Origin of the sequence: Catellatospora sichuanensis (assembly GCF_007483665.1) — a bacterium.
GTDB classification, from domain to species: Bacteria; Actinomycetota; Actinomycetes; order Mycobacteriales; family Micromonosporaceae; genus Catellatospora; species Catellatospora sichuanensis.
Map to the genome: position 1 here is coordinate 57,672 of NZ_VIQO01000026.1, position 55,486 is coordinate 113,157.

A 55,486-nucleotide genomic window follows, 5' to 3' on the forward strand; every position below is an offset into this window, starting at 1 on the left:
GTTCGACCAGCAGCCGGGTCAGGTTGAGCCGCTCGATCGCGTCGGCCTGCATCACCTGCACCACGGTGGACGGGAAGTACTGCCTGATGTCGCCGAGCCAGCGGGCCACCTTGGGCGCGGAGCCGCCCAGCCCGCCGCTGCGGGACGTGCCGGCGTCGCCGCCGCCGTCGCGGTACAGCGCGGCCAGGGCCTCGTCCATGCCCTTGTCCACACCGGCCAGCGTCACGCCGGTGCCCTCGGCGCCTTCGCCGCCGAGGACGAGCCGCCACCGGCGCATCCGCTCGTCGTCGCTCACCGTGCTCCCCTTCCCGCTGCCAGCAGCAGTTCCAGCGTCGGCAGCACCCGCGCGACCCGCGCCGGGTCCAGCTCGCCGAGTTCGTCTACATCGGACTTCGGTCGCGGGCCGCCGGTGCCCAGGCGCCGGACCTGCTCGCCGACCGCACGCCGCTCCGGGGCCGCGAACGCTGCGAAGGTACGGCGCAGCAGCGGCAGCACCGCCGTGAACACGTCCGGGGCCAGGCCCGACAGCCAGCGGTCGGTCAGCGTCAGCAGCGCCTCGTCGTGCACCAGCAGCAGTCCCCCGCCGGACAGGAAGCCCTCGACATACCCGGCCGCGGTCACCGGCGGCACGCCGACCGTCAGCGCACGGGCCAGCCGCAGCTCGGCCGCGTCCGCGTCGAGGGTGCCCGCGTCGCGCAGCAGCCGCAGCAGCCGCCCGGCCAGCAGGCCGGGCAGGTCCGCCCGGTCGACGAGCCGGGCCAGGGTGTCCAGCCACTCCGCCCGCAGCGGCAGCCGGTCGGCGAGCAGGTTCAGCGCCTCGTGCGTGGCGTCGAGGTGCTCGCGTATCGCACGGGCCGCGTCGTCGTCGAGGCCGGTGAGCGCGCCGGGCAGGCCCAGCCGGATCCGGGTGACCAGACCGGTCAGCACCTCGGCGAGCGCATCGGTGCTGGTGGCCCGCACGTCGCCGTAGCGCAGCGAACGGGCCAGCGCCGGCACGGCCGCCATGAGCTGCGCGACGTCGGTGTCCAGGGCGGCGCGGTCGGACAGGTTGCGCAGCACCGTGGGCTGCGCGTCGGGCAGCTGCGCGAGCAGGCACGACTCCAGCAGCCCGGTCAGCGTCGCCAGGTCGGCGTCCGCGCTGGTCTCGACGACCTTCGCGGTGGCGGCCCGTGCCACGGTGGTGCCGTAGGCGCTGGCCGCGACGAGGTCGACCGCGTACTCCGGGTGCCATTGCAGCTGCCAGGACTCCCAGAAGGTGCCCTTGCCGGACTTGCGCTGCACCGGTGTGCCCCAGCCGACACCGAGCAGCCGCAGCCGGTGCAGCAGGCGGCTGCGGTCGAGGTCGTTGGGTTTGCGCAGGTCGAGGTCGTGGTCGCTGACCAGGGCCTGCTGGGCGAGCTTCAGCCGGCGGGCGGTGGCGTCCAGGTCGCGGGCCAGCGGCACCGCCGGGGCATCGGGGGGTACGGCGCCGAGCCGCTCCCCCACCACGACCTTGCGCTGTACCAGCTCCAGGCGGGTGTCGTCGCCGTCGCAGAGCACCGCCCGGGTCGCCTCGGTGACCTCGGCCAGACCGGGCAGCGGCCGTCCCCGCAGCACGGCCAGGGTGTCGGCCAGCCGCGCCGACTCGATGACGTGCGCGCTGGAGACCGGCAGGTCCTCCTCGCGCAGCACCCCGGCGACGCCGACGAGCCAGCGCTCGACCGGCTGGTCCTCGGCGGTGAACAGGTGGTGGTACCAGCCGGGCGCGGTCACGCCCGCGCCGTAGCCGCTCCAGGAGGCGAGCCGCCCGTGCGTCCACGGCACCCAGGTGACCGTCGTCGGCGTGCTCGGCAGGCCCTTGAGCAGGGCCGCGTCGGCCTTCGCGGGCGGCAGGTCACCGGCCAGCGCGGGCACGTGCCACGCGCCGCAGACCACGGCGATGCGCTGGTGTCCTTCTTTCAGGGCGGCACGCAGCACCTGGCGCATGTACGCCTCGCGCACCAGGTCCTCGGTGATCGCCGGGGCGGCCTCGCGAACCGCCGCCATCGCCTCGGCCACGGCCGCGAACGGCGGCACGTCGCGCCGGTGCTCGATCACGTCCTCCCACCAGCGCTCCGGGTCGTCGTACCCGGCCGCCTGGGCCAGCCCGGCGATCGGGTCGATCCGCAGCTCGTCCTCGGCGCTGTCCGGCGACGCGTCGTCAGGCACGGCGGGCGCGTCCGCTCCGGCCTCCGATCCCGCGGATGCGGGCGACTGCTCGGCGGACCCGTCCGGGTCGTGGCCGGTGCCGGTCGGCGATGCCTGAGCTGCCGCCGGGTCCACCGGACCGGTCCCGTCCAGCGGACCTGCCGGTTCGGTGTCGCGGGCGGCGAAGCGGTGGCCGGCGGGCAGGTCGCAGAAGCGCAGCGGCACGTCGTGGGACACGGCCCAGCGCAGCGCCTGCCACTCCGGGGAGAAGACCGCGAAGGGCCAGAACGATGCGGTACGCCCGTGCTCGCCCTTGGCCGCGTTCGTCGGATACGCCAGCAGCGCCACCGGCGGTTCGAGGCGTTCGTCGGCGGCGAGCGCGACCAGGCCGTCGGCCTCGGGCGGCCCCTCCACCAGGATGACGTCGGGCCGCAGCTCGTCCAGCGCCCGCACCAGGGCACGGGCCGAACCCGGGCCGTGGTGGCGTACGCCGAAGACGTGCACCCGGTCGGTGCTCACTCCGCCTCCCGGGCGGCGCGGTAGAAGTCCTTCCAGCCGTCGCGCTCACGCGCCACGGTCTCCAGGTACTCGCGCCAGACGACGGCGTCGGAGACGGAGTCGCGCACGACCGCGCCGCGGATGCCCGCGGCCACGTCGGCGGCCCGCACCGTGCCGTCGCCGAAGTGCGACGCCAGGGCCATGCCGCTGGTCATCACCGAGATCGCCTCAGCGGTCGACAGCGTGCCGCTGGGGCTCTTCAGCTTGGTGCGCCCGTCCGCGGTCAGCCCTTCGCGCAGCTCCCGGAACACGGTCACCACCCGGCGGATCTCGGTGATCGCGTCGGGCACCTCGGGCAGCTCCAGGGCCCGGCCCAGCGACGCGACCCGCTGCGCGACGATCTCGACCTCCTCCTCGACGGTGCCCGGCACCGGCAGCACCACCGTGTTGAACCGCCGCCGCAGCGCGCTGGACAGCTCGTTCACGCCCCGGTCGCGGTCGTTGGCGGTCGCGATGACGTTGAAGCCCTTGACCGCCTGCACCTCCTCGCCGAGCTCCGGCACCGGCAGCGTCTTCTCAGACAGGATCGTCAGCAGCGTGTCCTGCACGTCGGACGGCATCCGGGTCAGCTCCTCGATCCGGGCGATCGTGCCGGTGCGCATCGCCCGCATGACGGGGCTGGCCACCACCGCGCCCGCGGTCGGGCCCTCGGCCAGCAGCCGGGCGTAGTTCCAGCCGTAGCGCATCGCCTCCTCGGGCGTGCCCGCGGTGCCCTGCACCAGCAGCGTCGAGTCGCCGCTGATCGCCGCGGCCAGGTGCTCCGACACCCACGTCTTGGCGGTGCCGGGCACGCCGAGCAGCAGCAGCGCCCGGTCGGTGGCCAGCGTCGCCACGGCCACCTCCATCAGCCGCCGCGGCCCGATGTACTTGGCGCTGATGTCCTTGCCGTCGCCGAGCAGGTACGTCACCACGGCCTGCGGGGACATCCGCCACCCGGGCGGGCGGGGCAGGTCGTCGGCCCCGGCGAGCTGCTCCAGCTCGGCGGCGTAGAGCTGCTCGGCGTGCGGGCGCAGCACCGTGGGCGTGGCGTCGATGGTGGCGGTCATGGGAGTCCTTTCGTGAATACCCCTGCCTTCCGGCGGAGGAACAAACGGAACATGCGTGTAGCAGAGCAAGAGGGTCAAACCGTCGTCACGGCGAAACGGCGTCCACAAACGACCACCTGTCGGCCCCCTGAACAGGTGTGCTAATTTGCTGGCTGTGGCCGCGGTGGTGAAACGGACGTTCAAATACCGCTGTTACCCGACCGACGCCCAGGCTGGCGAGCTGGCGCGAACCTTCGGGTGCGTTCGGAAGGTCTACAACCTGGCCCTGGCGGCGCGGACCGAAGCGTGGACGGCTCGGCAGGAAAGCATCGGTTACAACGCGACCTCGGCGATGCTCACCGCCTGGAAAAAGACAGAGGACCTGGCGTTTCTCAACGATGTGTCGTGCGTGCCGCTGCAGCAGACACTGCGGCATCTGCAGAGCGCGTTCACGAACTTCTTCGCCAAACGTGCTGCCTACCCCAGGTTCAAGAGCAAGAAGAAGTCGCGCCGCTCCGCCGAGTACACGGCCAGCGCCTTCCGGTACCGCGACGGTCAGCTGACCCTGGCCAAGATGACCGAGCCCCTCGACATAGTGTGGTCGCGTCCGCTGCCGGAAGGCTCGACGCCCTCGACCGTGACCGTGTCGCAGGATCCGGCTGGCCGCTGGTTTGTATTCCTGCTCTGTGACATTGCCTGCAAGCCGCTGCCCGTCACCGCCGCGGCGGTCGGGGTCGACCTCGGCCTGGACAGCCTGGTCACGCTCAGTACCGGAGAGAAGATCGCAAACCCTCGGCACGAGCGCGCCGACCGCGACCGGCTCGCCCGCGCCCAGCGGCAACTGGCCCGCAACGAAAAGGGGTCGAACAATCGGGCCAAGGCCAGGTCGAGAGTCGCCCGCATCCATGCTCGCATCGTTGACCGTAGACATGACCTGCTTCACAAACTGACCACTCGGCTTGTTCACGAAAACCAAGTGATGGTGCTCGAGGACCTGGCCGTGCGAAACCTGATCGCCAACCACACCCTTGCCCGTGCCATCAGCGACGCAGGATGGCGGCAACTGCGCACCCTGCTGGAGTACAAGGCCGATGGGTGCGGCCGGAACCTGATCATCGTTGACCGCTGGTTCCCGTCGTCCAAGATGTGTTCGGCTTGTGGCGCTGTTGCCGCGAGTATGCCCCTGCAGATCCGGAACTGGGCCTGTGGATGCGGCGTGGTTCACGACCGCGACGTGAACGCCGCAAGAAACCTTTTGGCGGCCGGACTGGCCGTGTCTGCCTGTGGAGCTGGTGTAAGACCTCAACGGGAACCCTCCCGGACGGGGCGGTCGGCGATGAAGCAGGAAACCCCTGGGGCGACCCCGGGAATCCCCCGCCTTCGGCCGGGGGAGGATGTCAAGAAAGCTCCTGGTGGATGTCGTGGCGGGTCTGCAGCATCGTGGTGAAGCGGGCCAGCAGCTGCTGGTCCGGGATCGGCAGGGAGTCGTGCAGGGCGCGTGCCCGCGGCGCGTTCGCCGGGTCGAAGCCCCATTCGGCGTGGCGCAGCAGCTGCCACCAGCCCGAACGGCGGCGCTCGGCGTCGGCCAGGCACTCCAGCACGGCGTCGGCGACCGGCGCGGCCCACGGCTGCGGCAGCACGTCGAGCAGCCGCACCGCCGCGTCGACCTTGCCGCGCAGCTGCGCCGCGATCAGCTCGGCCAGGTCCTGCTCGGGCATGACCGCGGCCAGCTCCCGCAGCTCGTCCATGTCGCGGCGGCCGAACCCGTCGTGGATCAGTGCGGCAGCCCAGGCCCCGTGGCGCTGCGTGACCGCCGCGCGGACCAGCCCGATCCGCAGCACCGGGCCCCAGGTGTCGTCGAACTTGCGGCCCAGCAGCGCCGCCGGGGTCTCGTCGTATGCCGTCCAGCAGTCCAGCGGCGCGTGCTCGACGATGTGCCGCAGCCAGTGGGCTCGCTCGCCGACGCCCTGCGGCGGTTTGACGCTGATCCCGTCGCGGCGCATCGCGTCGTCGCATTCGGTGGGCGGCGTCGCGACCAGCCGCCGGGCCGCGACCTGCACGCAGGCCAGCGCCCGGTCGGCCATGCGGTGCCGGTACGCCGAGCCCGGCAGCGCGCCGAGCAGCCGCGCCGCGGCCTCGCGGACCTGCGCCCGCCGGTCGTCGAGGGCCTTCTCCAGCCACGGCTCGTCGTCGGGCCCGAGCCCGGCACCGCATGCGGCGACCAGCGCGGCCAGGTCGGACGCCTTCTCCTGCGGCCACGCCTCCAGCAGCAGGTCCCGCCCGGCGGCGGCGTCGCGGGCACGCAGCTCGCCGAGGTAGCGGACCCGGTCGGCGAGCCGGCCGGTGTCCCAGTCGGACGGCTGCACCGGCTCCTCCTGCTGCACGGCCCAGGCCCAGCGGCCGGGCCCCTGCAGGGCCAGCCAGCCCAGCCGGGTCCCGCCGACGGCCCGCACCGTCGCGCGCACCGACGCGTCGGAGCTGCCCAGGTCCAGCAGCGCGACCAGGATCGCCGGTCCGGCCAGCAGCCCTCGGCCGGCGGCCACCCGCAGCCACTCCCCGGCCAGTTCCCGGGCCGTGGTCCGGTCCAGTTCGGCGTTCCCGCCGGACAGCAGTGCCGCGAGCCGCTGCTGGGCGGCGACCGGCGCGTACGGGGTGGTCTCGGCGGCGGCGGGTTCCGGGCGCTGCGGCCGCGCGGCGGCCTGCCCGGCGCGGCGGGCCACGGTCACCGCGGCCGCGGCGGACAGCAGCCCGTCCGGGTCCAGTTCCGTGCCCAGCGACGACAGCACTGCGGCCAGCGGGCCGTCCACGCTGGGCAGCACCAGCCGGCGCCGGTCGGTGCCGACGAGCGCGCTGGACATCAGGTCGGACCAGATGCTCGTACTCATGCCTGCTCCCTCCTCGGCCCGGCGATCGGCTTCGCGCCGCAGCGGCAAGGCTTCATGTCTGTCCCCGCGTCAGCGCGGCGGGCGTCGCCACGTGGCAGCCCGCCCCCGTGCCCGCTGCCGGTCGGCCTGGCGCCGTAGGTATAAGGCCTCATGCGCGGGCCACCTCCACGCCGTCGTAGACGGCCAGCGGGCGCAGCCCGGCCGGGCCCCACTCGGCCGCCAGGGTGATCTCGTGCCCGCCCGCGACCGCGGCCAGCCGCAACGGCTCGCCCAGCGCCGGGTCCAGGGGCAGCGCGTCGCCGTCGGGGTCCACCAGGTGCCAGGGGCTGCCGGGGGCGAGCACGCCGCGCAGCAGCACCGGCCACTGGAACAGCCACGGGTCGCCGGACAGGGCGGCGCTGACCTCGTCGAGGGCCTGCGCGACGGTCTGCGCCGGACCCGGTGCCGGGCACGACCGGGGTGCGCCGTGGCGTGCCGCGACCAGGGCGCGCAGCGGGGCCGCGCCGGGATAATAGGTCAGGTCGGCGTCGAGTTCGGTGCCCAGCACCAGGTCGACGGGCAGCGCCTGGCCGGGCATCGCGAACGACAGCACCAGCGCGGGACGTCCGGTGTCGCGCCCGCGCAGCCATACCCGCCGGCTGGTCAGCTTGTCTTCGGTGTCGTCGCGGGTGCCGACGACCTGCCACCGGTCGCGCACCGGTTCGCCCGCCAGCACCTGCTCGGTGGGCACCGCCACGCCGACGCGGCTGCCCACCGTCGCGGCCAGGTCCTCGGGCAGCGTCTCGGGGTTCGCGGCGGCACCCGCGAGCAGGTGCAGCAGGGACAGCTCGGCCAGCAGCCGCTGCTCCCAGCCGGGGCCGGAGCTGGGCACCGGGGCCAGCCGGCGCACCGCCGCGGCCAGGCCCGGCGCCTGCGCGTCCACGAGCCGGGCGGCGACCTGCTCGAACGGGCGGTAGCCGGCCTGGTCGAGCCCGGCGATGCCGTGCCGGACCTGATCGGACAGCCAGGTCCGCAGCTCGGCGATGCCCGCGGCGACGGATTCGGCGCGTTTGTCGGCGCGGCGCTGCGCGGCCCGTTCCTGCGCCTCGGTGCGTGGTGCGGTGGCCTGCTCGGCCTTCTTCGCCGCGCGCGACCCGCGCGAGGTCGTCCATTCGGTCATCCACTGCGGCGGCTCGGTGGCCGCGACCTGCCCGGCCGACCAGCGCAGCAGCAGCGCGAGCGCGTGTTTGCAGGGGAACTTGCGGCTCGGGCAGGAGCAGCGGTAGGCGGGCTCGGCCAGGTCCACGCAGGTCTGGTACGGCTTGCTGCCGCTGCCTTTGCACAGGCCCCACAGCCCTGCCGGGCTGCCGCCGTGGCCGGTGTCGCTCCAGCCGGACGCCCCGGCGAGCTTGCGGGCGGCGGCGAACGACGACGCGTCGGGGGCCAGTCCCTGGACCTGTTCGGCGGTCCAGGGCGGCTCGGTCGGTTCGGACATGCGCGCCACCGTAGCCACCCCGTCCGACAACGACGGTCACGACCCGGGTACTTCCTGCGCCACCTCGACGTTCACGGTGGCACGGCAGATGTCGGGCGGGACCGCGGACGGGCTCAGAACACGACGGGTGCCGCCTGCGCCCCGGCGGCCGGTTCCGCCGACGGCCTGGGCTCGATCAGCTTCGCGCGGTCGTCGGGCAGGCGGGTCCGCGACGGGTCCAGGAAGTCGATCAGATCGATCAGCGCGTGCTGGGCGCGTACCAGCCGCTCGTTGCCCGCCCAGTCGTGCACCACGACCTCGGCGACGTCGTCGACCAGCCGACGGAACCAGCGGCGGAACTCGTCGTTGTTGTCCAGCTGTGAGCAGAACGCCGGGTAGGTCAAGCTGTCGGCGCGGCCGTTGGCGGTGACGATCATCAGCTCGCCGATGGCGCGTTGCTGGCCCTTGAACAGCCGGAAGTGCGTGCCCGGCAGCTTCAGCGAGGCGAACGCCGAGCCGACGAGGGTGAGGTGCCGGTTGAAGGTGCGGTTGCTGCCCTCGTCACCCAGGTCGAGAAAACGCAGGTCACGCCGGATGATCTCGACCCAGCAGAAGTAGTCGGCCAGCACGTAGACGGTGTAGTCGCGGGCGTAGCGGCGCTCGTCCTCGTCCTCGTGGTTCAGGTACTCCGGCAGGTAGACGCCGCCGACGGCGTTGTGCAGCCGGGACTGCAGGTTGAACGCGGCCAGCAGCAGCGGCTCACGGTAGCGGCTGATCACCTCCTGGGCCTGCTCGGCCTTGCTGGCCTCGTGGCGCTCGGCGGCCAGGCGGTGCTCGAACATGGCGTTGCGCCGTGCCGACCAGGTGGTCATCACGCCGGCGACGATCGCGCCGAGCACGGACAGTGCCGCCGAGACCACGGTGACGATGTCGCCCATCGATGATCCTCCAGATATGACGCCGATGCCGTGCGACAGTGTGCCGGGCGGCCCACGAGCGTGCCAAGCCCGTACACCCAGCGCAAGCACTCCATCGCCTTAAGTGACCTTGTCCACAATGGAGATTCACCGCAGTGGACAGGAACTCCAGAGCCGACTAGGTTCACTGCCCGGAGGCATTGTCAGATAGCGACCTGTGGCGTGTCATGGTTCCGCTTCGTGCACCGGTTGGCCCCCGGATCACGATGTTGACGTCGCGGTGAGCCGTACCTTGGACGTGGTCAGTGTGAGAAACCGTGGCTGGAGCATTCGCGCCAAGATCATGACCCTGGCAGTGGTGCCATTGGTTGCCATCACCGGCCTTTCCGTTTTCGGAGTGGCCATCAGCGCGGGCGATGCGCTCAACCTGCTCGCCGCCCGCGACTACGAACAGGTCTTCGGCGCCTACGGCGAGCGCATGATGGTGCAGCTGCAGAAGGAGCGGCGCATCTCGGTCGCCGAGAAGCCCGGTTCGGCCGCGCTGGCCGAGCAGCGGCGTGCCACCGACGAGCGCGAGCAGCAGTTCCACACCCGACTGACCGACAGCAAGCTGCGCGACGACCTGCCCGCCGACCAGCTCCAGCAGGTCGACGGCTTCCTCAACAAGCTGGCCAAGCTGCCCGAGCTGCGCACCGACGTGGACGCCGGCAAGATCGATCCCAGCATCGTGGTGCGCCGCTACTCCGAGATCATCGACTCGCTGTACCAGGCGTTCACGCCGATGACGAAGCTGGCCGACCCCGACCTGGCCGCGCTGGCCCACAGCATCTTCGCCATCAGCCGGGCCCGTGAGCTGCTCACCCGCGAGGACTCCGTGATCACCGGCGTGGTCGCCGACGGCAAGCTGACGCTGGCCGAGCAGGGCCACCTGCTGCGCGCCATCGGCGCCCGGCGCCAGGTGCACGATGAGGCCGTCGCCGCGCTGCCCTCGCCGCACCGCGAGCGCTTCCTGCAGATCTTCGAGAGCGACACCTACGGCACCCTGCTGGCCATGGAGGAGGCGCTCAGCACCTCCCGCCCGGGCAGGGTGGTGGTCGACGCCGCCACCTGGCGCAGCACCAACGACGCCATCATCGAGCAGATGGACGCCACCGAGGGCGCGGCCGCCGCGGCCACCTCCGACCTGGCCAACGAGCTGGGCATCGCGGCCTTCGCACAGACCATCGTCGCCGCCCTGCTGGGCCTGCTGTGCGCGGCGATCTCGCTGGTCCTGGCCCTGCGCACCGGCCGCTCCGTGGTCCGGCGCCTGGAGCGCCTGCGGGTGTCCGCCCTCGAGGTCGCCCACGAGCGCCTGCCCCGCGCCATCGCCGCGCTGCGCCAGCCCGGCGCGCTGGTCAACGACCCCTCGCTGACCGACGTGCCGCTGGTCGCCGTCGGCACCGACGAGGTCGGCCAGGTCGGCCACGCCTTCGGCGCCGTGCAGCGCACCGCGGTGCGCGCCGCCGTCGACGAGGCGGTGCTGCGCCGCGGCATCAGCGAGGTCTTCCTCAACATCGCCCGCCGCTCGCAGGCGCTGCTGCACCGCCAGCTCACCCTGCTGGACCGGATGGAGCGGCGCACCACCGAGCCGCAGGAGCTGGAGGACCTGTTCCGGCTCGACCACATGGCCACCCGCATGCGTCGCCACGCCGAGGCGCTGGTCATCCTCGCCGGCGCGGCACCGGGCCGCGGCTGGCGGCACCCGGTGCCGGTCATCGACGTGGTGCGCGGCGCGACCTCCGAGATCGAGGACTACCAGCGGGTCACCATCGACCGCCTGCCCGACGTGAAGATCGTGGGCCGGGCCGTCGGCGACATCATCCACCTGCTGGCCGAGCTGCTGGAGAACTCGACCTCGTTCGCCCCGCCGCACACCCGGGTGCGGGTCTTCGCCGAGCCGGTCGGCAACGGCCTGGCCCTGCACGTGGAGGACCGCGGCCTGGGCATGAGCGACACCGAGCTGCTCGAGGCCAACAGCAAACTGGCCGAGCCGCCCGCGTTCGACCCCTCGAGCAGCGCCCGCCTGGGCCTGCTGGTGGTGGCCCGGCTGGCCGCCCGGCAGGGCATCAACGTCCGGCTGCGCTCGTCGTCGTACGGCGGCGTCACGGCCGTCGTGCTCATCCCGGCCGAGCTGGCCCTGACCGATCCGACCGACAAGGGCGAGCCGCTGGGCATCTTCGCCCCGCGCGCCCCCCGCGCCGTCGAGGCCGCGCCGGCCGCCCCCGTCGAGGAGCAGACCGTCGACCTGGGCGCCGGCGGCGACGAGACCACCGCACTGCTGCCCAAGCGCGTGCGCAAGGCGACCCCGGAGACCGCCCCGGTCGCGTCCGCCACCGAGGAGACCACCCTCTCGCTCGGCTCCGCAGAACCCGCCGCGGTCCCCCGCCAGCGCAGCGCCGACCAGGTCCGGACGATGATGTCCGCGTTCCAGTCGGGTACCGTGCGCGGGCGCGCGAAGGCCAGCACCGAGAGCACCGCGAACGGGGATGCACCCGCCACAGCACAGCCCCCGCAAGACAGCGCCGGTATGGAAGACAGCTCCACCCTGGAAGGACGTGCCTGACGTGGTACCGACGACGACCCGACCCGCGACCGACTGGCTGCTCGACGACCTGCTCGCCCGAGTGCCACAGGCCCGCTGCGCCGTCGTGCTTTCCGTCGACGGCCTGCTCACCGGAGCCTCCAGCGGGCTCTCCCGCGACGACGCCGAGCACCTGTCGGCGGTCGCGTCCGGGTTCTCCAGTCTCGCCACCGCCACCGGCCAGCGCTTCAAGGGCGGCCAGGTGCGTCAGACCATCGTCGAGATGGAGGAGGCGTTCCTGCTGGTGAGCACGGCCGGGCAGGGCTCCTGCCTGGCGGTGCTGGCCGACCCGGACAGCGACCTGGGCATCCTCGCGTACGAGATGGCCATGCTGGCGACCCGGGTGGGCTCGCATCTGGCCACACCGTCCCGGCCGGGTAGCGATGTCCGCTGACCCGATCGACGGTGTCGAGGAAGGCCCGGCCTGGTGGGACCACGAGGCCGGCCCGGTGGTGCGCCCCTACATGGTCACCGGCGGACGGGTCCGGCCCGTCACCGTCGACTTCGACCTGATCACCTACCTGGTGGCCACGGCGACGCTGGCCGCGGACACCCCCAGCCCGGAACACCAGGCGATCCTGGCGCTGACCCAGGAGCCGCGCGCGGTGGCCGAGGTGGCCTCCCGCGTGGACCTGCCCCTGGGTGTGGTACGCGTGCTGCTGTGTGATCTGCTTTCGGACGGGCTGATCGCCCGCTACGATCCTCCCCCCACTGACCATCTCCCCAACGTCGAAACCCTGCAGGCGGTGATCCATGGACTCCGTGCGCTCTGACACCGCGCCGGTCCCCCAGGCGCTCAAGATCCTGGTCGCCGGAGGCTTCGGCGCCGGCAAGACGACCCTGGTCGGCGCGGTCAGTGAGATCGCTCCACTGCGGACCGAGGAGGTGCTGACCACCGCGGGCGTCGGCACCGACGACACCACCGGGGTCGCCACCAAGACCACCACCACGGTGGCGATGGACTTCGGCCGGATCACCATCAACCCGAGCCTGGTGCTGTACCTGTTCGGCACCCCCGGGCAGAACCGGTTCTGGTTCCTGTGGGACGAGCTGGCGACGGGCGCGCTGGGCGCGGTGGTGCTGGCCGACACCCGCCGGCTGGCCGACTCGTTCGCCGCGATCGACTACTTCGAGCAGCGCAACACGCCGTTCGTCATCGCGGTGAACTGCTTCGACAACGACCAGCGCTACACCGCGGAGCAGGTACGCGAGGCGCTGGACGTGGACGGCCACGTGCCGGTGCTGCTCACCGACGCCCGCGACCGGATGTCGGTGAAGAACGTGCTGATCACGCTGGTCGAGCACGTGCTGACGATGGTGCGCAGCTCCGTCCCGGCCTGACCTGCGACTTCAGACGCCGGTGGGCGCGCCCCGCGCGCGCCCACCGGCGTCTTCGCGTCACTTCTTGCGGCTGCGCATCACCAGGAACACGGCGCCGACGATGATCGCGACCACCACGAGGCAGCAGATCAGGCCGAAGACGCCGCCGAAGCCGAGGCTGATGCCCTTCTTCTTGCGCACCACGTCGGCGACACCGGACTCCTCCGCCCACGCGGCGGCGGGCACGAGGACAGTGGCCAGGAAACCGGCCACGACAGCGGCCCAAACACGAGAGATACGTTCCATGCGCGCCAGCGTAGAGGGCGTGCGCCACGGTCGGTCCACACTGCGTCGGCATTCTGCTACCGTCCCGCCCGTGAGTGATCTTGAAATTCGCCGCGCCACCCTCGCCGACGTGCCGGTCATCGTCGCCATGCTCGCCGACGACCCGCTCGGCGCGACCCGCGAAGGCGACCCGGCCGATCCCGAGTACACCCAGGCCTTCGCCGAACTCGACGCGGACCCGCACCAGCTCCTCGTGGTCGCCGAACGCGGCGGCGAGATCGTCGGCACGCTGCAGCTCACCGTCATTCCCGGGCTCAGCCGCCGCGGTATGCGCCGCGCCCTGATCGAAGCCGTACGGGTACGCGCCGACCAGCGTGGCCACGGCACCGGCCGCCGACTCGTGCAGTGGGCCGTCGACCGCGCCCGCGCCGAGGGCTGCGGCCTGGTGCAGCTCACCACCGACAGGTCCCGCACCGACGCGCACCGCTTCTACGAGGGGCTGGGCTTCGCAGGAACCCACCTGGGTATGAAACTGGCACTGTGACCGCACCCGCGCCCCGCCCGCTGCTCGTCGTCGACGCCGCCAACGTCGTCGGCTCCGTGCCCGACGGCTGGTGGCGCGACCGGCAGGGGGCCGCCACCCGGCTGCGCGACGCGGTCGCCCGGCTGACCGGCACCGGCCTGCCGCAGCTGCCCGGCCCGCTGGACGTCGTGCTCGTCGTCGAGGGCGCGGCCCGCGGCGTGCCGGACGCGCCGGGCGTGCGGGTGCTCGCCGCGGCCCGCAGCGGCGACGACGCCATCGTCGACCTCGTACGTCAGGAGACCGCGCAGCGGCCCGCCGTCGTCGTCGCCACCGCCGACCGTGGACTACGCGACCGCGTCACCGCCCTCGGCGCGCAGATCGTCGGCCCCCGCACCCTGCCCTACCCCTGACCCCCGCAGCGCCCGCACGGCCCGCCTACGGCGGCGCAGCACCAACAGCAGCAGCACCGGCGGAGCCAGGCAGGCCAGCAGGCACAGCACCACCCACGGCTGCGCGGCCAGCGGATTCGCCGCCTGACTGCCGAGCGCGCCGTGCTCGACCTCATCCCGCGGCACGTTCAGCAGCCCCGAACCGTGGGCGAGGACCAGCAGCACCCGCTCTGCGCCGTCGGCCGCCGCCACCACCAGCTCCTCGGGCTCCTCCGGGCTGACGCCCTGGTCGACGAACACCGGCTCGCCGTCCCGCCAGCCCACGAGCCCGCCCGGGAACCCCGGCCGGGCCGTGGCCGCCTCGTCCGCGACCTCGCCGGTGGCCACGTCGACTCGCTGCATCCGCCAGCCCTGCAGGCTGCCCGGCCACGCCTCGCAATCCGACCAGGGGCAGCCGTTCCCGGCGACCAGCACCACCGAGCGGCCGTCCGGCGTCCACGCCGCCTCCCCGGCCAGCCGCTGCCGGTCCGTCAGCTCCAGCGAGATGCCGGACGCCCCGGCGACGTCGATGACGCGCAGGGTCTGGGCCTCGCCGACCTTGCCGACAGTAACCGCGATCCGTCGCCCGTCCGGCGAGAACGCGCCCGCCGGGGTGTCCGCGTCGGTGTTCAGCAGGATCGTCGTCGTGCCGCTGTCCAGGTCGTAGAACCCGACGTCGTCCGGATGCGACGGGTCGCTCTCGCCGTTCGGGCCGTACTCGATGAAGCCGTCGTCGCGGTCGACCACCAGCAGCAGCCGCCGGCTGTCGGGCGCCCACGCCAGCGGCCGGGCCCGGTCCACGGTCGGCATGGCGCGCCCGGTGACCAGGTCCACGATCTCGCCCCAGCGCGCCAGATACCGGCCGTCCGGCGACACGAACCCGAGGTCCTCGCCCGGGTTCATCGGGAACAGCCGGTACGAGCCGTCGCGGCCCACCAGCACCCCGGTCGCCTCCAGGTAGATCGTGGCCGGATCGATGAACGCAGCGACCACCGGCCCGTTCGCGTCCTGTCCGTACGTCAGCTGCCACGCGTACGGCCTGCCCAGCGTGGCCGGTGTGCGGCCGTCCGCGGGTTGCAGCCCTGCGCCACCCGCGAGCAGCCCCGGCATCGCCGCCAGGCTCACCACCAGCAGCAATCCGGCCAGCCCCGTCACGGCCCGGCGCACCCGCCGCCGGCGGCGGCCCCGCCGCCACAGCTGCTCGCCCATCCGCGGTGCCGGCGCGGACTCCGCGGCCCGCCGCAGCGCCTCCCGCAACGTCTCGCTCATCGGTTCACCTCCGCCAGCGACCCGGACAGTTCCAGGGCGATCACCCGCAGCCGCGCCAGCGCATCCCTGGTCTGGCTCTTCACCGTGCCGACCGCGATGCCCAGCACCGCGGCCGTCTCCGCCTCGCTCAGGTCCTCGAAGTAGCGCAGCACCAGCACCGCCCGCTGCCGCGGCGCCAGCCGGGCCAGCGCCTCGCGCACCGCCAGCGCGGTCACCGTCTCGCCGGTGAAGTCCGCAGCGGCCCGCTCCGGCAGCACCGCCACCGGCAGCGCCTCCCGGCGCACCCGCCGCCACCAGGACACGTGCTGGGTGTAGAGGATGCGGCGCACGTACGCGTCCGGCTCGCGGGCCGCGGAGACCTGCTCCCAGCGCGAGGCCAGCCGCAGCAACGTCAGCTGCACCAGGTCGTCGGCCAGGAACGGATCGCCGGTGAGCAGGTATGCCACCCGGGCCAGCATCGGCAGCCGGGAGCGCGCGTACTCGTCGAACGACTCGGCGTCGGTCATCGCCACCTCCGCCTCGTACACGCGCCGGGCGGGCCCCGCGGAGGGGTCCGCCGACCGACCTATTCGATCGACGGAACACCCCGGCGCCGCTAACGTGAGCCGTGACATGGACGTGAAGAAGATAAGCAAGCAGCTGGCGTACGTGCTGCGCCACCGCCCCGACACCATCGGCATCACCCTCGGCCCCGACGGCTGGGTGCCGATCGACACCCTGCTGGCCGCGATGCGCGCCCACGGCAAGGACATCAGCCGCGCGACGCTGGACGCCGTCGTCGCCGACAACGACAAGCAGCGCTTCGCCATCGACGGCGACCGCATCCGGGCCAGCCAGGGCCACTCCGTGCAGGTCGACCTCGGTCTCACGCCGATCGCCCCGCCCGAGCGGCTCTACCACGGCACCGCCCGCCGCAACCTCGACTCGATCATGGCCGACGGCGTGCACCGCGGCAGCCGCCACCACGTGCACCTGTCCGGCGACCCGGGCACCGCGCACAACGTCGGCAGCCGCCACGGCGCACCCGTGATCCTGATCGTCGACGCCGCCGCGATGGCCGCCGACGGCCACACCTTCTACCGCAGCGCCAACGGCGTCTGGCTCACCGACGAGGTCCCCGCGACCTACCTGCGCGGTGAAGCCCCCTCCGCCTGACCACCACGCATGATCATCCGACTTGCCGGGCAAGTGGGCGAAAGCGGGTTCAAGATACGCCCAGGTGCCGGGCAAGTCGGGCGATCAAGGCGGGTCGTGAGCGGGCCGGGAAGGCGAATCGCCGGCGACCCCGTGAGGGGTCCCGGCGAAATCGGGAAAGAGCGGATGACGAGATTCGAACTCGCGACCCTCACCTTGGCAAGGTGATGCGCTACCAGCTGCGCTACATCCGCACCGTCTGCCAGCTGGCCTCGCGGCTCGCTGCCTGACAGGAGAGAACTTTAGCGGGTCCTCCGGCGGCCCCGCCACCGGGTATCCCCCCAGCCGCCGAGAACCCGGTCGAGACGGTGATGCGAAACGCCCTCACCTGCCCGTACCCTCGTGCCGTGACCTCCCCCCGCGTCCCCCGCGCCGCGCGCCTCACCCTGGCCCTCACGCTCGTCGCGGCCCTGGCGGCCTGCTCGGCCGACGAACCCGCCGTCTGGCAGCAGCCCGCGGGCACACCCCCGGTGCCCGCGCCCGCGGACAGTGCCGCGCCCAGCAGCACGCCGCCGGCCGAGGAGATCACCCTGGCGTTCGCCGGCGACGTGCACTTCACCGGCCGCACCCTGCCGCTGCTGAAGAACCCCGACACCGCCTTCGGCCCCTACGCCGAGCAGCTGCGCGCCGCCGACTTCGCCATGGTCAACCTGGAGACGGCGGTCACCGACCGGGGCACCCCGCAACCCAAGGAGTTCCACTTCCGCGCGCCGACCACGGCCTACGCGGCGATCCAGGCCGCCGGGATCGACCTGGTCTCCATCGCCAACAACCACACCCTCGACTACGGCCAGGTCGGCCTGCTCGACACCCTCGACTCCGCCAAGGCCGCCGCCATGCCGATCGTGGGCGCGGGCCGCAACACCACCGAGGCGTACGCCCCGCATCTGGTCACCGTGAAGGGCGTCCGGCTGGCCGTCGTCGGCCTGTCCCAGGTCCACGAGCTCAAGGAGCAGTGGAAGCCCACCGCCACCCGCCCCGGTATCGCCATGGCGTTCGACAGGAAGCTGTCCGTCGCCGCCGTGAAGCAGGCCCGCGAGCAGGCCGACGTCGTGATCGCCTTCATGCACTGGGGCACCGAGGGCCAGGGCTGCCCCAACGGCGACCAGAAGAGCATCGCCAAGGCCCTGTCCGACGCCGGGGCCGACCTGATCATCGGCACCCACGCCCACGTGCTGCTCGCCGACGGCTTCCTGGGCGGCGCCTACGTGCACTACGGCCTGGGCAACTTCCTCTGGTACTCCACCTCCAAGAGCACCGACACCGGCCTGCTGACCGTGACGATCAAGGACGGGAAGGTCAAAACCCGGAAATTCACCCCCGGTGTCGTATCGAACAACGGGCAGCCCAAGCCGGTCACCGGAGCCGCGCTGACCGCCGTACAGGGCAAGCTCGAACAGGCCGCACGCTGCACCGGGCTGGCCAAGAGCCCCGCGGCGTGACGCGCCGGGGGACCCCGGTTTGTCAAGACCTCGCCGGACCGGCTAAAGTTCTCATCCGTTGGGCAAGCACGCCGGAAGGCGGGCAAACCTACAAGCGGATGTAGCGCAGTTGGTAGCGCATCACCTTGCCAAGGTGAGGGTCGCGAGTTCGAATCTCGTCATCCGCTCGGAGAACCGCCGCAAGGCGTCACCACGGTGGAGTGGCCGAGAGGCGAGGCAACGGCCTGCAAAGCCGTGTACACGGGTTCAAATCCCGTCTCCACCTCGTAGTACAGCACGGGCGATTGGCGCAGTGGGAGCGCGCTTCCTTGACACGGAAGAGGTCACTGGTTCAAACCCAGTATCGCCCACCAGCTCAGAGGGCCTGTCCGAACATCGGACAGGCCCTCTTTCATGTCTGAATGACTAACTGAGTGACTACGCCTCGCCATGGGCTGCTGTCGCGACCGACAAGCTCCCGCCGCGGAGACGCCAGACCCGTCGGGCGATCGACGAAGATGCGCGCCTCGGCTACAACAAGATGGTGAAGTTCCCCCGATGGACGAAGGCTAGTGCGTCTAACAAACCCGCCGACCTGGTCAGGTTCCCGCTCGCCCTCACCGCCGTGATCCTGGTCGCGCTCATCGTGCTTAGCGGCACCGCAATCCTGCTGTGGCTCGGCCTAGGTTCACCACGACTCGGCGCTACGCCCACACCCACCGCTAGCACCAGCCCATCGTCCCCGCCCCGTGCACAGTTGACCACCCAGGACCAACTTCAGCTCGTGCAGATCGTGCTCATCATTACCGGCGGTATCGGCGGCGTCGTCGCTCTGGTCGTTGCCTATCGCAAACAGCGCATCGCCGAAGACGCCCACCGCTGGGCCGACGAAACCAACCTGCGCGAAGCAACCAAGCTGTTCAACGAGCGCTTCACCGCTGCCAGCGCCCAACTCGGCCACGAGTCAGCCGCAGTACGACTTGCCGGCGTCTACGCCATCGCGGGACTCGCCGACGACTGGCGAACAGGCCGCCAGACTTGCGTCGACGTCCTCTGCGCCTACCTACGCATGCCGTACCAGCCCGACCCGGAGGCCGCCACCGCGCCCGCGTGGAAGGAAGGCGAGCAACAAGTCCGCTGGTCCATCATGAGCATCATCCGAGACCACCTCCAAGACCACACCGACCGCCCCGAACAGCAAGCACGCACCTGGCAAGGTCTCAACCTCAACTTCACCGGTGCCCACTTCGACGGCGGCAACTTCAATGGTGCCCACTTCGACGGCGGCACTGTCAGGTTCGGCGAGGCGACGTTCTCAGGCGGTGCGGTCGGATTTACCGGGGCGACGTTCTCAGGCGGCACGGTCGGATTCACCGGGGCGACGTTCTCAGGCGGCACGGTCTGGTTCGACGGGGCGACGTTCTCCGGCTGCGAGGTCGGATTCAGCAAGGCGGAGTTCTCCGGCGGCGCGGTCTTGTTCGGCGGGGCGAAGTTCTCCGGCAGCACAGTCTGGTTCCACGAGGCGAAGTTCTCCGGCAGCACAGTCTGGTTCGACGGGGCGGAGTTCTCTGGCGGTGACGTCAACTTCAGCGAGGCGGAGTTCTCCGGCGGCAAGGTCAAGTTCAGCGGGGCGAAGTTCTCCGGCGGCAAGGTCAAGTTCAGCGGGGCGAAGTTCTCCGGCGGCGAGGTCTGGTTCGACGGGGCGAAGTTCTCCGGCGGCGAGGTCTGGTTCGACGGGGCGAAGTTCTCCGGCGGCACGGTCAAGTTCGACAGCGCAACGTTCTCCGGCAGCATGATCGATTTCACCCGCGCCAGCGGTGAACATCCACTGGCGTTCGACGCACGGGCAACGCTAGTCCCAGGCCTACTGCTCCCAACCTACGACGCGGCCGTAGAACAAGGCGACCGGGATGACTCGCCCTCGTCAGTAGAAAGTCAGCAGGACGGCTGACCCTCGAACCGACCCAGCACCACCTGCGAGCATGGCGTTGGCCGGCGTCGCCGTGAAGTAGGTCGCAGCGAGCAGGCCGCCGACGGCGTAGGTGTTGTGCACGACGGCCGTCGCGGCGATCGCGCTGGTTGCGGTGGCACCGAACGCGATCACGAGTCCGCGCGGAGAGCAAGCGCTGCATCCGTGTCGTCGCCATCGCGCCGAGGATGCCGCCGACGGCGGCCATCGCGAAGGCGGCGCCGACGTGAACCGCCGCGGTGCCGGTGGCGTGCGCGGCGGCGATGACGACCAAGGCCCGTGAAGACCAGCTGAAAACCTGCGGCGCACAACAGCGCGATACGGAGGAACGGGTCGCGCCGTACGTACCGAATGCCGGTGGGGATGTCCCGCCATATCGGTATGGGCTCGCGCTCGGACCGCTCGTCGTGCAGCTTGCGGCGGATCAGGGCGATCGACAGGCCGCTGATGAGGTACGACGCGGCGTGGGAGACGACCGGCACGACCGCGCCGTGTCCGTAGAGCGTGAAGATCCTCTTCACTTCCGTGGGGCGCTGAACAGCATGAACACGGCGGGGTTGGATTGGGAGTGATCGTACATTGTGTCGTCTCGACCCGCTGTGCCTTCGTCGTCGGTCCTGCGGACATCCGCTGGCGTCTCCCGCTCCGGCTACCTGACCCGGCACACTGGATTCCTCGCCACCGGCAGCGGAGGACCAGGTGACCGACAGCGAGGCTGATGACGACGGCAGCGGGCCCGATGTCGACTGGTGGGGAATCGCGATAACCATCGCGTTCCTCTGCCCGGCGTTCGGCGTCATCCGCCTGATCTTCGAGCACCCCGGGTGGCTGGCTTGGATCACCTTCGCCGCCATCTGGGTACCCACCGCTCACTGGGTCATCCCGAGGGTCGAGGCGTGGGTGCATCGCTGGCGGACCGAAAGGCGCAACAGCATCACGAGGTGATCCAGCGGCCGAAGCTCAAATGCTGACCGCTGGGTCGTCCGCAGCGGCCAGGCGGTGCAGCTCACGTAGTCGATCGACCAGCCGCAGATAGGTTCGCTCGGGGAGCATCGGCGCCTGGCCGTCGGTGACGGCATTCATCGGCTGAACCGTGGATCTGACGAACCGGCCGTCCACGGTGTACAGACAGATCGTCGGTCCGTGTCCGACGCGATTTCCCCCGGCATCGATCCTGCGGATCTCGGCCCACCGGACGGTGGTGCTGAGGATGAGTCTTCGGACTCGGACGCCGTCGGCGGAGACGTAGATCCCCTCCCGCGCGGACCGCCAGAGGAGGATGCCGAACACGGCGGCGACCAGCGACAGAATCCACCGAGACTGCCAGGGGTGCCCGGAGGTGACCGCGGCATGGATCGCCAACGCCGCCAGCACGATCACCATCGGATAGAGGACGAACGCTCGCCAGTCGCGATACGGGCGCTTCCAGCGAGACATCCGACCATGGTGGGCACGGGCCTCCGGCAAGTCAAACCCCCGCCGGCAACCACGGCCCTCGGGCCGTTGCCGGACCGTCCAGGGGTGGACCGATCTTGATCAATCCAGTATTGCCCACCCGCGCAGAGGGCCTGCCCGATCATCGGACAGGCCCTCGCTCATGTGTGCGAATCTGACTCCAGGCTCAGATGAGCCGGGCGAGCGCGGCCCACGTGTTCGGGCCGGGGATGCCGTCGATCGGGCCGGTGTATCCGCCCAAGGCCGCCATTCGCTGCATCGCGGCGTAGGTGTTCACCCCGGGCACCCCGTCGATCGGGCCGGTGTAGCCGTAGCCCGCCGTCACCTTCTGCACACCCTTCCAGGAGTTGCCGCCCAGCGCGCCGTCGATCGGCCCGGTGTAGCCGCCGAGCTTGGCCAGCCGCTGCAGTGCGGCGTACGTGTTGGTGCCGGGCAGGCCGTCGATCGGCCCGGCGTAGCCGAAACCGCGCAGCACCGTCTGGAGGCCCTTCCACGAGTTCACGCCCAGCGCCCCGTCGACCGGGCCGGTGTAGCCGCCCTTCTGCGCCAAGCGCTGCAGCGCCGCGTACGTGTTCGCACCGGGGACCCCGTCGATCGGGCCGGTGTAGCCGTAACCCGCCATCACCTGCTGCGCGCCCAGCCAGGTGTTCGTGCCCGGTACCCCGTCCAGCGGGCCGGTGTAGCCGCCCGCCTGGGCGATCTCCTGCACCGTCAGGCCCTCCGACTGCGCCGGGATGGGAGTCGTGTCACCGCCGCCCGAGGTGGAGCTACCACCCGAGAGCCGGTTCAGGATGAACTGCGTCGCCGCGTTGGTCACCTCGGAACGGTCGTACGCGTCGTCGTGCACGGGGCCGGCGCTGGGGGCATCACATGCCCAGTCGCCGTCGAAGCAGTAGGAACGCAGGCGCGGGTAGAGCCAGTCGAGCACCCGCGGCACCCGGTAGCGGATTCCCTGCCCGGTCGAGGTGCTCTCCGGTGCGTTCTGGATCTCCCCCATCCGATAGCCGGGATCGCCGAAGAAGATCACCGCCTTGATGTTGTCCTGCGCCTGCGTGGTCAGGCTGTTTCGGCCGAGGCCCAGGACTTCGCCGATGACGGCTGCACCCTGGGAGTATCCGAGCAGTACGGTCCGCGAGCCCGGACAGTAGATGGCGAGCTGGTTCAGTTCTCGCTTCAGGTTGAGGATGCCCGTTGCCGTGCTGACGGTGTTGTCCCACGCGGCGGGGTAATCGAGCCCTGCCCTGCGGATCTTCCAGCTCGACGTCGACTGCATCTGGTTGACGGTCGCCGCAAGGGTGCCCAGCCCGCCACTGGCGTACGTGTTGCCGAACGGACCGCTGTTGTAGCCGGGACTCTCGACGGTGCCGCGCACCGCGATGGCGATCACCTGCGCGCAGGTGGCCAAGGACGCATCGGCTGACGCGGGTGTGGCGGGCACGGCGACCGCTGCGCCCGTGGCGAGCAGGGTGAGCAGGGCGAGGCCGATTGGTGCTCTCCGCCGTCTGGAACTGACAGTCATGCGAACTCCCCAGTGAGCGGGCGGTCAGCAGGGCGCCGGCCCGGATCCGTCACCGGTGAAGCCGTCCGCCATTGCTGCTGCTGAAGGATCTTCATCGTGGCGTGCGGGGGCTGCGTTGTGACCCAACGAATCCGCGGACTTCGGCCTGTGCCGGACCAGCCACACGCAGCAGCCCGGCGGGACAGGATTCCCACCGGGCTGCTGCGTTCATCGGGGTCGTCAGCCGCCGGCCGCCGGAAGCAGGTCGCGGTACGGCTGGCGGGGGCGACGCGCGGCAGTGCGACGCCTGCTCGGATACCCCCTCTGAACAGGGGAAACTCAGAGTGGCCCAGGCTCCTGCGCCGTGACCCACTCTCCCGTCGTGCCCGTCCCCGTGCCGGCCCGCCGACGCCGCCTCATGATCGCCTCGGCTGCCGCGGTGACCGCACTGGCCACCGCGGCCGGTGTCGGATTTGTCGTGTTCGGCGGCGACGACCGTGCACTCACCCTGGAGGTGACCAGTCCACACGGCTACGCGGCCCACGTCGGCTGGGCGACGCCCGACGACGGGTACGCGGACCACGATCAGGGCGACATGATGCATCCCTCGGTCGAGCTGCCCTGGCGCACGACCATCGAGGTGGCCTCGACCGAGGTGCGGTCCGGCTCGGCGCCATGGCCGTGCGCGGCGAGGCGATCGGCTGCCGGATCCCGCGCGGAGACGTCGTGCTCGACGAGGAGTCGAGCGGGATCTCCGCTGGCTGCATCGCTTCGGGAGTGTCGGCACGGTCGCGGCGGACCACGAACGAGGCGTACCAGTGCCCGAGGTTGTCACGGTAGACGCGGACGCTGGTCGGCTCGGACGGCAGATCCCTGGACCAGACGACCGGGACGGTGACCCTGCCAGGCAGGCACAGGACCCCGGCCTTGATCCGAAAGCCCCGAGTGGTGTACTCCAGGCTCACCGGCGCGTCCTTGAGACGCTTGACCTTCGGCCGGCCCCGGCCCTTGACCTTGAACGAGTGGTCCAGGGCGATGGCATAGGTACGCAGGCTCTGCTGCTGGGCGACCTGGGAACCGGCGCGCAGCCAGGCGTTACGGCCCCGGGCGTCGGTCAGCATCTTCGACAGTCTGCCCAACGTCGGCTTGCGGCCGGTCTTCTGCTGGTGGACGGCTTCGTTCCACAGCCACCGGCAGCGGCCCCACTCGTCGAGCAGTGCGGCCTGCGCCGTGCGGCCGGGCCGCAGACGGTGGCTGTAGCGCACCGTCTCGAACACGTCGATCACCATATATGCCAAAGCTGTGGCGACCACGCCCGACCCGGCTGTTCGTGAGAACGCCGCGGAGCCGACCACGTCACGGCGTGCCACGTGGACGCTCATCCGATGGTGACCACCCGCGCCCAGTCCGGCGGCGTCTCCGGCACGTACTCGGCGTCGTCCTCGTCCCATGTGCTCGCCCGGGGGAACAGCCCCACCACCGTCCGGCACGGCGGCTTCTCCCTGGGCCAGGGCGTCTGCCCGTCGGTCAGCGCCACGACGACGTCCGGGCGGGGGCTGAGCCGCAGCGCCTTGGCGAAACCGGCCCGCAGGTCCGTGCCCCCGCCGCCCGTCAGCGGGATCCCCCCGGCCCGGGACAGCCGGTACGCGACCCCGGCCGAGGCGTCGCACGCCAGCACCGTGACCAGGTCCCGCCGACCGCCGACGGCACGGGCGATGGCGGTGACCTCCAGCAGCGCGCTGCCCAGTTCGACGTCGCTGACCGACCCGGACGTGTCGATGACCACCGCGACCCGGGGCGGCCTGCGCCGCAGGCTCGGCAGGACCACCCCGGGCAGGCCCGCGGACCGGCGCGACGGACGGCCGTAGGTGTAGTCGTCCCCCGCCCCGGGAGCGGTCGCCGCCGACCTGACGGCCGCGCCGAGCAGGTCCCGCCACGCCTGCGGCGGGTGGAAGGCATCCTCCGCCCAGCGCCGCCAGCCCTTCGGGGCGCTGCCCGGCGCGCCGGTGAGGCCTTGCGCCACCCGGAACCGGACCGCGTCGCGCTGCTGCTCGTCGAGCCCGTGCGCGCCGTCCGGGCCCAGGTCCCATTCGCGTGTCCACCCGTCGGCGCCGCTGCCGCAGTCGAGCCAGACCAGATTGCGCGTATGCGGACCGAGCCGGAACTGCCGCAGGTAGTCCTCCATCAGCTCGCCGTCGTTCAGCCCGAGCAGCTTCGGATCGACGACGTCCGCGGGCCGCGCCAGCCCGTCGCCGTACACGTCGTCGTTGATCTCACAGTCGGCGGCGATGTTCATGCGCAGGCGCTCCCCCGGGCCGGTCAGGCCGCGTTCGGCCGCCACCCGGTCGCCGCGCCCGTGATGGTCGCGCAGCAGGTGGGAGACCTCGTGGACCCATACCCCGGCCAGTTCCTCGAGCGGGGTCCGGTCCACGAACCGCGGCGAGACGTAGCAGCGCCAGTGCCGGTCCACGGCCATCGTCGGCACCCGCCGCGACTCCACCGGGTGCAGCGCGAACAGCGCCGTCGCCAGGTACGGCCGGACCCGGGCGGCGTGCAGCCGGGCGGCGTACAGCTTCTCGAAGTCCATGGTCATCGGCCGGCACCCGCACCGACCGGCGTGCGCCGCGCGGCGCGGTCGGCCCGCTGCGACAGCGAGACCACCCCGGCGAGCCGCTCGATCTGCGCGGGGACCGTCCAGCCGTCGTCACGCAGCGCGGCGAGTGTGGACGCCGGCACGACGACCAGGTCCGGGGCCCCGGTCTCCAGGGCCAGCACCAGCACCGCCCAGGCCGCGTCCCAGCGGGCCTGGGTCGGTCGATTGCGGACCGCCGCCACCACCCCGTCGAGCACCGCCTGGCGCAGGTCGCCGCGCTCGGGCAGGGCGGCCGAGGCGGGGTCGGCCAGCAGCGTCTCCGGGTCCGGCAGGTCCATCCGGTCCAGGCTCGCCAGCAGCTCCAGCCCGGGGCCGTCGCCGACGGTGCCGCGGACCAGCATGGACAGCACCTCCCGGGAGGTGCCCGCCGCGGTGGCGAACGCGATCAGGCGCAGCGCCATGTCCCAGCTGCGGGGCGAGGGCCACGCGCCGCCCCGGCGCGTCTCGCTGTCAGGCAGCCGGTGTACGAGGGCCGGACGGGTGGCCAGCAGCCCGCACACGGCCCGGCGGGCGTACGCCACGGCGTCGCCGAGCAGGCCCGGGTCGAGCCTCGGCAGCGACGTCCGGGGCCAGGTCCCGCCGAGGCCGCGTACCACGACGTCGTGGTCGTGTGCCCATTGCAGGTGAACGAACCGGTTGGCCAGCGGCGCGCTGAGCTCCCAGCCGTCGGCGGCCGACGACCGCGGGTTCGCGGCGGCGACGATCCGCACACCGGGCGGCAGGCGCAGGGCCCCGACCCGGCGTTCGAGCACCAGCCGCAGCAGCGCGGCCTGCACGGCCGGCGGCGCGGTGGACAGCTCGTCCAGGAAGAGCAGCCCGCGCCCGGCCCGCACCAGGCGTACGGCCCAGTCCGGCGGCGCCATCGGGACGCCCTGCTCGGCGGGGTCGTCGCCGACGACGGGCAGGCCGGAGAAGTCCGACGGTTCGTGCACGCTGGCGATCACCGTGGTCAGCGGCAGGTCGAGGGATTCGGCGAGCTGGGTCAAGGCCGCGGTCTTGCCGATGCCCGGCTCGCCCCACAGCAGCACCGGCAGGTCGGCGGAGACGGCCAGGGTCAGCGCCTCCAGCTGCGTGTCGGGGCGGGGCTCGGTGGCGGTGTCGCCGAGCAGCGCGAGCAGCTCGGCGGCGACGTCGAGCTGCGGGACGTCGCGGGAGAGATCGTCGGCGGACGGAACGGTCACAGTCATGTTCGATCACCTTCGGGGTGTGCGGGGCCGCAGGGCGGCCAGAGGTCGACCAGGCAGGAGCAGGTAGTCGGCACCGCGCGAGGGCGCGGCCGAAGAACCGGGGAAGTAGGTGACGAGGTGGTCAGCGGCCCGACGCGTGGCGCGGATGGGAGCGGACCGAGCGGCGGGTCCGGCGGCTGCCGTCGTCGCGGGCGGCGGGCCCGCGTCCGGTCCCGGCCAGGCCGGCCCGGAACAGCCCGTGCGTGATCCGGCCCTGTACCGCCGCCTCCAGCTCGTCCAGCAGCGCGCCGCTGCGCAGCAGCACGTCCGGGCCGAGCAGGCCTTCGACGGCGTCCAGTGCACCGACGGCGTCGCCGTGGTCCAGCCGGGCGCGGACGTCGACGAGGCACTCCGGCCGGCGGTGTGTCTCGTCGATCGCCCGCAGGCAGGGCAGCGGCGGGCCGCCCAGCGCGGTCAGCAGGTCCTCGCGCCGGATCTCGACCGGGTCGTGGTCGAGCGCGGTGAGTTTCCCGTCCACGAGGGCGATCCGGTGCCAGGCGCCACGGCACTCGACGAACCGCGGGCTGCCCGGACCGTCCGGGACACGCGGCACGGGCGGCGGGCGGTCCGGCGCCAGTGCCGCCGCGACGAGCGGGTGCAGGTCGTCGGCGTCGACGAGCCCGTGGTGGAGCAGCTCCAGGTCGGGCAGCACCCAGGTCGCGGCGTCCGGCAGGAGCAGCGACGCGCGGGCCCTGTCCCGGGAAGGCACCGCCGTGATGCGCGGGTCGGGCGGACCCGTGTCGGGCGATCCGACGTCCACCTGGAACCGGTGGCGGCTGTCGAGCCGCACCGTGACCGTGCCGCCGGGGCGGCCTTCGGCACCGAGCAGCAGCGCCGCCTCCGGCTCCCACCGGTGCACGGCACACCCGCTCTCCTGCGGCACCCCGACCGGCAGCCGATCGTCGGCAGAATGCTCGGCAGCGGACCACCGGCCCGCACCGGGCCGCTGCTCCACGCCGGACCGCAGGTCCACGCCCGAGTGCCGGTCCACGCCCGGCCACCGGTCCGCCCCGGACCGGTGTGCCAGTTCGCCGGTCCTGCGCGCGTCCCAGAGGTGGCGGTGCAGGTCGAGGCGGAACCGCCGGTCAGGATGGGGATGCGGATGCAGGTACGGCACGTCACCGGACCGGGATCCGTCCCACAGCGCGAGGCTGATCCGCTGTCCGGCGTCCGCCCAGGCGGGTGGCGTCCGGGCCACGAGGTGCACGGCGTCGCCGCCGGTGTCGGCCAGGTGGTAGCGGGCCAGGGACACGGTCAGCCCCGGGCGCAGCAGCCCGTCCGGCGCTATCCGGGGCATGTGCCAGCGCAGCAGGTCGGGGGCGAGATGCCGGAGGTCGTCACGGACCCGGGCGGCGAACTCCCGGCCGTGCGCGTGAGCCACGGCGCGCAGGTTCAGATCGACGTCGACACGTGCGGCGGCGCAAGCCCCGGCCCAGTCACCGGCGGCACGGCGGGCGGTCGCACTTTCGATCATCGAGGGCGGCACGGCGAACTCGCGCACGCGCAGCCACAGGGCAAGGCGGGTATCCCTCGTCGCAACGAATGAGCGCATCAGCACTCACCTTTTGCGGACGGGACCCCCGATCTGATCGAGAAGGTAATCATCGCGGGAAGAGTACAACGCCGCGCGAGCCTTGTCAGGTCCCCCTGGCCACCGGGCCGGGATCACCGGGCGGGGCGGCGGAAGATGTCGTTGAGTTCTTGCTGGCTGACCTGGTCGTCGGCGTACGAGAACGTGCCCTGCTCGGCGAGTTCCCGGGCGGCGCGCAGCAGCTGCCGGTAGACGCTGCGGGCGATGCTGCCGCCGACGGTGACCCGCCGCACGCCCAGCTCGCGCAGGTCGTCCAGCGACAGTGCGTTGCCGCTCAGTCCCATGACGACGTTGAGCGGGCCGTCCAGTTCCCGCACGAGCGTGCCGACGGTCGCGGCGTCGGCGGCGCCGGGCACGAACGCGCAGTCGGCCCCGGCCGCCAGGTAGGCGTTGGCCCGCCGGATGCTCTCGTCGAGGGAACCGCCGACCAGGAGCACGTCGGTACGCCCGACCAGGGTGAACGGCACGCCGCCGGCGTCGGCTGCCGTACGGGCGGCGCGGATGCGGTCGGCGGCGAGCGCGAGGTCGTACAGCGGCTCGGCCCGGTCGCCGGTGAAGTCCTCGATGTTGCCGCCGCAGGCCCCGGTCGCCAGCACGGCCGAGATCGTGGCCGCCACGTCTGCGGGCGCTTCGCCGTAGCCGTCTTCGAGGTCCGCGCTCACCGGCACGGCCACCGCCGCGGCGATCTCGCGGACCCGGTGCAGCATCGTGTCGCGGTCGACCCGGTCGTCCGGCGACTGTTCCTCGCGGTAGTCGTGGTCCGGGTGGCCGAGGGAGAACGCGATGCCCGCGCTCGTCGTCGCGATCGCGGGGAACCCAGCGTGCGCCAGGATCCGCGCGCTGCCCGCGTCCCAGGCATTGGGCAGCAGGAAGCAGCCGGCCCGGTGCAGTTCGGCGAAGCGTTGTGCGCGCTGCCGGATCTCGCCGTTCATGCGGGGAACCTCCTGTGGTGGGCGACCGTCGTGACCGTACAAGCCGCTGGCATAAGGCGGAACCCGTGACACGGCACTGGCCCCATAAGCAAAAGCTATGTTCGGTGCATGGAGAACCTTCAGCGGCTGCGGGTGCTGCGCGCAGTGGCGCGGCACGGCTCGTTCACCGCCGCCGGGGCGGCGCTGACCATGTCGCAGCCCGCCGTCTCGCAGCACATCGCGGTGCTGGAGCGCGAGCTGTGTACGCAGCTCGTCGAACGCACCACGGTCGGCGCACGCCTGACGGCGCAGGGCGAGGTCGTGCTTCGGCACGCACTGCGCATCCTGTCGTCCTGTGACGACGCCCGGCGGGAACTCGACCAGTTGCGCGGCGGGGAACCCACGACGGTGCGGGTCGCCGCGTACCCCACCGCTTGCGGGCACCTGCTGCCGCGCGCCGCCGCGGCCTGGCGACGGCGGTATCCGGCGGTCGGCTTCACGTTCACCGAATGCGACGCCGACGAGGCGTTGGAGCTGGCCCGGCACGGCAAGGCCGACATCGCGCTCACCTACGACTACGCCGCCCACCCGATCGACCTGCGGCACCTGCGCGTCCAGCCGCTGGCCGACGACCCGCTGCTGCTCGTGCTGCCGCCGAGCCACCCTCTCGGCGCGGAACCCGTCGTGGACGTCGCCGCGCTGGCCGAACAGGAGTGGATCAGCGGCACCGCGTTCGCCTGCGCCGAGTCGCTGCGGGCCATCTGCGGGGTCGCCGGGTTCACCCCACTGGTCGCCCTGGACTCCAGCCGCTACCCGACCACGCTCGCGATGGTCGCCGCCGGGCACGGCATCGCCCTGGTCCCGGCATCCGCGCTGAGCAACCCGCCGGCCGGTGTCGTGGTCAGGCCGCTGCGCCCGGCGCCCCCGCCGCGCCGGATCTGGGCGGTCACCCCGGCCGAGCCCGCCGCACCGACCGCACACATGCTGGACTGCCTGGTCGCGACCGCGGCCGGGGCATGACCTGCCGACCGTCCGGGATGGATACGGAAGGAGCCTCAGGCCGAGGTCGTATCCCGCTGAACTCTGCTCGCATCGGCCCGATCCTCCTCGTGGAACCCCCGGAATGCCGTGGTCAGCGCGCTCGGGTCGAGGTGCAGCACCTCAAGGATAAGGCGGTGCTGCTCCTCGGCCCGCAGGCGCTCGGCGTCACCGGTCTCACCGCGCAGGACGGCGGCAAGGCGTTCCCGATCCACTGCGCCGACTCCGAACGGTGCGAAGACCTGCGGATCCGCGCCCGACGGCCCGGTCGGGTGCGCAGCGTCCGCGGGGTACTCGACCTCGCCGATCCGGAACATGGCCCTGCCGTCGTCGTCGATGAACCAGTCGACGAGCATCGCCTCGTCGGAGACGTACCGGTGGACGGCGCGGCCGTCCTGGTAGACGGTCATGATGACCGCGTCGGAGTCGATGACCTCGTTCGTGAGCACAGGTGTGCCGAGCGCGGCGCTCAGCCGCTTCGCGGGGGCGGCCACGTCTGCGACGTCCAAGTCGCCTTCTCTCGGCAGCAGCGCCACCCGCCCGGGTCCCGCAGGCAGCAGCCACCCGTCCGTCGCGGCCATGGCGACGACCTTTTCCAACGGCGCCATCTCTCCGATCAGGAGCAGATTCTGGTAGCTGGTGCCCACGTCCGACCTCCGTCCGGCTGCGCCACAGGACGGTGCGAAGCGTAGTCGATCTCGACGATCCGCAGGCCACCCCGACAGGCCGGCTGACTTGCGACGCGCCTCAGCCGCCCGAAGAGAGTCGGTCCCTTCAGGCGGCTGCGCTCCCGGGGTCGGTCAGGCGGCGGGCTGAGGTTCGGCGTCCGCCGGATACCAGCGGAGCTCGACGGTGTTGTGGTCGGGGTCCTGAACGTACAGCGAGGTGGCGGTGCCTCGGGCGCCGAAGCGGCTGACCGGTCCTTCCAGCACGGTGAACACGCCGGAGGCGATGACGGCGTGCCAGTCGAGGGGGTCGACGACCAGGCAGATGTGATCGACGTTCGACTCGCCGCGAGGCCGCCGGACCATGTCGATGATGGTGTCGGCGGTGACCCGCACCGAGGGGAAGCCGACCCGGCCGGCGCGCCATTCGTCGACCCGGACCGGTGCGAGGCCCAGCAGCCCGCAGTAGAACTCCAGTGACCGCTCGACGTCGGTGACGTTGAGGACCAGGTGGTCGAAGGCCTTGACCCGCAGCGTCATCAGTTCGCCTCCAGGGCGCGGGCCTGGCGCAGCCAGTCGGCGAACAGCGTCGCGTCGATGTCGGCGGTGGACCGCAGTTTCACCGAGGCCATCTGCCGGGCGCCCGGCTGCAGGAGGCCGGACGGGTCGGTGATCTCCTGCCCGCGCCACAGACCGAAGGTGACGTACGAGCCGTACGCCTTGAGCAGGCAGATCGGTCGGCGTCCGGGGACGTCGCCGAGGCCCCACACGGGGTGGCCGTGCCACATCGCGCTGCCGGCGTCGGGCAGCGCGGCGTCGATGACCGGCCGCGCCTGCTCGCCGATCTCCCGCAGCGCGGCGTCGAGCCCGGTCAGGTAGTCGGTGATGTTGGTCGTCATGGTTGCTTCCTCGTCCGGCGGCGGTGGGGCGGGGGCGGGCCGTCTGCCGTGCTCCCCGGTCTGTCCGGTGACCCGGTGACGCCCTTTACGATTCGCCATCCGGCGGGTCCGACCAAGCCGTGATCGGGCTACGATCGTTTACTCGGATTCAACGAACCGGAGGCAGCATGCTGGAGCGGCACGAACTGGAGACGTTCCTGACGCTGGTCGAGGAGCTGCATTTCGGCCGTACGGCGGAGCGTCTGCACGTGACCACCGGCCGCATCAGCCACGTGATCAAGAAACTGGAGCGGCGCGTCGGTGCACCGCTGTTCGAGCGCACCAGCCGGGTCGTGCGGCTCACGCCCATCGGCCGGCAGCTCGCCGACGACCTGGCCCCGCTGGTCGCGCAGATGGACGAGGCGCTGCGCCGGGCCGTCGACGCCGGGCGCGGTGTGGCGGGGCGGCTGCGGGTGGCGTTCCTCGGCGAGTACCTGGCGCCGGTGCTGCTCAAGGCGGTCAACCTGTTCACCGCCCGGCATCCCGAGTGCGAGGTCGACGTGCACGAGGTGCAGCTGTACAACTCGCGGGCCAGCCTGCTGGACGGCTCGATCGACATCCTCGTCGCGGCGTACCCGTTCGACGGGATGGCGCGCGGCCCGGCGCTGATGGTGGAGCGGCGGGTGCTGGCCGTGTCGGCGGCGCATCCGCTGGCCGGGCGGGAGTCGGTGCCGCTGGAGGTGCTCGGCGACCACCCGGTGATCCAGTACCCGGCGGTGACGTCGGCGGAGTTCAAGCGCGACCGCACACCCGAGCACACGCCGTCGGGCCGGCCGGTGCCGAAGGGACCGTCGGGCAAGACGTTCTCCGAGATGCTGTCGCTGGTCGCGCTGGGCCGCGGGGTGCTGCCGGTGGGCGAGCAGACGCGGCAGTACCACCCGCGGCCGGACATCGCCTACGTGCCGATCTCCGACGCGCCGCCGATCGAGCGCGGGCCGGTCTGGCTGGAGTCCAACACCACCGCGCGGGTACGCGAGTTCGTCCGTGCCGCGACGGACGCCAACACCCCGGTGGCGATCGCGCAGGGCTGAGCGCAGTTTCAGCGACCGGCCGCCGGGGCTCCGTCCAATCTGGCACATCGAAGGCCTTGACCTGCCCCGGCATAGACCTCCTTAATCTTCCCTAAGGGAAACGCTGTTCCACTAAGGGAAACCGGAGGCACCATGTCGATCCGCAGAGCCGCCCTCGCCCTAGCCCTCGCCGCCACCTTGCTCGCCGCACCGGCCCCCGCGTCCGCCGCCCCCGGCGTCGTCGAGGTCAGCAACACCGTCGACATCCGCTGCGCCTTCTACACCATGAAGGCCGACGTCGACTGGTACTTCCCGACCGGCACCCCGCGCGGCCTGGTCTACCTGCAGCACGGCTTCTCCCGCAGCAACGGCAACCTGCAGGATTTGGCCGAGCACTACGCCACCGCGGGCTTCGTGGTCTTCGCGCCCACGCTGCCCTCGGCCAACCTCTACGGCTGCACGGTCAACAACATCGGCAACAACACCGCGTTCCTCGACAACGTCGCCGACCTGCTCGGCAAGGCCACCGACAGCAGCGACAAGCTGGGCCGCAGCTTCGCCGACGCCCGCACCAGGGCCGGCCGCGCCGGGCTGGCGCTGCCGACCGGCTACGTGCTGTCCGGCCACTCCGCGGGCGCCGAGGTCGCCTCCTACGTCGCCAACAAGCTGCGCACCTCGTACGCCGCCCAGTTCGCCAAGGTGAAGGCGCTGGTGCTGCTCGACCCGGTGAAGTCACCGGTCGGGCAGAGCATGGCCAACGCGTTCCACGGGCTGAAGACCACCAGCCTGCCGATGTACGCCGTCTCGTCGCCGCCGTACCTGGCCAACAGCAACGCCAGCGGCACCGTCGAACTGACCAACGACGTACCGCGGCCGTTCCTGGGCGTGCGGCTGACCACCGGCTGCCACTGCGACGCCGAGGGCGCCAGCACCGACGGCCTGTGCACACTGACCTCCGGCACACCGCAGGCGCAGAACGTCGCCGCGCTGCAGACCCTGGCCGTCGCCTGGGCCGTCGACGGCGTCGCAGGCACCACGACCGCCACCCACCACCCCGGCGGCGCCTACTACGACGGTCTGCTCGCCGGGGGCGTCGTCCAGACCCTCAGCGGCGTCTGACCCACCCTGCACACGAGACGCCCGTGCCGGGTCCCGCCCGGCACGGGACGTTCGCGGTCAGCCGCCGGACGGCTCCCAGCCGTCCTTCATCTCGTCGTGGATCTGCTGCGTGAGCGCGGTCATCGCGGTCCTGGCGCGCTCGCCGTCGCGGCGCTGGATCGCCTGCGCGACGTCGGCATGCAGCGTGAGCGCCCGTTGGTCGGGGTGATGCGGCATGAGGTGGTAGTGGTGGCGGCCGGTCAACGACTCGGCCACCAGCTCGCGCAGCCCGGCGAACATCTCGTTGCCGGAGTGCAGCAGCACCCGCCGGTGGAACTCGATGTCGGCGCTCAGGAAGCCGGGCTCGTCACCGGACTCGGCCGCCGCCCACAGCTTCGCGGCGAGCGCGACCAGCTCGGCCGCGTCGGCCGCGGACGCCCGCCGGGCCGCGAGCAGGGCCGCCTGCGGCTCCACCGCGGCCCGCAGCTCGGTCAGCGAGCGCAGCTGGACCAGCCGCTCGTCCGACGCCAACCGCCACCGGATCACCTGCGGGTCGAAGACGTTCCAGTCGGCGGGCGGCCGGATCCGGGTGCCGACCCGGCGGCGCGCCTCGACCAGGCCCATCGAGGCCAGCACCCGCAGCACCTCACGGACCACCGAACGCGACACGGCACACCGTTCGACCAGCTCGTCGACGTAGAGCACGGTGCCGGGCGCGAACCCGCCGCCGCAGATCGCGACGCCGAGCTCGTCGAGGACACGGGCATGCAGCCGGGAGGCGGCACCGGTCGGCGGGGCGGGCGGGTGCGTGTCCATCCCATACAACATATCAGTTTCCGGGTTGGCCTTGATTACGTCTGATTTATGGGCCTAGCATTTCGGGCGAACCCTCCGGTGCACCGTCCAGAAAGGGCACCTTGTGAAAATCGTCGCCGCGGAAGTCATCGTCACCAGCCCCAACCGCAACTTCGTCACGCTGAAGATCACGACGGAGGACGGCATCACCGGCCTGGGCGACGGCACGCTCAACGGCCGCGAGCTGTCCGTCGCCTCCTACCTGCAGGACCATGTCGTGCCGCTGCTCCTCGGCCGCGACGCACACCGCATCGAGGACACCTGGCAGTACCTGTACCGGTCGGCGTACTGGCGGCGCGGGCCGGTCACCATGGCGGCCATCGCCGCCGTCGACGTGGCCCTGTGGGACATCAAGGCCAAGGCCGCCGGTATGCCGCTCTACCAGCTGCTCGGCGGCGCCTCCCGCAACGGGATCATGGCGTACGGGCACGCCTCCGGCCGGGACCTGCCCGAACTGTTCGACTCCGTACGCAAGCACCTCGCCCTGGGCTTCCGGTCCATCCGCATCCAGACCTCCGTACCCGGCATCGACGCGGTCTACGGCGTCGCCGCCCAGACCGAGGGCGAGCGCTACGACTACGAACCCGCACAGCGCACCCCGCTGCCGGTCGAGGAGGACTGGGACACCCGCGCCTACCTGCGCCACCTGCCCGGCGTCTTCGAGGCCGTACGCAACGAGTTCGGGCCCGAGCTGCCGCTGCTGCACGACGGCCACCACCGGATGACCCCGATCCAGGCCGCCCGGCTCGGCAAGGACCTGGAGCCCTACGACCTGTTCTGGCTGGAGGACTGCACCCCGGCCGAGAACCAGGAGGCGCTGCGGCTGGTGCGGCAGCACACCACCACGCCGCTGGCCATCGGCGAGGTCTTCAACACCGTCTGGGACTACCAGACCCTCATCCGCGAGCAGCTCATCGACTACGTGCGCAGCGCCGTCACGCACACCGGCGGCATCACCGCCATGCGCAAGCTGCTCGACTTCGCCGCGCAGTACCAGATCAAGTCCGGCATCCACGGGCCGACCGACATCTCCCCCGTCGGCATGGCCGCCGCGCTGCACCTGGACCTGGCCATCCACAACTTCGGCATCCAGGAGTACATGCAGCACGGCCCGCTGACCGACGAGGTGTTCCGGCAGTCGTTCACCTTCACCGACGGCTACCTGCACCCCGGCGAACAGCCCGGACTCGGTGTCGAACTCGACGAGCAGGCTGCCGCGCGATTCCCGTACGTGGCCGCGTACCTGCCCGTGAACCGGCTGAAGGACGGCACCGTCCATGACTGGTGACCTGCCCGCGCCGCACGCGGCCTGGCTGCCGCCGGAGGCGTTCCGGGCCGTCGGCTCCCGCCGGGTGCTGGTCATGAGCGACGGAGTGCTCGCCGAGACCGCCGCCCAGGAGATCGCGCAGGCCGTCGCCCACCACGGCGGCAGTCTGCACCGTGCGGCCGACGGCGTGCCGTTCGACCTGGTGTTGGCGCTGACGGGCACGGACGGCCTGCCGGATCCGGCGGCGATGGTGCTGGCCGAACTGGACCGGCGGGCCGGGCAGGGCACGCTCGGCGCGGAGGGCTTCGCGCTGGGGCGGCGCGACGGCGTCACCGTGGTCCTGGCGGACGCGCCCGCGGGGCTGCTCCACGGGCTGTTCCACGTGGTCCGGCTCGGCGAGGCGGCGTTCGGTGCGACGCTGCCGATCGAGGTCCAGCACCCGGTGACGGCGCGCCGGATGCTGAACCACTGGGACAACATCGACACCCATCCGGTGATGGGGCAGGTCGAACGCGGCTACGCCGGCGGTTCGATCTTCTGGCGGGACGGCGGGCTCACCCGCGACCTGGACCGGGTCCGCGCCTACGCCCGGCTGCTGGCCTCGATCGGCGTCAACGCGGTCACCGTCAACAACGTCAACGTGCACGCCACCGAGGCGCACCTGCTCACCGACCGGCTCGGCGACGTCGCGGCGCTCGCCGACGTGCTGCGCCCGTACGGCGTCCGAACCCACCTGTCGGTGAACTTCAACTCCCCCGCCGCGCTCGGCGGCCTGCCCACCGCGGATCCGCTGGACTCCGGCGTGCGGGCCTGGTGGGCGGAGACGACCCGGCAGGTGTACGCGGCGATCCCCGACTTCGGCGGATACGTGGTGAAGGCCGACTCGGAGGGCCAGCCCGGCCCGTTCGGCTACGGGCGCACCCACGCCGACGGCGCGAACACCCTCGCCGCCGCGCTGGAGCCGTTCGGCGGCGTCGTCCACTGGCGCGCGTTCGTGTACGACCACCGGCAGGACTGGCGCGACCGCGCCACCGACCGGGCCCGCGCGGCGTACGACCACTTCGCCCCGCTCGACGGGCAGTTCGCCGACAACGTGATCCTGCAGGTCAAGTACGGCCCGATCGACTTCCAGACCCGCGAGCCGGTGTCGCCGGTGATCGCCGCGATGCCCGGCACCCGGCTCGCGGTGGAGTTGCAGGTGACCCAGGAGTACACCGGCCAGCAGCGGCACGTGTGCTACCTCGGCCCGCTGTGGCGCGAGGTGCTGGCGTTCGAGCCTTGGGGCGGCGGGCGGACCGTGGCGGCGGTGGCCGCCGGGCGGCACGCCGACAACAGCGTGACCGGGTTCGAGGGCGGGCTGGTCGCCGTGTCCAACGTGGGCGACGACCCGTTCTGGACCGGGCATCCCCTCGCCCAGGCCAACCTGTACGCGTTCGGCCGGCTCGCCTGGAACCCCCACCTGGACCCGGCCGCGGTCCTCGACGAGTGGATCGACCTCACCTTCACCCCGGCGGCGACCGCCGACCCCGAGCTGCTGCGGCAGACCCTGCACGAGGTCATGGACGACTCGTGGCAGACCTACGAGTCCTACACCGCGCCGCTGGGCGTCGGGTTCATGGTCCGGCCCGGCAGCCACTACGGCCCCGACGTCGACGGCTACGAGTACACGCCGTGGGGCACGTACCACTTCGCCGACCGCGACGGCATCGGCGTCGACCGCACCCGCGCCACCGGCACCGGCTTCACCGGCCAGTACCCGAAGCCGTGGTCGCAGGTGTACGAGTCGGCCGTCTCATGCCCCGACGAGCTGCTGCTGTTCTTCCATCACGTCCCCTACACGCACGTGCTGCACAGCGGCACGACGGTGATCCAGCACATCTACGACACCCACTTCGCGGGCGCGGAACGGGTCGTCGCGATGCGCTCGCAGTGGGCGCGGCTCGGCGGCCTGGTCGCCCCGGACGTGGACGCCCGGGTGCGCGAACGCCTCGACGAGCAGGTCCGCTGCGCGCAGGAGTGGCGCGACCAGGTCAACACGTACTTCTTGCGCAAGTCCGGGATCCCGGACGCGGCGGGCCGGCGGATCCACTGACGCGGCGTCACACGGATGCGGAGTCCCACACCGCACCCGCGTGACACCGCGAGAGCGGCGACCCGCGCCCACGGGCCGCCTTTTCGGCCGGACCGTCGTCAGGCCGTCTCGCGCAGCACCACGACACCGAGCGGGTCGAGGGCGAGCGGCTGCCCGGCCTCGACCCGCTCCCCCGTCAGCAGGTCGACCCCGTCGGCGCAGGCGGTCACCGTGACCTTGTCGGCCCGGTGGTTGAGCACGAACCGCAGGCGGGTCCCGTCGGGGGCGATCCGCACCGCCGTCTCCAGGTCGGCGACGTCGGCATACGGGCCGAGCAGGTCGTGCCGGGCCAGCACCTGCCGCATCACCCAGGAGACGCCGTCCTGTTCCAGACCGGCGGCGACATACCAGCCGTGCCCGGTCCCGAACGTGTTCCTCGTGACGGCGGGCGTGCCCGCGTAGAAGTCGGCCCGGTAGGTGCCGACCACGGCCGCGCCCTGCGGGATGACCAGCTCGAACAGCAGCCGCGACGCGACTTCGAGGCGGTCGTCGCCGGACTCCAGCAGCACCGGGTTGACCACGTCGGGCTCGCGGGCGTCCCACTCGTCGACCCGTACGCCCATCAGCGGTCCGAGCGGGCCGGGCACGTCGGTCAGGAACGCGTTGTCGTCCTCGTCGACCCGCCCGGACAGGAACGTCGTCACCACCGAACCGCCGCGCGCCGCGACGGCCTCCAGCCGCCGTACCAGGTCGCCCTTGACCATGTGCAGCGCGGGCGCGACGACCACGTCGTAGCGGCACAGGTCGGCGGTCACCGGCACCACGTCCAGGTCGGCCCCGGCGTCCCACAGCGCCCGGTGGTAGGCCAGCACGACCTGCTGGTAGCGGACCAGCCGGGACGGGCCGTCGGAGATCTCCAGCGCCCACCAGCTGTCCCAGTCGAACAGCAGCGCGACCCGCGCCGGGGTCCGCGCGCCCAGGCTCGCGCCGCCGAGCCGGTCCAGCTCCGCGCCGAGCTGCGCGACCTCGCCGAACACCCGGGTGTCGGCGCGGCCGGCGTGGCCGATGACCGCGCCGTGGTACTTCTCGCTCGCGCCCCGCGAGGCCCGCAGCTGGAAGTACAGCACCGCGTCCGCGCCGTGCGCGACCGCCTGCCAGCTCCACAGGCGGTTGATCCCGGGCCGTTTGAGCGGGTTCACGTCGCGGCATGCGGTGACGCTCGGAGTCTGCTCCATCAGCCAGAACGGCTGCCCGCCCTTGAGGCCGCGCATCAGGTCGTGGGTCAGCGCCATCCGGGCCGCCGACCGGTCGTCGGGCGGGTAGTTGTCCCAGGACGCGAAGTCCAGGTGCGCCGCCCAGCGGTGGTAGTCGATCGGCCGGTACATGCCCATGAAGTTCGTGGTGACCGGGACGTCGGGGCTGGACTCGCGGATGGCCGCCTTCTCGTCGATGAAGTTGGCCAGCATCGCGTCGGACATGAAGCGCAGATAGTCCAGGGTGATGCCCTGGAAGGCGGTGTGGTCGGGGCCGCGCCAGTGCTCGGTCAGCGCCGACGGGGCCTCGATCTCGTCCCAGTCGGTGAACGTGTGCGACCAGAACGTGGTGCACCAAGCGTGGTTGAGCCGGTCCAGGGTGCGGTACTTCGCACGCAGCCAGTCCCGGAAGCCCGCCGCGCACAGGTCGCAGTAGCAGGCCCCGCCGTACTCGTTGCCCACGTGCCAGGCGACCACCGCGGGCTCGTCGGCGTAGCGGGCGGCGATGCGGCGGGCCAGTTCGGCCGACAGCCGCCGGAACACCGGCGAACTGGGGCACGAGTTGTGGCGCTGCCCGAACCGGTGCCGTCGGCCCTCGAAGTCGGTCCGCGTCACCTCCGGGTGGGCGCGGGCCAGCCAGGCCGGATGCGCGCCGGTGCCGGTCGCCAGGCAGACCGCGCGGCCCTCGGCGGCGGCCCGTTCGACGATGGCGTCGAGGGTGGTGAAGTCGTACACGTCCGGCGCGGGCTGGGTCAGCGCCCAGGTGAACACGCCGACGGTGACGGTGTCGATGTGGGCGGCGTCGAACAGCCGGTAGTCCTGCGTCCACACCTCCTGCGGCCACTGTTCGGGGTTGTAGTCGCCGCCGTAGGGGATCTTCGTGGTGGCGGGCAGCGTCATGCGGTGTACTCCCTGGAGATCTGGTGGATCATCGGGCGGCAGTTGCGCAGCAGCACCAGCACCAGCACCGAGCCGAACAGGACGAGCACCGCCTCGGACAGCAGCACGGTGAGCCCGGCCGCCGCGACGAGCACGCTGAGGTTGCCGACGGTGACGGCGGGGCGGCACACGAGGAAGTACGACGCGAGCCGGGCGGCGTCGCGGACCCGGAAGTCGAACAGTGCCGTGATCACCAGCAGGTTCGTGCCCCACAGGGCCGCCGCGACGGCGAGCACGACCAGCAGCGCCGCCCACCACCGGGGCACGCCGGCGGCGTCGAGGTGGGCGAGGTTCACCGCGACGACGGTCAGCCACAGCAGCCACGGCGCCCACACCCGCAGCACCGGCCCGGCGTTGACCCGGTAGCCGCGCCGGAACGCCGCGGCGGGTGTCAGGTCGGCGAGGTCGCCGCGGTGGTGGTGCAGCGCGTACAGGGCGGCGGCCACCGCCGGGCCCAGCGGCAGCGCGCAGGCCGCGAACAGCGGGATGTTGCTGGCGTCGCGCGCCAGCAGCACCAGCGGCACCAGGCCGGGCAGCGTGCTCGCCACGAGCAGCAGCTCCACCACGAGCAGGCTGTAGACCAGCGCCGCAGCCCGCGACAGCACCCCCTGCCCGAACCGGCCCGCAGCGAGGTCAGCCATCACTTCTCCCCGAAGGCTGCGGGGCCGGGCGGCTCAGGCCGAGCAGCCGGTTGTCGTCCCACCACGGCGGGGTCTCATCGACGACCGGGGTCAGCTCGACCAGGGTCACCTCGTGCCTGGCCAGGACGAGGTCCAGCTCGACGCAGCCGCCGACGCGGGGCAGGTTGCGGTGGGTGCGGGCCGGTTCGGCGGCCTCGTACAGGTCGGCGAGCTCGCGGGGCCGGGGCGAGGCCGGTCGGCCCATCTCGCACCAGGCCGCCCAGGCGTTGCCGGCCTCCTCGCTGACCGAGGAGCGGTTCATGTACACCGACGGCGTGCCCGGCGCGCCGACCGGCACGGACAGGCGCACCGTGTGCCCGTCGACCGCGGGACCGCCGGTGACGTCGACCGGCGCCCAGGCCAGCACGGTGACCCGTCCCGTGTCGTCGCGGGTCACCAGGTGGTCGCTGCCCCGGGTGAGGACCTGCTCGCCCATCCGGGCCATGAACGCGTACAGGTGGTAGGTGGGTTTGCGCAGCTGCCGGTGGGTGAGCAGCCCGAAGCCGCCGTGGAACAGCGACGTCGGCACCCCGGTCTCTTCGAACATGTCGCTGAACGTCCAGTACGAGAACGAGTCGACCAGGTCGCCGCCGCTGGCCAGCACCGGCGCGAGGTACGCGGCGTGCAGGGCCGTGTCGTGCACCGGGTTGTCGGGCCGGTAGGAGGAGTTGAACTCGGTGATGTGCACCGGCAGCCCGGCCAGCTGTGTCGCCGCCAGCAGCTCCCGCGGGCTGGCGAACTGCTCCAGCAGCCGCTCGGCCGGAGCGAGGGTCTGGTGCACCCCGAACGGCACGTGCTGGGCGGGCCCGGAGGTGTAGGCGTGTTTGCTGACGAAGTCGACGGGCACCCCGCGCTCGGCCGTGAACTCGGCGAACGGGATCAGCCAGTCGTCCGCGCCGGGCGAGATCGCCGGGCCGCCGACCTGCAGCGACGCGTCGACCTCCTTGACCGCGTGCGCGCTGACCTCGTACAGGCGGTGGTAGGCGTCGCGGTCGGCGCCGGCCCAGAACTCCTTGAGGTTGGGCTCGTTCCACACCTCGATCGGCCAGGTGCGCACCTGTTCGATGCCGTACCGGTCGACCAGGTGGGCCACGGTCGCCTTGACCAGGTCGGCCCACTGGCTCCAGGAGCGGGGCGGGGTGACGTTGCCGCCCCACCAGAACACCGTCTGCTCGCCGGAGGCCAGGGCCGCGGGCATGAAGCCCAGCTCGACGAACGGCCGGATGCCGAGGTCGAGGTAGGCGTCGACGACCTGGTCCACGTAGGTGAAGTTGTGCCGCACCCGGCCCGCGCCCTGGTACTCGTACGGCCGGTACACGCCGACGCCGTCGGACAGCAGGCCGTGCCCGCGGATGTGCCGGAAGCCGATGTCGCGCTGGATCATCGCCAGCGAGTCCTGGTAGTCGCGCCGCAGGGCGAGCTCGAAGCGGCCGGTGCCGACGCAGAAACGCCAGGCGTCGCTGAGCCGGCCGGAGGCGGTCTCGGGTACGTGGATGCGCATGGCGGTTCCTCTGCGTCGGGGCACGAGCGAACGGCCCGGCCGCGCGAGGGCGCGGCCGGGCCGGCGGGGTCAGCCCCGCTGCTTGGCGAAGCGGTCGTAGGCCTTGTTGACGAGCTCGATGTAGGCGTCCATGTTCTTGGCCTTCAGCTCGGCGACGTAGGCGTCCCACTCGGACAGGTCACGCTGACCGAGGATGAACTTCAGCGTCATCTGGGACACGTGGTCCTTCAGCGGCGTCTCCCACAGGGTGGCCTGCTCGGCCTCGGCGTCCTCGTACGGGTGCGGCGGCGGCACGGGCAGGATCTTCCTGGTGTCCATCGCCTTCTGGTACTCCAGCTCCTCGGCGGAGAACGTCGACTGGAGCAGCTGGGTGGTGCCGCCGTAGGCGAACACGCCGTTGCCGAAGCCGAAGTCCTTCTGCAGGTGCTTGGTGGCGGTGGGGTTGAGCTTGACGTAGTCGACGTCGGCCGCGAGCGTGAACTTGCCCGAGGCGTCCTTGTTGTAGGTGGTGCCGGGCACGCCCCACTTGGCGAACTCCTGGCCCGCGTCGGAGTAGTACAGCCAGTCGACGAACTGCATCATCGCGACGAAGTTCTTGCTGTCACGGGCCTTCTTCGAGATCATGACGCCGTTCTCGAGGCGGCTGCCGGCCTTGACCTCACCGGCGGGGCCGGTCGGCTGCGGGATCTTGACCAGCTTCGCGTTCGGCAGGGTCGCGGCCATCGTGGTCCGGTACTTGTTGACCAGCTCCTGGGCATTGGCGCTGATCACGAACGACTTGCCGGTGGCGAGCTTCTGGATGGCGGTGTCGTCGTCCTGGGTGAAGCTCTCCGGGTCGAGCAGGCCTTCCTTCACCAGCTTGTTCAGGTAGGTGACCATCTGCTTGTAGCCGTCGGTGGCACCGGTGAAGACGAACTTCTTGGCGTTGGCGTCCCAGTAGTCGTTGCGGTAGCCCCAGCCGCCGTTGGTGCTGAACGCCCCGGCCATGTAGTTGAACAGCGCACCGCCGGGGGTGGGCTTGCTCCACCGGTCCGACATCGGGTACTGGTTCGGGTACGCCGCCTTCATCGCCTTGAGCATGGTGTACACCTCGTCCCAGGTCTTGGGTGCGGTGAGGTTCAGCTGGGCGAGGATGTCGGTGCGCACCCCGAGCGAGTAGTCCGTCCACACGTTCTCGTGTATGCCCGGCAGCAGGTAGAACTTGCCGTCGAGCTGGCGCAGCTGGTCGATGTCAGGCTGCAGGTTCCACTTGGCGATCTTGTCCTTGAAGTTCGGCATCAGATCGATGTAGTCGCTGACCGGCAGGATCGAGCCCGAGGCCACGAACGGGGTCTCCTGGCCGGGGTAGGTCTTGGGGATGATGAGCGGGGCGTCGCCCGCGCCGATGAGCAGGCTGCGCTTCTGCTCGTAGTCCGACAGCGGCACCGCGGTCGGCTGCAGCGTGACGCCGGTGCGCTTGGTCAGCTCGGACCAGAACAGCCACTCGTTCTTGATCGGGTAGTTCGGGTGGTTGTTGTACAGGATCGAGAAGTTCAGCGCCTCGGTGGCCTTGAACTGCGCATTCACGCCGTAGTCGGTCATCGCGCCGACGCGGTTGCCGGACAGGTCCTCGGAGGTGGGTTCCTCGCCGGTGCACGCCGACAGGGATACGGCCAGCAGCGCCGCGGCGAACGCCGCGACGCGTCTGCGAGAGCGGATTGCCATATGTTTGCGCCTTTCAGGATGAGGAGTGGGAGGTGCGGCTTGCGAAAAGCGCCGGTTCATCCCTTGACCGCCCCGAGCATCACGCCGGACACGAAATACCTCTGGACGAAGGGGTAGACCAGCAGGATCGGCACGACGGTGAGCACGATCGTCACGGCCTGGATGTTGGCCGCCGTTTGCAGATCGGCGTCGGCTGCGCCGACGGAGCCCGCACCCGTCGCCCCGGCGATGAGATTGCGCAGGTAGACGGTGACCGGGAAGAGTTCGGACTGGTCCATGTAGAGGAAGGCCGAGAACCACGAGTTCCAGAAGGCCACCGCGTAGAACAGCACCATCGTCGCGATCATGGCCTTGGACAGCGGCAGCACGATGCGCCACAGGATGCGGTAGGTGTCCAGGCCGTCGACGGCGGCGGCCTCCTCCAGCTCGACCGGCATGCTCTCGAAGAACGCCTTCATGACCAGCAGGTTGAACACGCTGATCGCGTTCGGCAGCGCGATCGCCCACACCGAGTTCTTCAGGCCCAGGCTGGTGACCAGGATGTAGTTCGGGATCAGGCCGCCGGAGAAGAACATGGTGAACACGGCGATGCCGACCAGCGCCGACCGGCCGCGCAGCTGCTTCTTGGACAGCACGTACGCGTAGCAGGTGGTCAGGACGATCGCGACGGCGGTCGCGACGACCGTGTAGAACACGGTGTTGCGGTAGTTGGCCCAGAACATGTCGTCGGCCATGACCAGCTTGTACGTGCTCAGGTTGAACCCGCGCGGCACCAGGTTGACCTGCCCGGCCCGGATGTAGGCCTCCTGGCTGAACGAACGCGCCACCACGTTGACGAACGGGTACAGCGTCACGATCACCACGACGGTCAGCACGACCGCGTTGACGGCCTGGAACACCCGGTAACCCCGGGTGACCTTCAATCCGCGCCTGCGCCGCAGGGCCGGGCGCGGCGGGGCCGGGGCCGAGATCGGGGGCTGCTCGACGGTCACCACAGGCTCGTCCCTACTGCGCGGCGGGCGATGAGATTGGCCGACAGCACCAGCGTCAGGCCGATGACGGCCTCGAACAGGCCGATCGCGGCGGCGTAGCTGAAGCTGTTGGACAGCACGCCCATCCGGAACAGGTACGTGGAGACCACGTCGCCGGTGGGATACGTCAGCGGGTTGTACAACAGCAGGATCTTCTCGAACCCGACCGCCATGAACGTGCCGATGTTGAGGATCAGCAGGGTCACCATGGTCGGCCGGATGCCGGGCAGGGTGACGTGCCAGGTCTGGCGCCACCGGCCGGCCCCGTCGATGCGGGCCGCCTCGTACAGGTCGGAGTCGACGGTGGTCAGCGCGGCCAGGTAGAGGATCGTGCCCCAGCCGACGGTCTGCCACGCCTCCGAGGAGACGTAGATGGTGCGGAACCACTCCGGCTGCTGCAGGAACGAGATCGGCTCGCCGCCGAACGCCCGCACCACCTGGTTGACCGTGCCGTCGACGCTCAGCAGCTGCATCACCATCGCCGCGATGATCACGACCGACAGGAAGTGCGGCAGATAGGACACCGACTGCACGAAGCGCTTGAGCCGGCGGCTGCTCAGCTCGTTGAACAGCAGCGCCAGCACGATCGGCAGCGGGAAGCAGACCACCAGCGTCAGCACGCCCAGCACCAGGGTGTTGGTGAACACGTTCCAGAACGTCGAGTCGTTGAGGAACATCTCCACGTAGCGCAGCCCGACCCAGTACTCCCCGAGCGGGTTGCCGCCAGGCTGGAACTTACGGAACGCGATGACGTTGCCGATCATCGGCAGGTAGCGGAAGACCGCGAAGAACAGCAGCGGCAGCAGTGCCAGCGAGTACAGCTGCCAGTCCCGGCGCAGCGCCCGCCGCCAGCTCAGCCGCCGGGCGCGGACGGGCGGCGCGGGGTCGGGCGTAGCCCGCGTCGCCTCCGGTGTGGACCGCGGCGGGTCCAGCGTCCCGGGCACGCTCATCGGAGGACCTCCCCTGTTCAAGCCGAAGCGCATTCCGTACGACCACGCCCGGTCCGTTACGGACAGCGAGAGCCGACCTCCGCGTTTCACCGAAAGTTTCGGAAATATTGCGTTACCTGTGCCGGGCAACTTAAGCGTCCCGCCGGAGCGTGTCAAGGGTCGTTGAACTGCTGACGCAAACGATTGCAGTGCGTGACCGTCCGGGGAGGACCATCGATGTCCTCGATCCCGCGTAACATCACGCTCGCCGAGAATGCCGATCGTGGTGTTAGAGTTCGTTCCGAAACTTCCGAGGCAGCTGGCGAGGCAAAGATGACGAAGTCCCGTCCGAGCGCCGGATCCGGCGCGGTGACGATCGCGGCCATCGCCGACGAGGTCGGCGTCTCCACCGCCACCGTCTCGAAAGTCCTCAACGGCCGCCTCGACGTCTCCGCCGTGACCCGCGCCCGCGTCGAAGCCAGCCTCGAACGCAACCGCTACCGCCGCCGCTCCCGGCGGCTGCCCACCGGAGCGGGCCAGATCGACCTCGTCTTCCACGAATACGACTCCACCTGGGCGATGGAGATCATCCGCGGCATCGAGACGGTCACCGCCCCCGCCAGGATCGACGTCGTGCTGTCCCAGCTCGACGGCCGCCACCGGCCGCCACAGGAATGGCTCGACGGGGTGCTCGCCCGCAGACCCCGCGGCGTCCTGTTCGTCCAGTGCCACCTCACCGAACCCCAACGGCAGCAACTGCACCGCCGCGCGATCCCGTTCGTCGTCATCGACACCGACAGCGCCACCTCCGCCTCCGTGCCCACCGTCGGCGCCAACAACTGGAGCGGCGGCCTGCTCGCCACCCGCCACCTGCTGGAACTCGGCCACCGCCGGATCGCGGTCATCTCCGGCCCGACCGACGTGCTGTGCAGCCGCGCCCGCACCGCCGGATTCCGGGCCGCGCACGAGGAGGCCGGCCTCCCCGTCGACCCCGACCTCGTCCGGCACGGCACCTTCTACGTCGCCACCGGCCACGAGCACGCCATGGACCTGCTCACCCGGCCCGACCGGCCCACCGCCATCTTCGCCGGGTCGGACATGCAGGCCATGGGCGTGCTGCGCGCCGCCCGCCAACTCGGCCTGCACGTGCCCGACGACCTGTCCGTCATCGGCTACGACAACCTGCCGGTCGCCGCCTGGACCGACCCCGCCCTGACCACCATCCACCAGCCGCTGCGCGACATGGCCGGGGCCGCCGCCCAGATGCTGCTCGACCTCGCCAACAAGATCGACCTCGCGACCAGCCGGATCGACCTGGTGACCGAACTCGTCGTCCGCGAGACCACCGCACCACCCCCGCACCTGCGCCCTACCCCGCACACCCGGTGAGGACCCATGCCCCTGTTCGACCTACCGCTCGACCAGCTCCGGCACCACACGCCCGACGTCGCCGAACCCGCCGACTTCGACGAGTTCTGGTCCGCGACCCTCAAGGAGACCGCCGCCCACCCGGTGCTCGGCGACGTCCGGCCGGTGCGCACCGGCCTGCCCCTGCTCGACACCTGGGACGTCACCTTCACCGGCTTCGGCGGCGACCCCGTCCGCGCCTGGTACACCCGCCCCGCCGGAGACGACACCCCACTGCCCGCGATCGTCGAATACGTCGGCTACGGCCGCGGCCGCGGACTGCCCCACGAACGGCTGACCTGGCCCGTCGCCGGCTACGCGCACCTGCTCATGGACGCCCGCGGGCAGGGCGGCCAGTACGGCAGCGGCGGTGACACCCCCGACCCGCACGGCACCGCGCTCGGCGGGCCGTGGCCGTCCACCCGCGGCATCCTCGACCCGCACGACTACTACTACCGGCGGCTCATCACCGACGCCGTCCGAGCCGTCGAAGCCGCCCGCGCCCTGCCCGGCGTCGACGCCGACCGGATCGTCGCCACCGGCAACAGCCAGGGCGGCGGCCTGGCCCTCGCGGTCGCCGGACTCGTACCCGACCTCGCCGCGCTGATCACCACCGCACCGCTGCTGTGCCACCTCCAGCGCGCCATCGAGATCACCGACGCCCCGCCGTACGGCGAGATCGTCAACTTCCTGGCCGTGCACCGCGAGGCCGAGGACGCCGTCCGGCGCACCCTGTCCTACGTCGACGGCGTCGCCTTCGCCCGCCGCGCCGTCGCCCCCGCGCACTTCGGCACCGGCCTGCGCGACAACGTCTGCCCACCCAGCGGCGTATTCGCCGCCCACAACCACTACGGCGCCGCCAACGGCCGCCCGCAACGCCCCACCCGCGAGATCCACGCCTACCCGTTCAACCACCACGAGGGCGGCGAGGCCTACCAGGTACAGCGGCAGCTCGCCTGGTTGTCCTCGGTCCTGCACGCCGACCGGGACTCCGCCACCCCCTGAGCCGACCGGGCCGGGTGCGACATACCGCCTCCCGGCCCGAACCGGATGATGTGGCCATGCCTGCCTCCACTGAGACGCGCTGCCGACGCTGCGGACGCGCCCTGGCCGCACACCGCGACCCCGCCGGCCTTTTCGAAGGAATGCACTGGGTGTGCTTCCACTACGAGTTCGAACACGATCCGACCGACCCGGACGACGACTGCGGGATCGCCGGATGCCCCTCCGCCCCTGCCGTGCGACACAAGGAGCGGCTGGCCGCCACGGTGCGCGAACTGCTCGCCGACTGGTCGGCCGGCGAACCACCCGCGAACTGGGAGAACCACACCGTGCCGGACTACCTGGCGGCGCTCGCGGCCTGGCTGGACGACAGCGACGGCTACTACGCCGGGCGCGGCCGGGCGGTTCCGGCTGACGGGTGGCAGGTCGCGGCGGAGGCGCTCCGAGCCGCCACCGTATACGAGTAGCAGGGGTGCGCCCCCGCCCCGCACATGATCGAAGCCCCGTCCATGCCGGTCCACGGCATGGACGGGGCTTCGGCCGGTGGGACTCAGCCGCCCAGCTCGCGCTTGCGGCGCAGCAGCGCGCCGCGCAACGCCCGGGCCCGGACGAGGTTGCCCGCCGCGACCATGAGCAGCACCACGACCATCAGGTATGCAGCCCAGTGCACTCCGCCACGGGTCAGCGCCACCAGCGCGGTCAGCCCCGCGAGCAGGCCGGATGCGGCCAGCGCGAGCCAGCCGGCGATCACGCGGTCGAGCGCGAACAGCGGCGTACGCCGGGACAGCACCCAGCTGCCGTAACCGGCCCAGCCCAGCCCGACCAGCACCAGCGCCCCGAAGGCGAGCTGCGTGCGCAACGGCAACACCGGCTCGCTCAGCCACAGCAGGCCGACGAACGCGGCCCCGAGCAGGCCGCCGAGCAGCGCGACGGTGGTGGCCACCCGGCGGCGCAACGACAGCGGGCCGGACAGTCGGGAGATGAGTTCGTCGGCGTTCACGGGCGGCCTTCCTTCCGGTTCATTTCCTCGCGCAGCAGGCGCCGCGCACGGGACAGGCGGGACTTGACCGTGCCGACGGGTACGTCGCAGATCAGCGCGCACGTCTCCAGCGGCAGGTCCTCGAGATGGAAAAGGATCAGCACCTCCCGCTCCCGGGCCGGCAGCGCCGCCAGCCCGGCCACCAGCTCAGCCCGGTCCACCAGCGCGTCTGCGGGATCGGGTGACACCGGCTCGGCATCGGTCGCGATCTCGGGCCGGGCGTACTCGGCCCGCAGCCGGTTGGTCACCGCCCGCCGCGCGATCGTGAACAGCCACGGCGTGAACCGCTCCGGCTGCCGCAGCCCCGGCAGCCCGCGCACCACGGCGAGCCACACCTCCTGCGTCACGTCGTCGGCCTCGGCCGGGCCGATCATGCGCCGCACGTATCCCCACACCGGCGCGTGCCAGGCCCGCACCAGCTCCGCGAGCGCGTCCCGCTCACCGAGCCGGCAGCGGACCACCAGCAGCTCGTCACTACTCATGCCTGCCTCCTCGCCCAGCACAGTCGCCGGACGGGACGTCCAGGTTCACGCCATCGCCGTGAGAAAAACCGAAGCTCCGCCCATGCTGCCAGAGCAGCACGGACGGAGCTCCGGACACGCGACCGGGGACCTTCGGACGCGGGTCGGCCAGGGCGCGGGGTCAGGCCGCGACGAGGCCCAGCATCTGCTTGATCTGCTCGGTGCGAGACAGGGTGATCCGGTTGGCGAGGTCCTTGACCTGCGCGTTGATGCCGCTGTCGGTCTCCATGCGGGCCATCTCGACGGCATTGTGCTGGTGGCCGATCAGCAGGTTCAGGAACGTCGTCTGGAACTGCGCGCCGCTCGCCTTGCGCAGCGCCGCCATCTCGTCCGCGCCGGTGATCGGCAGGCCACCGTGCGAAGCGTGCGCGTTCGGGTCATGGCCGGCGGTGGTCGGCTCGCCCCAGGTGTTCAGCCAGCCCTGCATGACCTCCAGCTCCGTGGTCTGGGTGACCTCGATCGCGCCCGCGAGCATCGCCACCTCCTCGCTGGTCCCGCGGGTACGGGCGAGTTTGACCATCTCCAGGCCCTGCGTGTGGTGGGTGACCATCATCTGCAGGAACATCACGTCGGTCGCGTTGAACGTCGCGTCGGCCACCGGCGCGGCGGGCGGCTGGTAGGCCGCCGGTTCGGGCGCGGCGGTGCCGCAGGCGGCCAGCAGGGCGAGCGCGGCGGTGGCCAGCGCGATCCGGATCTTTCTCATCGGCGTGGTCCTGTTCGGAGGGGGCGTGTTCGCCGGGGTGGTGTACGCGGGAAGGTCGAGTCCACAGCCGCGGTCAGGAGCGCGGCGAACAGCGCTGCGGGACGGTCGCCGACCGGCGGGCGAGGCGCGGCAGGCGGGGCCGAGCGACGGCCGGTCGGAGCGGCGGGGTGGTGACCGGCGGGCCGCACGGGGGAACGGCCCGCCGGAGTCCGTCAGATCGGCAGCCAGAGCGCGAGCGTGTAGTACGACGGCTCCCAGGTGACGATCGAGCTGTGCGACTGCCGGCAGCGGTAGCGCACGCCCTGGTAGGTCACCTCGTCACCGGTCCGGTAGGTCCGCCCAGGGGCCCACTCGGCACCGGTGGGCGCGCCGGGCGCGGTGCCGGTCGGGCGGGCCGTCGGCGACGCGGCCGGGCTCGACGGCCGCACCGTCGGGCGGGCGCTCGGGCGCGCGGTCGGCGACGCGGTGGGCCGGGCCGTCGGCGACGGCGCGGCGGTCGGCGACGGGGCCGGGCCGCCCCCGCCGATCTGCAGGTCGATGCAGTTGTAGAAGGCCATCGGGGTATCGCCGATGTTCCAGATCGCCAGCAGGGTCTGCCGGCCGCTGAACCCGGCCAGGCTCACCTGGTGTGACACGGTCGCGTTCGGCTGGCGGCCGCCGTCTTCGAAGAACGCGATCCGCCTGCCCCCGATGAAGTACTCCCAACTGCTGGTGGAGTGCCGGGCGGTGAGCACCCAGTTGAAGGTGACCGAGGAGCCGACCGAGGTCGCGGGCCAGTTGCGGCCGTTGTCGTTCAGCACGGCGAACTGTGCCAGGCCGCCGTGGCAGTTGCGCTGCCCCTTCGGGCCCTCGACGCTCTGCGGCTCGTACTGGATCGGGCCGCAGTCGCCGACCCTGCCCGACGCGCACAGCGCCTGGCGGCTCGGGGGCGACGAGACGTACCCGTGGGCGGACGCGGGCGAGGCGACCGCCAGTGACGCGGTCACGAGACCCAGCGCCACCAGCGGGTAGGCGACCAGTCTTCGCATGGGATGAACTCCGTTCCTGCCGGGGGCACGCACACGGCCGGCAGCCCGGCTGACGGGGCGGCGGCGTGCGGCGGCGACCGCGGTGCACGGCCGATGACCGGAACGCTACGGAGAACTCCCTTGTGGAGACCTTAAACGCCCCACAAGATCCGCATAAACCTCGGCCGGACCCGGTTGTCTTCCCGACTCGCGCCGCAGCGCGGCGGGGCGCGGAAGGGTGACATCGGTGCGGATCGGTTTGCGGGCCGCCGGGGCGGGTAGAGCCACGGAATGGGCAGACTGCTGGGCGCCCGGTACCAGGTCGACGAGGAGATCGGGCACGGTGGCATGGCCACCGTCTGGAGTGGACGCGATCTGCGCCTGCGCCGCCCGGTCGCGGTGAAGATCCTGGACCCCGCGCGATTCGCCGACACCGCGACACGACAGCGCTTCTGGCGTGAGGCGCAGGCCGTTGCCGCGCTGCCGCACCCGCACATCGTCGCGGTGTACGACGTCGCGGTCGAAACCGACGACGCCTACGTGGTGATGGAACTGGTCGACGGGCCCAGCGTGCACACCCTGCTGCAGGACGGCCCGCTGCACCGCGACCAGGCCGTCGGCATCGCCGTGCAGACGTGCGCCGCGCTGGCCGCCGCGCACTCCGCCGGCATCGTGCACCGCGACGTGACCGCGGCCAACCTGCTGGTCAACTCGTCGGGCATGGTCAAGGTGTGCGACTTCGGCATCGCGGCGTGGCAGGAGGCGGCGTACCCGTCACTGGTCGCGGGCACCCGCGGCTACACCGCGCCCGAACAGGCCGCGGGCGGCCCGGTCGACGCGCGCACCGACGTGTTCGGGCTGGGCTGCTCGCTGTATGCGATGCTCACCGGTGCCCCGCCGCCGGCCGGGCACGACGGCGACGGCGTACGCGACGATCTACTGCGCGCCGGTGTGCCCACGCAGCTCGCGGAACTCACCGGTCGGCTGACCGCGGCCGACCCCGGGCAGCGGCCGGGCAGCGCCGAGCAGGTCGCCGCGCAGCTGCTGACCATCGGCGAGGCGATCGTGCCCGACCCGTACGCGACCGCCCAGCTGTCGGACACCCTCATCTCGGCGCCGGTGTCGCCGTCCGTGGCCCGGTCGGCGCCGGGCACGCTGGTCGGGGTGGCCTCGGTGCCACCTCCCCCGCCCGCCCGGCCCTCGCGCGCCGCCAGATCCGCCCGGCCTGACCGGCCCGACCGCTGGCTGCGCCCGGTGCTGTGGGGCACCGCGGCCGTGGTGGCCATTGTGGCCGGGCTCATGCTCATCGTGCTCGCCTCCGCCGGCGCGCCGGCCGGCAACGCCGCCGTGGCGGGGCCGTCGAACGCGACCGCCAAGTCGAACGCGGCGAGCACCACCGGGCCCGCCGCGCCCAAGCCCTCGGCGGCCCGCCCCGCCGACCCGCTGGTGCAGCTGCGGCAGGAGATCGACCGGCTGGCCCACACGGGCGGCATCGCCGGCAAGGACGCCGCCGAGCTGCGCAAGCAGATCCAGGACATCGAGAAGCGGCTGCGCCGCGACGGCGACGGCGACGCCGCCGACGAGGCCCGGGAGCTGCTGGCCAAGCTGCGCGACATGCGCGGCGACGGTGACCTGTCGGATGGCGCGTACGGGGTGCTGGAACCGATCGTGGGCCGCCTCGCCGACACCCTCGCCGACGGCGAGACCTGAGCCGCGGCGTGGACCGGTCAGTCCGGGATCGCGGACACGACCACGGCGCAGACCGGCAGCGGCATCTCGGCGTCGGCGCGTGAGATCCACACCTGGACACCTGTGCCGGGCAGGTCCAGCAGCGCCTCACCGTCGACAACGGTATGCCCGCCCGCGAGCAACGCCTGCCTGACGTCGTCGAGCACCGCGGGATATGGCGGTTTCAGGTCGACGCCGTGATAGTCGACCCGGTCCGCCTTCGTCACGAAGATCCGCCGGACCAGACCGTCCGGACCGTACTCCACGACCAGCCCGTCCTCCCAGAAGTGGTCCTCTTCGGGCTCCCGCGAGCCCGGGGGGAGCGTCCAGCTCATACCGCCGTTGAGTTTGCGGCGTACATCCGCCCGCGGCTCGCCCAGCCGCACCGGCCCCACCCCGACCCCACTGACAACCTGGTACACCCGCCCCGGCGCGCTCGCTCTCTCGCCCGCGGGGAACTCGTTCAGGTCGTTGACGTCCATCACGCGACCGGGCCCGAACGCGGACACCGCCTCCACTGGGGCGTCCGGTTCAGAGGAGGGCACGTAGAGGGCGATGCTGTGCTCGGCGAAGGTGCAGCCGGAGCTGTCCTCCACCAGGTCGACACCGATCCCGCGCAGCGCCGCCATCACCTCGGCCGCCGGACCGGCCAGGGGCACGCCCCGATAGGTGACACCGTCCGGGTCCGGGATCTCGATGAGGTACAGGCCCTCCTCCGGCGAGCAGGTCACCAGCGCTGATCCGTTGGCTGGCTGGTCGGTCAGGTGCTCCGAATACCCGCCACGCCGAAACCCGCTGGACGGGCCCAGCAGCGCCCGCAGCTCGGCGCGTGCCATACCGAACCGCAGCGGCCCGACGCCTGCGCCTGGCTCGACTTCCCAGCGCCGATCGTTCACCGGGCGCACCCTATCGGAGCCGGCGGGCGGGGCACGCCACCTGGATCGTCCTAGGAGGATGGGGCGGTGTCGTGGGCCCGGGTGGCGATGGCGGCGGCGACCAGGCGGGCGGCGGGGCTGGGTTCGTGGCGGCCGCGGCGGTGCATCAGGTCCAGGCGACGGGCGCCGACCAGCGGGGTGGTGATGGCACGGACCGCCGGATGCTCCTCGGGCAGGGCCAGCGCGGGCACCACGGCGGCGGCCAGGCCGGCCGCGACCACAGCGAGCGCGGCGGGGAACTCCAGGCACTCGTGCCGGCGGTCCAGGGTCAGGCCGTGCTGGGCGCACACCCGGTCGAGCACGCGGCGCACCGCGGTGTCGGGCGGCCCGTCGACCCAGGGCCGTTCCCGCAGCACGGCGAGGTCGGTGACCGCACCCCAGCGGCGCGGCACCACGATCCGGTACGGATCGTCGAACAGCTTCACCGTGCGCAGCCCGGCCGGGTCGCGAGCGGGAGCGGCCGCGTCGGACTCCGTGATCAGCAGATCCAGTTCGCCGGTACGCAGCGCGGCCCGCCCCGGCTCCGGCTCGTACTGGCGGATGCGCAGCGTGACCGCGGGCGTGCTGGTGACGAGGTCTTCGGCCACCGGGACCACCAGGTGCCGGATCGCGGTCGGGAACGCCCCGACGAGCACCGGCCCGGCCACCTGCCCGGTGAACGCGGCCAGCTCGTGTTCGGCGGCGGCCAGCACCTGGCCGAGCTTCGCGGCGTGGCCTGCCAGCATCCGCCCGGCCGGGGTCAGCCCGGCGGCGCGCCGCCCGCCCAGCTGCGAGCGGTCCAGCAGGGTGACCCCGGTC

54 protein-coding genes and 4 tRNA genes (2 of these 58 only partly in view) are annotated in these 55,486 nt (G+C 71.9%); 24 read left to right on the top strand and 34 right to left on the bottom strand.

The window, feature by feature from the left end; all coding sequences use genetic code 11:
- The 3 genes in view from FLL47_RS32010 to FLL47_RS32020 are tightly spaced (each overlapping or abutting the next) and all read right to left on the bottom strand, a layout consistent with a single transcriptional unit that may run on beyond the window.
- Positions 1-295, bottom strand: partial view of a VWA domain-containing protein gene (locus FLL47_RS32010; RefSeq protein WP_144126159.1) — the 5' end (the start) only. 857 nt of this gene lie to the left of the window's left edge; the window shows 295 of its 1,152 coding nt (coding positions 1-295); its start codon is at positions 293-295; its stop codon lies off the left edge, out of view.
- Positions 292-2,685 (bottom strand): DUF5682 family protein, encoded by a 2,394-nt coding sequence (locus FLL47_RS32015; RefSeq protein WP_222106295.1) that lies wholly within the window; start codon positions 2,683-2,685, stop codon positions 292-294. The genes FLL47_RS32010 and FLL47_RS32015 overlap by 4 nt, the downstream gene beginning before the upstream one ends.
- Positions 2,682-3,770, bottom strand: coding sequence for an ATP-binding protein (locus FLL47_RS32020; protein WP_144126162.1), 1,089 nt, complete (start codon positions 3,768-3,770; stop codon positions 2,682-2,684). Before FLL47_RS32020 ends, FLL47_RS32015 begins: the two co-directional genes overlap by 4 nt.
- A gap of 154 nt (positions 3,771-3,924) precedes the next feature.
- On the opposite strand from FLL47_RS32020, the gene FLL47_RS32025 reads away from it, so the two are divergent.
- The gene (locus FLL47_RS32025; protein WP_144126165.1) at positions 3,925-5,196 is read left to right on the top strand and encodes an RNA-guided endonuclease InsQ/TnpB family protein; all 1,272 of its coding nucleotides are present in this window, start codon (positions 3,925-3,927) and stop codon (positions 5,194-5,196) included.
- Here the strand turns inward: FLL47_RS32025 and FLL47_RS32030 are convergent.
- The 3 genes from FLL47_RS32030 to FLL47_RS32040 form a co-directional block, all read right to left on the bottom strand.
- Positions 5,147-6,634: a DUF5691 domain-containing protein gene (locus tag FLL47_RS32030; protein WP_144126168.1), complete on the bottom strand. Its 1,488-nt coding sequence runs from the start codon at positions 6,632-6,634 to the stop codon at positions 5,147-5,149. The genes FLL47_RS32025 and FLL47_RS32030 overlap by 50 nt on opposite strands.
- A 148-nt stretch (positions 6,635-6,782) precedes the next feature.
- Positions 6,783-8,108 (bottom strand): SWIM zinc finger family protein, encoded by a 1,326-nt coding sequence (locus FLL47_RS32035; RefSeq protein ID WP_144126171.1) that lies wholly within the window; start codon positions 8,106-8,108, stop codon positions 6,783-6,785.
- A 113-nt stretch (positions 8,109-8,221) separates the two neighbouring features.
- Positions 8,222-9,025 carry a hypothetical protein gene (locus FLL47_RS32040; protein WP_144126174.1) on the bottom strand — a complete coding sequence of 268 codons (804 nt, stop codon included), beginning with the start codon at positions 9,023-9,025 and terminating at the stop codon, positions 8,222-8,224.
- Positions 9,026-9,362: 337 nt separating this feature from the next.
- Between FLL47_RS32040 and FLL47_RS32045 the strand changes: the two genes are divergently transcribed.
- Genes FLL47_RS32045 through FLL47_RS32060 form a run of 4 tightly spaced genes read left to right on the top strand, consistent with a single transcriptional unit; the run spans position 9,363 to position 12,965 of the window.
- Positions 9,363-11,606, top strand: coding sequence for a sensor histidine kinase (locus FLL47_RS32045; RefSeq protein WP_186316030.1), 2,244 nt, complete (start codon positions 9,363-9,365; stop codon positions 11,604-11,606).
- Between the two features lies 1 nt (position 11,607).
- Positions 11,608-12,018 carry a roadblock/LC7 domain-containing protein gene (locus tag FLL47_RS32050; protein WP_246158956.1) on the top strand — a complete coding sequence of 137 codons (411 nt, stop codon included), beginning with the start codon at positions 11,608-11,610 and terminating at the stop codon, positions 12,016-12,018.
- Positions 12,008-12,397 carry a DUF742 domain-containing protein gene (locus tag FLL47_RS32055; RefSeq protein ID WP_144126183.1) on the top strand — a complete coding sequence of 130 codons (390 nt, stop codon included), beginning with the start codon at positions 12,008-12,010 and terminating at the stop codon, positions 12,395-12,397. Before FLL47_RS32050 ends, FLL47_RS32055 begins: the two co-directional genes overlap by 11 nt.
- Positions 12,378-12,965 (top strand): GTP-binding protein, encoded by a 588-nt coding sequence (locus FLL47_RS32060; RefSeq protein ID WP_120318925.1) that lies wholly within the window; start codon positions 12,378-12,380, stop codon positions 12,963-12,965. Before FLL47_RS32055 ends, FLL47_RS32060 begins: the two co-directional genes overlap by 20 nt.
- 57 nt (positions 12,966-13,022) lie before the next feature.
- Here the strand turns inward: FLL47_RS32060 and FLL47_RS32065 are convergent, their stop codons facing one another.
- Positions 13,023-13,250, bottom strand: a complete 228-nt coding sequence (locus FLL47_RS32065; protein WP_144126186.1) for a hypothetical protein — start codon at positions 13,248-13,250, stop codon at positions 13,023-13,025.
- Between the two features lie 70 nt (positions 13,251-13,320).
- Here FLL47_RS32065 and FLL47_RS32070 point away from each other — a divergent pair, with 70 nt between their 5' ends.
- Together FLL47_RS32070 and FLL47_RS32075 are read left to right on the top strand one after the other, a co-directional pair.
- Entirely contained in the window at positions 13,321-13,773 is a 453-nt protein-coding gene (locus tag FLL47_RS32070) for a GNAT family N-acetyltransferase (protein WP_144126189.1), read from the top strand.
- Positions 13,770-14,162, top strand: coding sequence for a PIN domain-containing protein (locus FLL47_RS32075; protein ID WP_144126192.1), 393 nt, complete (start codon positions 13,770-13,772; stop codon positions 14,160-14,162). The genes FLL47_RS32070 and FLL47_RS32075 overlap by 4 nt, the downstream gene beginning before the upstream one ends.
- Here FLL47_RS32075 and FLL47_RS32080 read toward each other — a convergent pair.
- Entirely contained in the window at positions 14,097-15,449 is a 1,353-nt protein-coding gene (locus FLL47_RS32080; protein WP_144126195.1) for a TolB-like translocation protein, read from the bottom strand. The genes FLL47_RS32075 and FLL47_RS32080 overlap by 66 nt on opposite strands.
- Positions 15,446-15,955: a SigE family RNA polymerase sigma factor gene (locus FLL47_RS32085; protein WP_144126198.1), complete on the bottom strand. Its 510-nt coding sequence runs from the start codon at positions 15,953-15,955 to the stop codon at positions 15,446-15,448. The genes FLL47_RS32080 and FLL47_RS32085 overlap by 4 nt, the downstream gene beginning before the upstream one ends.
- A gap of 106 nt (positions 15,956-16,061) precedes the next feature.
- On the opposite strand from FLL47_RS32085, the gene FLL47_RS32090 reads away from it, so the two are divergent.
- Positions 16,062-16,604, top strand: coding sequence for an RNA 2'-phosphotransferase (locus tag FLL47_RS32090; protein ID WP_144126201.1), 543 nt, complete (start codon positions 16,062-16,064; stop codon positions 16,602-16,604).
- A 160-nt stretch (positions 16,605-16,764) separates the two neighbouring features.
- On the opposite strand, the gene FLL47_RS32095 is transcribed toward FLL47_RS32090, so the two are convergent.
- A tRNA-Gly gene (locus tag FLL47_RS32095) sits at positions 16,765-16,837 on the bottom strand.
- A 153-nt stretch (positions 16,838-16,990) separates the two neighbouring features.
- Here FLL47_RS32095 and FLL47_RS32100 point away from each other — a divergent pair.
- The 5 genes from FLL47_RS32100 to FLL47_RS32120 all read left to right on the top strand — a co-directional run bounded on the left by FLL47_RS32100 (position 16,991) and on the right by FLL47_RS32120 (position 20,015).
- The gene (locus FLL47_RS32100) at positions 16,991-18,085 is read left to right on the top strand and encodes a CapA family protein (RefSeq protein WP_246158930.1); all 1,095 of its coding nucleotides are present in this window, start codon (positions 16,991-16,993) and stop codon (positions 18,083-18,085) included.
- 94 nt (positions 18,086-18,179) lie between these two features.
- A tRNA-Gly gene (locus FLL47_RS32105) sits at positions 18,180-18,252 on the top strand.
- A gap of 27 nt (positions 18,253-18,279) precedes the next feature.
- Positions 18,280-18,350: transfer RNA gene (locus FLL47_RS32110), tRNA-Cys, on the top strand.
- Between the two features lie 13 nt (positions 18,351-18,363).
- Positions 18,364-18,438, top strand: a tRNA-Val gene (locus FLL47_RS32115).
- A 410-nt stretch (positions 18,439-18,848) separates the two neighbouring features.
- A complete protein-coding gene (locus FLL47_RS32120) occupies positions 18,849-20,015 on the top strand; it encodes a pentapeptide repeat-containing protein (RefSeq protein WP_186316031.1) in 1,167 nt (388 codons plus the stop codon).
- On the opposite strand, the gene FLL47_RS32125 is transcribed toward FLL47_RS32120, so the two are convergent.
- Complete coding sequence (locus tag FLL47_RS32125; protein ID WP_144126210.1) at positions 19,989-20,168, bottom strand: hypothetical protein; 180 nt, start codon at positions 20,166-20,168, stop codon at positions 19,989-19,991. The genes FLL47_RS32120 and FLL47_RS32125 overlap by 27 nt on opposite strands.
- A gap of 128 nt (positions 20,169-20,296) precedes the next feature.
- Here FLL47_RS32125 and FLL47_RS32130 point away from each other — a divergent pair, with 128 nt between their 5' ends.
- Positions 20,297-20,605: a hypothetical protein gene (locus tag FLL47_RS32130; protein WP_144126213.1), complete on the top strand. Its 309-nt coding sequence runs from the start codon at positions 20,297-20,299 to the stop codon at positions 20,603-20,605.
- A 127-nt stretch (positions 20,606-20,732) separates the two neighbouring features.
- Entirely contained in the window at positions 20,733-20,978 is a 246-nt protein-coding gene (locus FLL47_RS32135; protein ID WP_144126216.1) for a hypothetical protein, read from the top strand.
- Between the two features lie 15 nt (positions 20,979-20,993).
- Here the strand turns inward: FLL47_RS32135 and FLL47_RS32140 are convergent, their stop codons facing one another.
- The 7 genes from FLL47_RS32140 to FLL47_RS32170 form a co-directional block, all read right to left on the bottom strand.
- Complete coding sequence (locus FLL47_RS32140) at positions 20,994-21,470, bottom strand: hypothetical protein (protein WP_144126219.1); 477 nt, start codon at positions 21,468-21,470, stop codon at positions 20,994-20,996.
- A gap of 184 nt (positions 21,471-21,654) precedes the next feature.
- Positions 21,655-23,007 (bottom strand): cutinase family protein, encoded by a 1,353-nt coding sequence (locus FLL47_RS32145; RefSeq protein WP_144126222.1) that lies wholly within the window; start codon positions 23,005-23,007, stop codon positions 21,655-21,657.
- Positions 23,008-23,489: 482 nt separating this feature from the next.
- Positions 23,490-24,368, bottom strand: a complete 879-nt coding sequence (locus FLL47_RS43220) for a hypothetical protein (protein ID WP_186316032.1) — start codon at positions 24,366-24,368, stop codon at positions 23,490-23,492.
- Entirely contained in the window at positions 24,365-25,579 is a 1,215-nt protein-coding gene (locus FLL47_RS32155) for a vWA domain-containing protein (RefSeq protein ID WP_144126225.1), read from the bottom strand. Before FLL47_RS32155 ends, FLL47_RS43220 begins: the two co-directional genes overlap by 4 nt.
- A complete protein-coding gene (locus FLL47_RS32160) occupies positions 25,576-26,826 on the bottom strand; it encodes an AAA family ATPase (RefSeq protein ID WP_144126228.1) in 1,251 nt (416 codons plus the stop codon). The genes FLL47_RS32155 and FLL47_RS32160 overlap by 4 nt, the downstream gene beginning before the upstream one ends.
- Positions 26,827-26,947: 121 nt before the next feature.
- On the bottom strand, positions 26,948-28,417 hold the full coding sequence (locus FLL47_RS32165; protein ID WP_144126231.1) for a hypothetical protein: 1,470 nt from the start codon (positions 28,415-28,417) through the stop codon (positions 26,948-26,950).
- A gap of 113 nt (positions 28,418-28,530) precedes the next feature.
- Positions 28,531-29,388: an isocitrate lyase/PEP mutase family protein gene (locus tag FLL47_RS32170; protein ID WP_144126234.1), complete on the bottom strand. Its 858-nt coding sequence runs from the start codon at positions 29,386-29,388 to the stop codon at positions 28,531-28,533.
- Between the two features lie 108 nt (positions 29,389-29,496).
- Between FLL47_RS32170 and FLL47_RS32175 the strand changes: the two genes are divergently transcribed.
- A complete protein-coding gene (locus FLL47_RS32175; RefSeq protein WP_144126237.1) occupies positions 29,497-30,387 on the top strand; it encodes a LysR family transcriptional regulator in 891 nt (296 codons plus the stop codon).
- 35 nt (positions 30,388-30,422) lie between these two features.
- On the opposite strand, the gene FLL47_RS32180 is transcribed toward FLL47_RS32175, so the two are convergent.
- The 3 genes from FLL47_RS32180 to FLL47_RS32190 all read right to left on the bottom strand — a co-directional run bounded on the left by FLL47_RS32180 (position 30,423) and on the right by FLL47_RS32190 (position 31,969).
- Entirely contained in the window at positions 30,423-31,052 is a 630-nt protein-coding gene (locus tag FLL47_RS32180) for a hypothetical protein (protein ID WP_144126240.1), read from the bottom strand.
- Between the two features lie 153 nt (positions 31,053-31,205).
- Complete coding sequence (locus FLL47_RS32185; protein WP_144126243.1) at positions 31,206-31,610, bottom strand: VOC family protein; 405 nt, start codon at positions 31,608-31,610, stop codon at positions 31,206-31,208.
- Complete coding sequence (locus FLL47_RS32190) at positions 31,610-31,969, bottom strand: DUF1801 domain-containing protein (protein WP_144126246.1); 360 nt, start codon at positions 31,967-31,969, stop codon at positions 31,610-31,612. The genes FLL47_RS32185 and FLL47_RS32190 overlap by 1 nt, the downstream gene beginning before the upstream one ends.
- A 167-nt stretch (positions 31,970-32,136) precedes the next feature.
- Here FLL47_RS32190 and FLL47_RS32195 point away from each other — a divergent pair, with 167 nt between their 5' ends.
- Together FLL47_RS32195 and FLL47_RS32200 are read left to right on the top strand one after the other, a co-directional pair.
- The gene (locus FLL47_RS32195) at positions 32,137-33,039 is read left to right on the top strand and encodes a LysR family transcriptional regulator (RefSeq protein WP_144126249.1); all 903 of its coding nucleotides are present in this window, start codon (positions 32,137-32,139) and stop codon (positions 33,037-33,039) included.
- 132 nt (positions 33,040-33,171) lie between these two features.
- On the top strand, positions 33,172-34,137 hold the full coding sequence (locus FLL47_RS32200) for an alpha/beta hydrolase (protein ID WP_144126252.1): 966 nt from the start codon (positions 33,172-33,174) through the stop codon (positions 34,135-34,137).
- A 57-nt stretch (positions 34,138-34,194) separates the two neighbouring features.
- Here FLL47_RS32200 and FLL47_RS32205 read toward each other — a convergent pair whose 3' ends face one another.
- Positions 34,195-34,932 carry a FadR/GntR family transcriptional regulator gene (locus FLL47_RS32205; RefSeq protein ID WP_144126255.1) on the bottom strand — a complete coding sequence of 246 codons (738 nt, stop codon included), beginning with the start codon at positions 34,930-34,932 and terminating at the stop codon, positions 34,195-34,197.
- Between the two features lie 103 nt (positions 34,933-35,035).
- Between FLL47_RS32205 and manD the strand changes: the two genes are divergently transcribed.
- Both manD and FLL47_RS32215 read left to right on the top strand, forming a co-directional pair.
- On the top strand, positions 35,036-36,259 hold the full coding sequence (manD, locus tag FLL47_RS32210; RefSeq protein ID WP_144126258.1) for a D-mannonate dehydratase ManD: 1,224 nt from the start codon (positions 35,036-35,038) through the stop codon (positions 36,257-36,259).
- Positions 36,249-38,330 (top strand): alpha-glucuronidase, encoded by a 2,082-nt coding sequence (locus tag FLL47_RS32215; RefSeq protein WP_144126260.1) that lies wholly within the window; start codon positions 36,249-36,251, stop codon positions 38,328-38,330. The genes manD and FLL47_RS32215 overlap by 11 nt, the downstream gene beginning before the upstream one ends.
- Before the next feature lie 98 nt (positions 38,331-38,428).
- Here the strand turns inward: FLL47_RS32215 and FLL47_RS32220 are convergent, their stop codons facing one another.
- From FLL47_RS32220 to FLL47_RS32245, 6 genes are all read right to left on the bottom strand, one after another.
- Positions 38,429-40,462 carry a beta-galactosidase gene (locus FLL47_RS32220; RefSeq protein WP_144126262.1) on the bottom strand — a complete coding sequence of 678 codons (2,034 nt, stop codon included), beginning with the start codon at positions 40,460-40,462 and terminating at the stop codon, positions 38,429-38,431.
- Entirely contained in the window at positions 40,459-41,142 is a 684-nt protein-coding gene (locus tag FLL47_RS32225; RefSeq protein ID WP_144126264.1) for a hypothetical protein, read from the bottom strand. Before FLL47_RS32225 ends, FLL47_RS32220 begins: the two co-directional genes overlap by 4 nt.
- Positions 41,135-42,682 (bottom strand): GH39 family glycosyl hydrolase, encoded by a 1,548-nt coding sequence (locus FLL47_RS32230; protein WP_144126266.1) that lies wholly within the window; start codon positions 42,680-42,682, stop codon positions 41,135-41,137. The genes FLL47_RS32225 and FLL47_RS32230 overlap by 8 nt, the downstream gene beginning before the upstream one ends.
- Before the next feature lie 69 nt (positions 42,683-42,751).
- Positions 42,752-44,386: an ABC transporter substrate-binding protein gene (locus FLL47_RS32235; RefSeq protein ID WP_144126268.1), complete on the bottom strand. Its 1,635-nt coding sequence runs from the start codon at positions 44,384-44,386 to the stop codon at positions 42,752-42,754.
- A gap of 56 nt (positions 44,387-44,442) precedes the next feature.
- Complete coding sequence (locus tag FLL47_RS32240; protein ID WP_246158932.1) at positions 44,443-45,378, bottom strand: carbohydrate ABC transporter permease; 936 nt, start codon at positions 45,376-45,378, stop codon at positions 44,443-44,445.
- Positions 45,375-46,367 (bottom strand): ABC transporter permease, encoded by a 993-nt coding sequence (locus FLL47_RS32245; RefSeq protein WP_144126272.1) that lies wholly within the window; start codon positions 46,365-46,367, stop codon positions 45,375-45,377. The genes FLL47_RS32240 and FLL47_RS32245 overlap by 4 nt, the downstream gene beginning before the upstream one ends.
- A gap of 312 nt (positions 46,368-46,679) precedes the next feature.
- On the opposite strand from FLL47_RS32245, the gene FLL47_RS32250 reads away from it, so the two are divergent.
- The 3 genes from FLL47_RS32250 to FLL47_RS32260 are packed head-to-tail and all read left to right on the top strand — an operon-like array spanning position 46,680 to position 49,222.
- The gene (locus FLL47_RS32250) at positions 46,680-47,735 is read left to right on the top strand and encodes a LacI family DNA-binding transcriptional regulator (RefSeq protein WP_144126274.1); all 1,056 of its coding nucleotides are present in this window, start codon (positions 46,680-46,682) and stop codon (positions 47,733-47,735) included.
- Positions 47,736-47,741: 6 nt separating this feature from the next.
- On the top strand, positions 47,742-48,758 hold the full coding sequence (locus tag FLL47_RS32255; protein WP_144126276.1) for an acetylxylan esterase: 1,017 nt from the start codon (positions 47,742-47,744) through the stop codon (positions 48,756-48,758).
- Between the two features lie 56 nt (positions 48,759-48,814).
- Entirely contained in the window at positions 48,815-49,222 is a 408-nt protein-coding gene (locus FLL47_RS32260) for a DUF7660 family protein (RefSeq protein ID WP_144126278.1), read from the top strand.
- Positions 49,223-49,305: 83 nt separating this feature from the next.
- Here the strand turns inward: FLL47_RS32260 and FLL47_RS32265 are convergent, their stop codons facing one another.
- The 4 genes from FLL47_RS32265 to FLL47_RS32280 form a co-directional block, all read right to left on the bottom strand.
- Complete coding sequence (locus FLL47_RS32265) at positions 49,306-49,755, bottom strand: hypothetical protein (RefSeq protein ID WP_144126281.1); 450 nt, start codon at positions 49,753-49,755, stop codon at positions 49,306-49,308.
- Positions 49,752-50,276 carry an RNA polymerase sigma factor gene (locus FLL47_RS32270; protein ID WP_144126283.1) on the bottom strand — a complete coding sequence of 175 codons (525 nt, stop codon included), beginning with the start codon at positions 50,274-50,276 and terminating at the stop codon, positions 49,752-49,754. Before FLL47_RS32270 ends, FLL47_RS32265 begins: the two co-directional genes overlap by 4 nt.
- Before the next feature lie 160 nt (positions 50,277-50,436).
- Complete coding sequence (locus FLL47_RS32275) at positions 50,437-51,018, bottom strand: DUF305 domain-containing protein (protein ID WP_246158934.1); 582 nt, start codon at positions 51,016-51,018, stop codon at positions 50,437-50,439.
- A 212-nt stretch (positions 51,019-51,230) separates the two neighbouring features.
- Positions 51,231-52,046, bottom strand: coding sequence for a lytic polysaccharide monooxygenase (locus tag FLL47_RS32280; protein WP_144126285.1), 816 nt, complete (start codon positions 52,044-52,046; stop codon positions 51,231-51,233).
- 270 nt (positions 52,047-52,316) lie between these two features.
- Between FLL47_RS32280 and FLL47_RS32285 the strand changes: the two genes are divergently transcribed.
- Entirely contained in the window at positions 52,317-53,735 is a 1,419-nt protein-coding gene (locus tag FLL47_RS32285; RefSeq protein ID WP_144126287.1) for a serine/threonine-protein kinase, read from the top strand.
- 17 nt (positions 53,736-53,752) lie between these two features.
- Here FLL47_RS32285 and FLL47_RS32290 read toward each other — a convergent pair whose 3' ends face one another.
- Positions 53,753-54,649: a hypothetical protein gene (locus FLL47_RS32290; RefSeq protein WP_144126289.1), complete on the bottom strand. Its 897-nt coding sequence runs from the start codon at positions 54,647-54,649 to the stop codon at positions 53,753-53,755.
- Between the two features lie 50 nt (positions 54,650-54,699).
- Positions 54,700-55,486, bottom strand: the 3' portion of a protein-coding gene (locus tag FLL47_RS32295; RefSeq protein ID WP_144126292.1) for a LysR family transcriptional regulator. It continues 131 nt past the right edge of the window; 787 of the gene's 918 nt are visible here — the last part of the coding sequence; the start codon falls outside the window, past its right edge — the gene reads right to left on this strand; the stop codon is at positions 54,700-54,702.

Coding starts and splice junctions, on each gene's coding strand:
- FLL47_RS32020 (WP_144126162.1), bottom strand. CDS start 3,770: ATGACCGCCACCATCGACGCCACGCCCACGGTGCTGCGCCCGCACGCC.
- FLL47_RS32030 (WP_144126168.1), bottom strand. CDS start 6,634: ATGAGTACGAGCATCTGGTCCGACCTGATGTCCAGCGCGCTCGTCGGC.
- FLL47_RS32035 (WP_144126171.1), bottom strand. CDS start 8,108: ATGTCCGAACCGACCGAGCCGCCCTGGACCGCCGAACAGGTCCAGGGA.
- FLL47_RS32040 (WP_144126174.1), bottom strand. CDS start 9,025: ATGGGCGACATCGTCACCGTGGTCTCGGCGGCACTGTCCGTGCTCGGC.
- FLL47_RS32055 (WP_144126183.1), top strand. CDS start 12,008: ATGTCCGCTGACCCGATCGACGGTGTCGAGGAAGGCCCGGCCTGGTGG.
- FLL47_RS32060 (WP_120318925.1), top strand. CDS start 12,378: ATGGACTCCGTGCGCTCTGACACCGCGCCGGTCCCCCAGGCGCTCAAG.
- FLL47_RS32065 (WP_144126186.1), bottom strand. CDS start 13,250: ATGGAACGTATCTCTCGTGTTTGGGCCGCTGTCGTGGCCGGTTTCCTG.
- FLL47_RS32080 (WP_144126195.1), bottom strand. CDS start 15,449: ATGAGCGAGACGTTGCGGGAGGCGCTGCGGCGGGCCGCGGAGTCCGCG.
- FLL47_RS32085 (WP_144126198.1), bottom strand. CDS start 15,955: ATGACCGACGCCGAGTCGTTCGACGAGTACGCGCGCTCCCGGCTGCCG.
- FLL47_RS32090 (WP_144126201.1), top strand. CDS start 16,062: ATGGACGTGAAGAAGATAAGCAAGCAGCTGGCGTACGTGCTGCGCCAC.
- FLL47_RS32130 (WP_144126213.1), top strand. CDS start 20,297: ATGACGACCAAGGCCCGTGAAGACCAGCTGAAAACCTGCGGCGCACAA.
- FLL47_RS32140 (WP_144126219.1), bottom strand. CDS start 21,470: ATGTCTCGCTGGAAGCGCCCGTATCGCGACTGGCGAGCGTTCGTCCTC.
- FLL47_RS32145 (WP_144126222.1), bottom strand. CDS start 23,007: ATGACTGTCAGTTCCAGACGGCGGAGAGCACCAATCGGCCTCGCCCTG.
- FLL47_RS43220 (WP_186316032.1), bottom strand. CDS start 24,368: ATGAGCGTCCACGTGGCACGCCGTGACGTGGTCGGCTCCGCGGCGTTC.
- FLL47_RS32155 (WP_144126225.1), bottom strand. CDS start 25,579: ATGACCATGGACTTCGAGAAGCTGTACGCCGCCCGGCTGCACGCCGCC.
- FLL47_RS32160 (WP_144126228.1), bottom strand. CDS start 26,826: ATGACTGTGACCGTTCCGTCCGCCGACGATCTCTCCCGCGACGTCCCG.
- FLL47_RS32165 (WP_144126231.1), bottom strand. CDS start 28,417: ATGCGCTCATTCGTTGCGACGAGGGATACCCGCCTTGCCCTGTGGCTG.
- FLL47_RS32170 (WP_144126234.1), bottom strand. CDS start 29,388: ATGAACGGCGAGATCCGGCAGCGCGCACAACGCTTCGCCGAACTGCAC.
- FLL47_RS32175 (WP_144126237.1), top strand. CDS start 29,497: ATGGAGAACCTTCAGCGGCTGCGGGTGCTGCGCGCAGTGGCGCGGCAC.
- FLL47_RS32185 (WP_144126243.1), bottom strand. CDS start 31,610: ATGACGCTGCGGGTCAAGGCCTTCGACCACCTGGTCCTCAACGTCACC.
- FLL47_RS32190 (WP_144126246.1), bottom strand. CDS start 31,969: ATGACGACCAACATCACCGACTACCTGACCGGGCTCGACGCCGCGCTG.
- FLL47_RS32195 (WP_144126249.1), top strand. CDS start 32,137: ATGCTGGAGCGGCACGAACTGGAGACGTTCCTGACGCTGGTCGAGGAG.
- FLL47_RS32200 (WP_144126252.1), top strand. CDS start 33,172: ATGTCGATCCGCAGAGCCGCCCTCGCCCTAGCCCTCGCCGCCACCTTG.
- FLL47_RS32205 (WP_144126255.1), bottom strand. CDS start 34,932: ATGGACACGCACCCGCCCGCCCCGCCGACCGGTGCCGCCTCCCGGCTG.
- FLL47_RS32215 (WP_144126260.1), top strand. CDS start 36,249: ATGACTGGTGACCTGCCCGCGCCGCACGCGGCCTGGCTGCCGCCGGAG.
- FLL47_RS32220 (WP_144126262.1), bottom strand. CDS start 40,462: ATGACGCTGCCCGCCACCACGAAGATCCCCTACGGCGGCGACTACAAC.
- FLL47_RS32225 (WP_144126264.1), bottom strand. CDS start 41,142: ATGGCTGACCTCGCTGCGGGCCGGTTCGGGCAGGGGGTGCTGTCGCGG.
- FLL47_RS32230 (WP_144126266.1), bottom strand. CDS start 42,682: ATGCGCATCCACGTACCCGAGACCGCCTCCGGCCGGCTCAGCGACGCC.
- FLL47_RS32235 (WP_144126268.1), bottom strand. CDS start 44,386: ATGGCAATCCGCTCTCGCAGACGCGTCGCGGCGTTCGCCGCGGCGCTG.
- FLL47_RS32245 (WP_144126272.1), bottom strand. CDS start 46,367: ATGAGCGTGCCCGGGACGCTGGACCCGCCGCGGTCCACACCGGAGGCG.
- FLL47_RS32250 (WP_144126274.1), top strand. CDS start 46,680: ATGACGAAGTCCCGTCCGAGCGCCGGATCCGGCGCGGTGACGATCGCG.
- FLL47_RS32255 (WP_144126276.1), top strand. CDS start 47,742: ATGCCCCTGTTCGACCTACCGCTCGACCAGCTCCGGCACCACACGCCC.
- FLL47_RS32260 (WP_144126278.1), top strand. CDS start 48,815: ATGCCTGCCTCCACTGAGACGCGCTGCCGACGCTGCGGACGCGCCCTG.
- FLL47_RS32270 (WP_144126283.1), bottom strand. CDS start 50,276: ATGAGTAGTGACGAGCTGCTGGTGGTCCGCTGCCGGCTCGGTGAGCGG.
- FLL47_RS32275 (WP_246158934.1), bottom strand. CDS start 51,018: ATGAGAAAGATCCGGATCGCGCTGGCCACCGCCGCGCTCGCCCTGCTG.
- FLL47_RS32280 (WP_144126285.1), bottom strand. CDS start 52,046: ATGCGAAGACTGGTCGCCTACCCGCTGGTGGCGCTGGGTCTCGTGACC.
- FLL47_RS32285 (WP_144126287.1), top strand. CDS start 52,317: ATGGGCAGACTGCTGGGCGCCCGGTACCAGGTCGACGAGGAGATCGGG.